Annotated in this window: 58 protein-coding genes and 1 tRNA gene (1 of these 59 running past the window's edge); 42 read left to right on the top strand and 17 right to left on the bottom strand. The window is 68.7% G+C overall.

Annotated features, from left to right (window positions below; translation table 11 throughout):
• From groEL to IT182_08475, 5 genes are all read right to left on the bottom strand, one after another.
• Positions 1–606, bottom strand: a 606-nt coding sequence (gene groEL / locus IT182_08455; protein MCC6163365.1) for a chaperonin GroEL, incomplete at its 3' end; no start/stop codon positions are given.
• Positions 607–621: 15 nt separating this feature from the next.
• Positions 622–909: a co-chaperone GroES gene (groES, locus tag IT182_08460; protein ID MCC6163366.1), complete on the bottom strand. Its 288-nt coding sequence runs from the start codon at positions 907–909 to the stop codon at positions 622–624.
• Positions 910–1,168: 259 nt separating this feature from the next.
• Positions 1,169–1,369: a histidine kinase gene (locus IT182_08465; GenBank protein ID MCC6163367.1), complete on the bottom strand. Its 201-nt coding sequence runs from the start codon at positions 1,367–1,369 to the stop codon at positions 1,169–1,171.
• Between the two features lie 17 nt (positions 1,370–1,386).
• Entirely contained in the window at positions 1,387–2,292 is a 906-nt protein-coding gene (locus IT182_08470; GenBank protein MCC6163368.1) for a phosphoribosylaminoimidazolesuccinocarboxamide synthase, read from the bottom strand.
• A gap of 42 nt (positions 2,293–2,334) precedes the next feature.
• Positions 2,335–3,423, bottom strand: coding sequence for a hypothetical protein (locus tag IT182_08475; protein ID MCC6163369.1), 1,089 nt, complete (start codon positions 3,421–3,423; stop codon positions 2,335–2,337).
• 54 nt (positions 3,424–3,477) lie between these two features.
• Between IT182_08475 and IT182_08480 the strand changes: the two genes are divergently transcribed.
• The 9 genes from IT182_08480 to IT182_08520 are packed head-to-tail and all read left to right on the top strand — an operon-like array spanning position 3,478 to position 12,943.
• On the top strand, positions 3,478–4,530 hold the full coding sequence (locus IT182_08480; protein ID MCC6163370.1) for a flippase-like domain-containing protein: 1,053 nt from the start codon (positions 3,478–3,480) through the stop codon (positions 4,528–4,530).
• Positions 4,527–4,985, top strand: a complete 459-nt coding sequence (gene nrdR, locus IT182_08485) for a transcriptional repressor NrdR (protein ID MCC6163371.1) — start codon at positions 4,527–4,529, stop codon at positions 4,983–4,985. The genes IT182_08480 and nrdR overlap by 4 nt, the downstream gene beginning before the upstream one ends.
• 2 nt (positions 4,986–4,987) lie before the next feature.
• Entirely contained in the window at positions 4,988–5,521 is a 534-nt protein-coding gene (locus tag IT182_08490; protein MCC6163372.1) for a DUF4390 domain-containing protein, read from the top strand.
• A gap of 1 nt (position 5,522) precedes the next feature.
• Entirely contained in the window at positions 5,523–7,829 is a 2,307-nt protein-coding gene (locus IT182_08495) for a HAMP domain-containing protein (protein MCC6163373.1), read from the top strand.
• Positions 7,830–7,831: 2 nt separating this feature from the next.
• Positions 7,832–9,247: a sigma-54-dependent Fis family transcriptional regulator gene (locus IT182_08500; GenBank protein MCC6163374.1), complete on the top strand. Its 1,416-nt coding sequence runs from the start codon at positions 7,832–7,834 to the stop codon at positions 9,245–9,247.
• A gap of 23 nt (positions 9,248–9,270) precedes the next feature.
• A complete protein-coding gene (locus IT182_08505) occupies positions 9,271–10,152 on the top strand; it encodes an RDD family protein (GenBank protein ID MCC6163375.1) in 882 nt (293 codons plus the stop codon).
• Positions 10,153–10,165: 13 nt separating this feature from the next.
• The gene (locus IT182_08510) at positions 10,166–10,636 is read left to right on the top strand and encodes a phosphatidylglycerophosphatase A (GenBank protein MCC6163376.1); all 471 of its coding nucleotides are present in this window, start codon (positions 10,166–10,168) and stop codon (positions 10,634–10,636) included.
• Positions 10,633–11,922 carry a competence/damage-inducible protein A gene (locus IT182_08515; GenBank protein MCC6163377.1) on the top strand — a complete coding sequence of 430 codons (1,290 nt, stop codon included), beginning with the start codon at positions 10,633–10,635 and terminating at the stop codon, positions 11,920–11,922. Before IT182_08510 ends, IT182_08515 begins: the two co-directional genes overlap by 4 nt.
• A 25-nt stretch (positions 11,923–11,947) precedes the next feature.
• Positions 11,948–12,943, top strand: a complete 996-nt coding sequence (locus IT182_08520; protein ID MCC6163378.1) for an NAD(P)-dependent glycerol-3-phosphate dehydrogenase — start codon at positions 11,948–11,950, stop codon at positions 12,941–12,943.
• Between the two features lie 134 nt (positions 12,944–13,077).
• On the opposite strand, the gene IT182_08525 is transcribed toward IT182_08520, so the two are convergent.
• The gene (locus IT182_08525; protein MCC6163379.1) at positions 13,078–14,079 is read right to left on the bottom strand and encodes a polyhydroxybutyrate depolymerase; all 1,002 of its coding nucleotides are present in this window, start codon (positions 14,077–14,079) and stop codon (positions 13,078–13,080) included.
• A 98-nt stretch (positions 14,080–14,177) separates the two neighbouring features.
• Here IT182_08525 and IT182_08530 point away from each other — a divergent pair, with 98 nt between their 5' ends.
• From IT182_08530 to IT182_08615, 18 genes are all read left to right on the top strand, one after another.
• Entirely contained in the window at positions 14,178–15,287 is a 1,110-nt protein-coding gene (locus IT182_08530) for a hypothetical protein (protein ID MCC6163380.1), read from the top strand.
• A gap of 60 nt (positions 15,288–15,347) precedes the next feature.
• Positions 15,348–16,280 (top strand): signal recognition particle-docking protein FtsY, encoded by a 933-nt coding sequence (gene ftsY / locus IT182_08535; protein MCC6163381.1) that lies wholly within the window; start codon positions 15,348–15,350, stop codon positions 16,278–16,280.
• On the top strand, positions 16,274–17,377 hold the full coding sequence (gene ribD, locus IT182_08540; protein ID MCC6163382.1) for a bifunctional diaminohydroxyphosphoribosylaminopyrimidine deaminase/5-amino-6-(5-phosphoribosylamino)uracil reductase RibD: 1,104 nt from the start codon (positions 16,274–16,276) through the stop codon (positions 17,375–17,377). Before ftsY ends, ribD begins: the two co-directional genes overlap by 7 nt.
• Before the next feature lie 13 nt (positions 17,378–17,390).
• Entirely contained in the window at positions 17,391–17,957 is a 567-nt protein-coding gene (locus IT182_08545; protein ID MCC6163383.1) for a riboflavin synthase, read from the top strand.
• Positions 17,954–19,210 carry a bifunctional 3,4-dihydroxy-2-butanone-4-phosphate synthase/GTP cyclohydrolase II gene (locus tag IT182_08550; protein ID MCC6163384.1) on the top strand — a complete coding sequence of 419 codons (1,257 nt, stop codon included), beginning with the start codon at positions 17,954–17,956 and terminating at the stop codon, positions 19,208–19,210. Before IT182_08545 ends, IT182_08550 begins: the two co-directional genes overlap by 4 nt.
• Positions 19,211–19,243: 33 nt before the next feature.
• Positions 19,244–21,019 (top strand): gamma-glutamyltransferase, encoded by a 1,776-nt coding sequence (gene ggt / locus IT182_08555; protein ID MCC6163385.1) that lies wholly within the window; start codon positions 19,244–19,246, stop codon positions 21,017–21,019.
• A 158-nt stretch (positions 21,020–21,177) separates the two neighbouring features.
• Positions 21,178–22,557 (top strand): signal recognition particle protein, encoded by a 1,380-nt coding sequence (gene ffh, locus IT182_08560; GenBank protein MCC6163386.1) that lies wholly within the window; start codon positions 21,178–21,180, stop codon positions 22,555–22,557.
• Positions 22,558–22,577: 20 nt separating this feature from the next.
• Entirely contained in the window at positions 22,578–22,850 is a 273-nt protein-coding gene (gene rpsP / locus IT182_08565) for a 30S ribosomal protein S16 (protein ID MCC6163387.1), read from the top strand.
• Positions 22,851–23,099 (top strand): KH domain-containing protein, encoded by a 249-nt coding sequence (locus tag IT182_08570; GenBank protein MCC6163388.1) that lies wholly within the window; start codon positions 22,851–22,853, stop codon positions 23,097–23,099.
• Between the two features lie 5 nt (positions 23,100–23,104).
• Entirely contained in the window at positions 23,105–23,734 is a 630-nt protein-coding gene (gene rimM / locus IT182_08575) for a 16S rRNA processing protein RimM (protein MCC6163389.1), read from the top strand.
• Complete coding sequence (trmD, locus tag IT182_08580) at positions 23,640–24,392, top strand: tRNA (guanosine(37)-N1)-methyltransferase TrmD (protein ID MCC6163390.1); 753 nt, start codon at positions 23,640–23,642, stop codon at positions 24,390–24,392. The genes rimM and trmD overlap by 95 nt, the downstream gene beginning before the upstream one ends.
• Positions 24,389–24,748 carry a 50S ribosomal protein L19 gene (gene rplS, locus IT182_08585; GenBank protein MCC6163391.1) on the top strand — a complete coding sequence of 120 codons (360 nt, stop codon included), beginning with the start codon at positions 24,389–24,391 and terminating at the stop codon, positions 24,746–24,748. The genes trmD and rplS overlap by 4 nt, the downstream gene beginning before the upstream one ends.
• The gene (locus IT182_08590; protein MCC6163392.1) at positions 24,748–25,425 is read left to right on the top strand and encodes a ribonuclease HII; all 678 of its coding nucleotides are present in this window, start codon (positions 24,748–24,750) and stop codon (positions 25,423–25,425) included. Before rplS ends, IT182_08590 begins: the two co-directional genes overlap by 1 nt.
• Positions 25,391–28,123, top strand: a complete 2,733-nt coding sequence (locus IT182_08595; GenBank protein MCC6163393.1) for a hypothetical protein — start codon at positions 25,391–25,393, stop codon at positions 28,121–28,123. The genes IT182_08590 and IT182_08595 overlap by 35 nt, the downstream gene beginning before the upstream one ends.
• Before the next feature lie 20 nt (positions 28,124–28,143).
• Positions 28,144–28,383, top strand: a complete 240-nt coding sequence (locus IT182_08600; GenBank protein MCC6163394.1) for a hypothetical protein — start codon at positions 28,144–28,146, stop codon at positions 28,381–28,383.
• 22 nt (positions 28,384–28,405) lie between these two features.
• Complete coding sequence (locus IT182_08605) at positions 28,406–29,074, top strand: thiamine phosphate synthase (protein MCC6163395.1); 669 nt, start codon at positions 28,406–28,408, stop codon at positions 29,072–29,074.
• Positions 29,071–29,910, top strand: coding sequence for a DUF4115 domain-containing protein (locus IT182_08610; protein MCC6163396.1), 840 nt, complete (start codon positions 29,071–29,073; stop codon positions 29,908–29,910). The genes IT182_08605 and IT182_08610 overlap by 4 nt, the downstream gene beginning before the upstream one ends.
• A gap of 3 nt (positions 29,911–29,913) precedes the next feature.
• Positions 29,914–30,777: a hypothetical protein gene (locus IT182_08615; protein ID MCC6163397.1), complete on the top strand. Its 864-nt coding sequence runs from the start codon at positions 29,914–29,916 to the stop codon at positions 30,775–30,777.
• Positions 30,778–30,799: 22 nt separating this feature from the next.
• Here IT182_08615 and polX read toward each other — a convergent pair whose 3' ends face one another.
• The gene (polX, locus tag IT182_08620; GenBank protein ID MCC6163398.1) at positions 30,800–32,521 is read right to left on the bottom strand and encodes a DNA polymerase/3'-5' exonuclease PolX; all 1,722 of its coding nucleotides are present in this window, start codon (positions 32,519–32,521) and stop codon (positions 30,800–30,802) included.
• A gap of 12 nt (positions 32,522–32,533) precedes the next feature.
• Between polX and nagZ the strand changes: the two genes are divergently transcribed.
• Genes nagZ through IT182_08645 form a run of 5 tightly spaced genes read left to right on the top strand, consistent with a single transcriptional unit; the run spans position 32,534 to position 37,652 of the window.
• Positions 32,534–33,697, top strand: coding sequence for a beta-N-acetylhexosaminidase (gene nagZ / locus IT182_08625; GenBank protein ID MCC6163399.1), 1,164 nt, complete (start codon positions 32,534–32,536; stop codon positions 33,695–33,697).
• The gene (locus tag IT182_08630; protein ID MCC6163400.1) at positions 33,694–34,647 is read left to right on the top strand and encodes an LD-carboxypeptidase; all 954 of its coding nucleotides are present in this window, start codon (positions 33,694–33,696) and stop codon (positions 34,645–34,647) included. The genes nagZ and IT182_08630 overlap by 4 nt, the downstream gene beginning before the upstream one ends.
• A 13-nt stretch (positions 34,648–34,660) precedes the next feature.
• On the top strand, positions 34,661–36,076 hold the full coding sequence (gene mpl / locus IT182_08635) for a UDP-N-acetylmuramate:L-alanyl-gamma-D-glutamyl-meso-diaminopimelate ligase (GenBank protein MCC6163401.1): 1,416 nt from the start codon (positions 34,661–34,663) through the stop codon (positions 36,074–36,076).
• Complete coding sequence (gene pxpB, locus IT182_08640; GenBank protein MCC6163402.1) at positions 36,073–36,729, top strand: 5-oxoprolinase subunit PxpB; 657 nt, start codon at positions 36,073–36,075, stop codon at positions 36,727–36,729. The genes mpl and pxpB overlap by 4 nt, the downstream gene beginning before the upstream one ends.
• Entirely contained in the window at positions 36,726–37,652 is a 927-nt protein-coding gene (locus IT182_08645) for a biotin-dependent carboxyltransferase family protein (GenBank protein ID MCC6163403.1), read from the top strand. The genes pxpB and IT182_08645 overlap by 4 nt, the downstream gene beginning before the upstream one ends.
• On the opposite strand, the gene IT182_08650 is transcribed toward IT182_08645, so the two are convergent.
• The 3 genes from IT182_08650 to IT182_08660 are packed head-to-tail and all read right to left on the bottom strand — an operon-like array spanning position 37,610 to position 41,884.
• Positions 37,610–39,433: a hypothetical protein gene (locus IT182_08650; GenBank protein MCC6163404.1), complete on the bottom strand. Its 1,824-nt coding sequence runs from the start codon at positions 39,431–39,433 to the stop codon at positions 37,610–37,612. The two genes, IT182_08645 and IT182_08650, sit on opposite strands and share 43 nt — an antisense overlap.
• Positions 39,434–39,437: 4 nt before the next feature.
• Complete coding sequence (lolA, locus tag IT182_08655) at positions 39,438–40,103, bottom strand: outer membrane lipoprotein chaperone LolA (protein MCC6163405.1); 666 nt, start codon at positions 40,101–40,103, stop codon at positions 39,438–39,440.
• Positions 40,104–40,126: 23 nt separating this feature from the next.
• Positions 40,127–41,884: a PHP domain-containing protein gene (locus tag IT182_08660; protein MCC6163406.1), complete on the bottom strand. Its 1,758-nt coding sequence runs from the start codon at positions 41,882–41,884 to the stop codon at positions 40,127–40,129.
• Positions 41,885–42,018: 134 nt separating this feature from the next.
• Between IT182_08660 and IT182_08665 the strand changes: the two genes are divergently transcribed.
• The 5 genes from IT182_08665 (at position 42,019) to IT182_08685 (ending at position 49,214) form a co-directional block, all read left to right on the top strand.
• Positions 42,019–42,094, top strand: a tRNA-Ala gene (locus tag IT182_08665).
• Positions 42,095–42,280: 186 nt separating this feature from the next.
• A complete protein-coding gene (locus tag IT182_08670) occupies positions 42,281–43,366 on the top strand; it encodes an ATP-dependent 6-phosphofructokinase (protein MCC6163407.1) in 1,086 nt (361 codons plus the stop codon).
• A 223-nt stretch (positions 43,367–43,589) separates the two neighbouring features.
• Positions 43,590–44,072: a fibronectin type III domain-containing protein gene (locus IT182_08675; protein MCC6163408.1), complete on the top strand. Its 483-nt coding sequence runs from the start codon at positions 43,590–43,592 to the stop codon at positions 44,070–44,072.
• Positions 44,073–44,138: 66 nt separating this feature from the next.
• Positions 44,139–47,357, top strand: coding sequence for a TonB-dependent receptor (locus tag IT182_08680; protein MCC6163409.1), 3,219 nt, complete (start codon positions 44,139–44,141; stop codon positions 47,355–47,357).
• Positions 47,358–47,612: 255 nt separating this feature from the next.
• Entirely contained in the window at positions 47,613–49,214 is a 1,602-nt protein-coding gene (locus tag IT182_08685; GenBank protein ID MCC6163410.1) for a VWA domain-containing protein, read from the top strand.
• Here IT182_08685 and IT182_08690 read toward each other — a convergent pair.
• The 7 genes from IT182_08690 to rplM form a co-directional block, all read right to left on the bottom strand.
• A complete protein-coding gene (locus tag IT182_08690) occupies positions 49,211–50,224 on the bottom strand; it encodes an asparaginase (protein ID MCC6163411.1) in 1,014 nt (337 codons plus the stop codon). The two genes, IT182_08685 and IT182_08690, sit on opposite strands and share 4 nt — an antisense overlap.
• Positions 50,221–50,790: a ribosome recycling factor gene (gene frr, locus IT182_08695; protein ID MCC6163412.1), complete on the bottom strand. Its 570-nt coding sequence runs from the start codon at positions 50,788–50,790 to the stop codon at positions 50,221–50,223. The genes IT182_08690 and frr overlap by 4 nt, the downstream gene beginning before the upstream one ends.
• A gap of 24 nt (positions 50,791–50,814) precedes the next feature.
• Complete coding sequence (locus IT182_08700; GenBank protein MCC6163413.1) at positions 50,815–51,534, bottom strand: UMP kinase; 720 nt, start codon at positions 51,532–51,534, stop codon at positions 50,815–50,817.
• 146 nt (positions 51,535–51,680) lie between these two features.
• A complete protein-coding gene (locus IT182_08705; GenBank protein ID MCC6163414.1) occupies positions 51,681–52,541 on the bottom strand; it encodes an elongation factor Ts in 861 nt (286 codons plus the stop codon).
• A 131-nt stretch (positions 52,542–52,672) separates the two neighbouring features.
• Complete coding sequence (gene rpsB / locus IT182_08710; GenBank protein ID MCC6163415.1) at positions 52,673–53,518, bottom strand: 30S ribosomal protein S2; 846 nt, start codon at positions 53,516–53,518, stop codon at positions 52,673–52,675.
• Positions 53,519–53,572: 54 nt separating this feature from the next.
• Positions 53,573–53,965 (bottom strand): 30S ribosomal protein S9, encoded by a 393-nt coding sequence (gene rpsI, locus IT182_08715; GenBank protein MCC6163416.1) that lies wholly within the window; start codon positions 53,963–53,965, stop codon positions 53,573–53,575.
• 2 nt (positions 53,966–53,967) lie between these two features.
• A complete protein-coding gene (rplM, locus tag IT182_08720) occupies positions 53,968–54,399 on the bottom strand; it encodes a 50S ribosomal protein L13 (protein MCC6163417.1) in 432 nt (143 codons plus the stop codon).
• A 322-nt stretch (positions 54,400–54,721) separates the two neighbouring features.
• On the opposite strand from rplM, the gene pilM reads away from it, so the two are divergent.
• The 5 genes in view from pilM to pilQ are tightly spaced (at most 11 nt apart) and all read left to right on the top strand, a layout consistent with a single transcriptional unit that may run on beyond the window.
• Positions 54,722–55,801: a type IV pilus assembly protein PilM gene (gene pilM / locus IT182_08725; GenBank protein ID MCC6163418.1), complete on the top strand. Its 1,080-nt coding sequence runs from the start codon at positions 54,722–54,724 to the stop codon at positions 55,799–55,801.
• A complete protein-coding gene (locus tag IT182_08730; GenBank protein MCC6163419.1) occupies positions 55,798–56,421 on the top strand; it encodes a PilN domain-containing protein in 624 nt (207 codons plus the stop codon). Before pilM ends, IT182_08730 begins: the two co-directional genes overlap by 4 nt.
• An 11-nt stretch (positions 56,422–56,432) precedes the next feature.
• Positions 56,433–57,068 (top strand): type 4a pilus biogenesis protein PilO, encoded by a 636-nt coding sequence (gene pilO, locus IT182_08735; GenBank protein ID MCC6163420.1) that lies wholly within the window; start codon positions 56,433–56,435, stop codon positions 57,066–57,068.
• Positions 57,069–57,078: 10 nt separating this feature from the next.
• Entirely contained in the window at positions 57,079–57,591 is a 513-nt protein-coding gene (locus IT182_08740; protein ID MCC6163421.1) for a hypothetical protein, read from the top strand.
• On the top strand, positions 57,588–57,671 hold the beginning of the coding sequence (gene pilQ / locus IT182_08745; protein ID MCC6163422.1) for a type IV pilus secretin PilQ. It continues 1,986 nt past the right edge of the window; the window shows 84 of its 2,070 coding nt (coding positions 1–84); it begins with the start codon at positions 57,588–57,590; its stop codon lies beyond the right edge, outside the window. The genes IT182_08740 and pilQ overlap by 4 nt, the downstream gene beginning before the upstream one ends.

Here is a 57,671-nt window from a genome sequence, read left to right on the forward strand (position 1 = left end):
GAAGTACGGCGAGAGGTAGCCGCGGTCGAACTGCATGCCCTCGACGACGTCGAGCGACGTCTCGAGCGTCTTGGCCTCTTCGACGGTGATGACGCCGTCCTTGCCGACCTTCTCCATCGCTTCCGCGATGATCTTGCCGATGGTCGTGTCGCTGTTGGCCGAGATGGTGCCGACCTGGGCGATGGCGTTGCCGCTCACCGGCTTGGAGAAGGTCTTGAGCTGCTCGATCACGACCTCGACGGCCTTGTCGATACCGCGCTTGACTTCCATCGGGTTGGCGCCGGCCACGACGTTCTTGGCGCCTTCGCGATAGATGGCCTGCGCGAGCACGGTGGCGGTCGTGGTGCCGTCACCGGCGATGTCGCTGGTCTTGCTCGCGACCTCACGCACCATCTGCGCGCCCATGTTCTCGAGCGGATCCTTCAGCTCGATCTCCTTGGCGACGGTGACGCCGTCCTTGGTGATCGTGGGCGATCCGAACTTCTTGTCGAGGACGACGTTGCGGCCCTTGGGCCCGAGCGTCACCTTCACCGCGTCGGCGAGGTGGTTCACGCCGCGCAGGATGGCCTGACGCGATTCCGCACCATAGACGATTTGCTTGGCCATGTCGTTGATTCCCCCTTACGCCATCACCGCGAGGACTTCGTCCTCACGCATGATCAGGTACTCCTTGCCGTCGACCTTGATCTCCTGGCCCGAGTACTTGCCGAAGAGGATCGTGTCGCCTTCCTTCACGTCGAGGGGCGCCACCTTGCCGTCGTCCTTGATCTTGCCCTTGCCGACCGCAACGACCTTGCCCTGTTGCGGCTTTTCCTTGGCAGAGTCGGGGATGATGATCCCGTTGACCTGCTGCTCCCCTTCTTCGATACGTTCGACGATGAGCCGATCGTGGAGAGGTCGGAGGTTCATGGTGTGCACTCCAGTCCGGATTGAGAGATGAGGGCGGGCGTTCGGTGCCCGCCGGAAACGATGCCACTGCGTCACGGCGACTTGGCAGTCGACGTCGACGACTGCCAAGTATACAGCGTCGGTTTTGGCAGTCAAGCCCCACGAGTGCCAGCGCCCTCCGGGGCGACGGAACGCAGGGGCCGGGCTCGGAGCGCTGGCCCAATCGGTGCAGGGGCAGAGGCCTGTAGGGGCGACCCTTGTGGTCGCCCGCACCGTCGACCTATTTCAGCTTGTATTCCGTGATCTTCCGCGTGAGGGTGTTGCGGTGGAGGCCCGTGAGCTCGGCACAGCGGGTGATGCTGCCCTGACTGCGTTCGAGGGCGCGGGCGAGGAAGCGGCGTTCGAACTCGCACGCGGCGTCGGCGTAGCGGATGCCGTTGTCGACCATCTCGGTCACGAGGCGTTCGATCTGGCGATGCATCTCCACAGGCGGCGCGCTCAGGCCAGGTCGGTGCCCGTCAGGCGGCGGAAGGCGTCGAGGTACTTGTCGCGCGTGCGCGCCACGACATCGTCTGGCAGCGACGGCACGGGCGGTTGCTTGTCCCACGCGATGCGTTCGAGGTACTCGCGCACGAACTGCTTGTCGAAGCTCGGTTGCGGCCCGCCGGGCGCGTACGCGTCGGTGGGCCAGAAGCGCGAGGAGTCGGGCGTGAGCACCTCGTCGATCAGCAACACGTGCGTGCGGCCATCCTCGTGTACGAGCCCGAACTCGAATTTCGTGTCGGCCACGAGGATGCCGCGCGTCGCCGCGTGCGCGGCCCCGGCCGTGTAGAGGGCCAGCGTCAGCGCCTTCACCTGCGCGAAGACGTCAGCACCGAGCACGGCTTCGGCCTGGGCTTCGGTGATGTTCTCGTCGTGTCCCGACTCGGCCTTCGTCGCCGGCGTGAAGATCGGTTCCGGCAGCTTGTCGCACTGGCGCAGGCCTGCCGGCAGTCGATGTCCGCACAGCGTGCCCGTGGCCTGGTAGTCCTTCCAGCCGGACCCTTCGAGATACCCGCGCGCGATGCACTCGACGGGCAGCGGCTGCGTCCGTCGCACGAGCATCGACCTGCCGGCGAGTTCGGCGGCGAGCGGCGCGGCGGCGGGGACGTCGCTGACGCGTGTCGAGATCAGGTGGTGCGGGGTGATGTGTCCCAGCGCGTGGAACCAGAAGGCCGACAACTGCGTGAGGATGCGCCCCTTGTCGGGGATGCCCGATCCGAGCACGTGATCGAAGGCCGAAATCCTGTCGGTGGCAACGATGAGCAGGCGACCGTCGCCGGCTTCGAACACGTCACGCACCTTGCCGCGACGCAGCAGCGGCAGGTCGATGTCAGGCGTGGAGAGCAGGGGAGTCGTGGACACGGCAGGAACGAGGACCGCCAAGGATACCGCGAAAGACCGCGCTCAACGGATCCGAAGACTGCCCTGGTCGAGCGTGAGCTTCACGAGTGGGCCGCCGCCGGCGACCGGGCCCGCGAATGTCTTGCGGCCGTCGGTATCGGTGACCGCGAGTCCCTGCGGCAGGCGGAGGTCGCCGTTGGTGACGGTGGCGTCGAGGGCCACGCCGCTGTTTTTCGGGAGCGTCACTTCCACCTCGTCGCGTTCGATGCCGATCATCGTGGGCACGGCTGCCACGAGTTCAGCCGTCACCGTGAGGCGCTCGGCCTCGATGGTCAGCGGATGCGAAACCTGGCGGAGCACGATCGTGCCGCCCTCGCCCGTCACTTTCACCGGGCCGCCGGTGCCGCGAATGTCGGAGCGGCACTGCTGCTGCGTGAACGTGATGGGACCCGTGGGATCGATGATGTCCACGGTGGCGCGTTCGGCGTCGAGCGTCACTGACGCGGGCGCGTCGAGCCGCAGACGTCCTCGATCGGCCGTGAGGTTCACCGTCGCGCCCGGCCCGAACTCCGCGCCGCTGTCGCGCAACTCGCCGGTGACGGGGCCCGCGATACGTTCGGCTGTCAGGTCGCCCCGATAGGCCTGCAGGTGCAGCCCGGCGACGTCGCGGATCTCCGCCGAGCCGCGTCCGCCGATCCTGACGGCCAGACGGCGGGGCAGCGTGACGCGCATCTCGTATCGGGGCGGCCTCATGTGGTCGTCGCTCCGCACACCGGCGACGACCCGATCGCCGTCCTCCTCGAGCGTCACCGTGAGCTGTCGTTCCTGCCGTGCGGCGTCGGCCTCGTCCATGGCGGCGACCATCGCCTCGAGTTCGACTTCGATGTCGTCGCCGTCGCCACCCTCGACCACCACGCTCGCCCGCGTCTCGCCGAAATCGAGCGTCGTGACGTCCGCCGATGGCGTGACGCTGGCTCTCCTGGTCACGGTGCGCCGGATGGTCGGGCCGCTGAAGTGCGCGCGCGCCATCTGGAAGATCCGGCTGAGCGAGAACCCCGGCGCGTCGGCTGGCGCGGCAGGCGCCGAGACCTGGTAGACGCCGATCCCCAGCACGACGAAGACCACCAGCAGTAGCAGTTCTCGCTTTCCCATAGCCTCGGAAACCCCACCTATAGTACAGTTCGCCCCGAACAGCCCACCTTGCAGATGCCGGGCTACCTCAAGCACGCAACCATCCTGCTCGTCACCGTGGGGCTCGTCGCACTCTTCCTGCGACAAGCCGACTTGTCGGCCGTGGCCCGCGAACTCTCACAGGCCACCCCCGGCGGCATCATCCTGGCGTTGGTCGCGTCGGTGACCACGTACGTGTTCCGCACCATCCGCTGGCAGTACCTGCTCCTGCCGAGCGGCCATGTGCCGTTCTGGCCGGCGTGCCGTGCCACCGTCATCGGCTTCGGTGCCAACGCCATGCTGCCGGGGCGCGTCGGCGAGGTGATTCGTCCCTACCTGCTCGCACGCACGCAGCGCCTCGACCCGACGGCCACGTTTGCCACGATTGTCCTGGAGCGCGCCCTGGACATGATCACGCTGCTCCTGTTGTTTGCCGTGAGCGTGGCGTGCTTCGATTCGCGCTTCGCGGTCAATGACGGGCAAATGCTGCGGACGGTTCAATTGGGGGGACTCATGGCGGCCGCCGCGGCGCTGGCCGGACTCGTGATGGCCTTCGTGTTTGCCGGTCACGCGGACCGCGTCGGCGTGGTGGCCGATCGCCTCACGCGGCCGTTGCCCGCGCGCGTGGGGCGTGTGGTGCTGAAGGTGATCGCCGCGTTCGGCCAGGGCTTCGCCGTGCTGCGATCGCCGGCTGCGCTCGGGTTCGCCTTCCTGTGGTCGGTGGCGGTCTGGCTGTCGATCGCGCTCATGACGTGGTTGATGGCGCGCGCGTTCGGGCTGCCGCTGCCGTTCGCGGGTACATTCACGTTGCTCATGTTCATGGCCGTCGGCGTGTCGGTGCCGACGCCTGGCGGCGTTGGCGCATTCCATGAGTCGGTGCGTCTGGCGCTCACGTCCCTGTATGCCGCCGACAACGACAGGGCCGTAGCCTACGCCGTGGCGCTGCATGCGCTGTCATTCATCCCGATTTCGCTGGCGGCCCTCGTGCTCGTCGCGCGGGAGGGGCTCAGCCTGCGCCGCATCGGCGACATCACGCGCGACAACGTGCCACCGTCGGTCGCGCGCCTCGAAGAGAGTCAGGCCGGATGAAATGTCCTTACTGCAGCCACCTGCACGACAAGGTGGTAGATTCGCGTGAGAGCCGCGAGGGGGAGGTCATCCGCCGGCGGCGTGAATGCCTCGAATGCGGGCGGCGGTTCACGTCGTACGAACGGGTGGACGAGATCCCGTACATGGTCGTCAAGAAGGACGGCCGGCGGGAGCGGTTCGACCGGCAGAAGCTCATCGCAGGCCTGCTCAAGGCGTGCGAGAAGCGACCGGTCCGTGTGAATGCGCTCGAGGCCGTGGCCGATCGTGTGGAGGCCGCGCTGCAGGAGCGTCCGGACAAGGAGATCAGCACCACCGAGGTCGGTCAGCACGTGATGGCGGAACTCCGGCAGCTGGACAAGGTCGCCTACGTGCGATTCGCGTCCGTCTATCGGCATTTCCGCGACATCGGCGAGTTCATGACCGAGCTCGAGGATCTGATCAAGTCGAAGGATTGACGATGCGGCTGCACGCGCTGCTGCTGGTCTGCCTGCTGTCACTGGCCTCGTCTGTGTGGGCCGCCGACACCCTGGTGCGCGTCGAGACGACGCTGCACGATGGTGAGGTGCGTGTCAGCTTCGAAGTCGACGACGCCGTGTCGGAGGCCGTGCGCGCGGCGATCCAGAGCGGGCTGCCGACCACGTTCGCCTACGACGTCACGCTCCAGCAGTCGTCGCGCTGGTGGTTCGACAAGACCATCGCGTACATGCGCGTGTCGGCCGTGGTGCGATTCGACAATCTCACGCGCCGCTACCAGATCACGTTCATCGAAGATGGCCGCGTCGAGGAAGTGCGGACCACCGACGACGAGGCCACGGCGGTGCAGTGGCTCACGCGGTTCTACGGGCGTCGCCTGTCGTCGCACCGGCTGGTCGACGGCGGCGACTACCACGTCAGCGTCAAGGCCCAGACGCGTCCGCGCATGCTCGGATGGGCGTGGCCGTGGACGCCCGGCTCCGTGCTCGGCAGCGTGAGCTTCCGCTTCCGCCCGTGACGTGTCCATCCTCAACCTGACCGAGTCGTCCGTCGCGCCATCGACGCCGACCGCGCCTGACACGCCGGTGCCGAGTGCGCCTGCCGGCCCACCTCCGCAACGACCCCTTCGCGACAACCCGATCTTCGTCCTGCTGGCCATCGGCCTGCTGGTGGTGGCGCTCGTGGCGCTCGTCACGCTCGCCGATCAGTCGGCGGGTCTGTCGCCCGCGCTCCTCAGCGAGGTGGTGCTCTACGCCCTGGTCGCCGTCGACCTCACGATGCTGTGTGCGCTGGGGTTCGTGCTCGCGCGCAACGTCATCAAGCTGGTGGTCGAGCGCCGGCGTGCGCTGCCGTTCGCGCGGTTCCGCGCCAAGCTCGTTGCCGCGATGCTCGGCCTCGCCCTGGTGCCCGCCGTCCTGGTTCTCATCGTGGGCAGCGAGCTGATTCGCAACAGCGCCAGCCGCTGGTTCGCACCACCCGTCGACGATGTGCTCGCCGCCGCGCGCGAGATCGCGAGCGACTACTACCAGGACGCGCAGATGCTCACCAGCCGCCAGGCCGTGCGCCTGGCCCGCCTGCTGGCGACGGCGGGGATCGATCGCGGCGACGTGGCGACGATCCGCGCGCGCGTCTCGCCGGAAGTGGCCTCGGGCAGGTCCACGCTGATCGAGGTGTATCGGGTCGTCCCCGACACCGATCCGCTGGAAGTGCTGCCGCTGTTCGAAGTGGCGGCGCCGAACGTGCCGCGCGACGTGCCGCGCGCGTCAGCCGATCGTCTCGCGGCGCGTGTGGCGGCGGGCAGCGCCGACACGCGCGTCATCGAACCGCTCGGCAGCGGCGGCGAACTGGTGCGATCGGCGTCGCTGGTGCGCCCGCTCGACACCATGACCCCCGTGGGCGTCGTGATCGTCAGCGAGCACCTGTCGGGCAGCCTCGCGCAACACAGCCGCCGCATCATCGAGGCCTACGAGGGCTATCAGCAGTTGCGCGTCCTGCGCCGGCCGATCGAAGGCGTGTACCTGTCGTTCTTCCTGATGATGACGCTGTTCATCCTGGTGAGCGCGACGTGGCTCGGGCTCTACACGGCCAAGCGCATCACGCGTCCCATCGGGCTGCTGGCGGCGGGCGCGCGCGAGATCGGGCAGGGCAACTTCGGGTATCGCATCGAGCCGGAGACCGCCGACGAGTTCGGACGGCTGGTCGACGCCTTCAACACGATGGCCGGGGAACTCGAACTGTCGCGAGCCGAGGTGCAGCGCAAGGGACGCGAGGTCGAAGGTCGCGGCCGCTACATCGAGACGATCCTCAAGCGAATCGCCACGGGTGTCATCTCTCTCGATCAGAGCGGCAGGATCAACACGATGAACAGCGCCGCCGCACGACTGCTCGGGCTCGATCAGTCGGCCGTGGGGCAGATGTTCGACGACGTGTTCGCGCGTCAGGATCTGCGCCCGCTGCTCTCGATTCCACAGGGCGCGGCACGCACGCGCGGCGGCACCGCCGGCCACGAGATCACCCTGGTGCGCGACGGACGCGACCTCCATCTGGCCGTTGCCGCCACACCGCTGCGTGACGAGGGCGCGTCGGTCGGCACGGTGCTCGTGTTCGACGACGTCACGCCGCTGATCCGCGCGCAGCGGGTGTCTGCGTGGCGCGACGTCGCACGCCGCCTGGCGCACGAGATCAAGAACCCGCTCACGCCGATCCAGCTCAGTGCCGAGCGCCTGCGGCGCCACTTCAGCGCCGCCCCGCCGGCGACGCGAGAGCTGGTCGACGAGTGCTCGACCAACATCGTCGGCGCCGTGGAATCGCTGAAGGGACTCGTCGACGAGTTCTCGCAGTTCGCGCGCATGCCGGCGCCCAAGGCCGTGCCGTCGGATCTGCACGTCCTGCTCGACGAGGCCCTGGCGCTCTATGCCGGTCTGCCGCGCGTGACCGTCGTGAGGGAGTACGATGCCGCCATGCCCGTGATCCGGGTCGACCCGGAGCAGTTCAAGCGCGTGGTGATCAATCTGGTGGACAACGCCGTCGAGGCGCTGGCGTCGGAGCGTGATGGCCTGCCCGCGAGTGCGCAGGGCACCATCAGCGTGCAGACGACGTGGGACGAGAGCCACAGGCTGGCCCGCCTGGTCGTGAGCGACAACGGGCCGGGTCTCGGCGTGGCCGACAGGAGCAAGGTGTTCCTGCCGTACTACTCCACCAAGGGGCGCGACAGCGGGCTGGGCCTCGCGATCGTCAGGCGCGTCATCGTCGAGCACGGCGGGACGATCGAGGTCTCCGACCATGCGCCTCGCGGGGCGGCGTTCACGATGGAGCTTCCGGCCTAGCCATGCGTCCGAGCGTGCTCATCGTGGACGACGAGGCCGGCGTGCGGTCGGCGCTGTCGGGCGTCCTGCGCGACGAAGGTTTCGAGGTCGACGCGGTGCCGTCGGGTGAGGCGTGCCTCGACATCGCGCCGGGCCGCCACTTCGACGTCATCCTGCTCGACGTCTGGCTGCCGGGTATCGATGGCCTCGTGACGCTGTCACGCCTGCGCGATCGGCATGTCGACGCCGCTGTCGTCGTCATCTCCGGGCACGGCAACATCGAGTCGGCGGTTCGCGCCGTGAAGATGGGCGCGTTCGACTTCGTCGAGAAGCCGCTGTCGATCGACAAGACGCTGCACGTGGTGCGCAACGCGCTGCGACAGCGGCAGCTCGAAGCCGAGAACCGTGCACTGCGCGAACACGTCGACCGCCGCTTCGTCATGGTGGGGGAGAGCTACGTGATGCGCTCACTGCGCGAGCAGATCGCGATGGCCGCGCCCACCAACGGACGCGTGCTGATCTTCGGCGAGAACGGTACGGGCAAGGAACTCGTGGCGCGCAGCATCCACGCGCTGAGTCGCCGCCGCGGCGGACCGTTCGTCGAGGTCAATTGCGCGGCGATTCCCGAGGAGCTGATCGAGAGCGAACTCTTCGGTCACGTGCGCGGTGCGTTCACGGGTGCCGTGTCCGATCGGCGGGGACGCTTCGAGCTGGCCGACGAGGGCACGATCTTCCTCGACGAAGTCGCCGACATGAGCCTCAAGACGCAGGCCAAGGTGCTGCGCGTGCTGCAGGAGCAGGTCGTCGATCCCGTGGGCGGGCACGACAGCGTGCGCGTCGACGTACGTGTCCTCGCCGCGACGAACAAGGATCTGACGGCGGAGATCCGCGCGGGCCGTTTCCGCGAGGACCTCTACTTCCGGCTCAACGTGATCCCGATCTTCGTCCCGCCGCTGCGCGAGCGGGAAGACGACATCCCGCGCCTCGTCGCGCACTTCATGCAGGAACTGTCGCGCGAACATGGCAGGCGTCCCCGACAGATCGACCCAGACGCGATGGACATCCTGCGGTCCTACGCGTGGCCCGGCAACGTGCGCGAGCTGCGCAACGTCGTGGAACGGCTGCTCATCATGGTGCCCGGTGAGGTGGTGGAGCCGCCGCACCTGACGTTCCTGCAGGGCGGCAGGCTCGTCGATGGTGTGCAGGAGGAGGCTCCGGGCGGTCCCTCGCTGCCGTTGCACGAAGCGCGCGAGCGGTTCGAGCGCGAGTACATCGTGCGGACACTCGCGGCCCAGCAGGGCAACATCTCGCGCACCGCCGAAGTGCTCGGCGTGGAACGCAGCAACCTCTATCGGAAGATGAAGGCCTTCGGCATCGTGCCCACGCGGCGCGAATCGCGCGAAGGACCGGTGGCGATGGAGTCGCCCAACGTGGTATGACCTCGCCACGAACGGATTGATCGATGCGGTGTCCCAAGTGCAGTTACCTGAGCTACGACGATGTGGAGCGCTGCCGCAATTGCGGCTACGACTTCGCGCTGGCTACCGCGCCGCGTGAGGCCGACGCGCCCGTGCTGGAGGACCCGCCGCGCGAACCGCGCGCGTGGGAACCGCAACGCCGCCGTCGTCCGTCAGGGACCGATGCAGCGCAGGCAGAGGACGGCGGTCCTCTGGATCTGCCCTTGTTCGAGGAGCCCGGCGTGCCGGACCCGCCGCCGGTGGCGATTCCGCCGGCGGGACCGCCGCTGTCGGTGCGACGCAAGTACGACATCACGCGCCCGTCGCCGCCTGCGCCGAGATCCGCGCCCGTCACGCCGCCGCACACCGAGCCCGCGGCGTTCGAGTGGCCCGACGAGCCGGTCGTGGAGGAGAGCCCCCTTACGCCGGACATCGACATCCCGGAACCGGTGTCGCTGCCGGTGGCGGTCGACGCCGTCGAGTCGTCGAGCCCGCGCCTGCGCGCCGGCGCGATCGACGTGGCGGTGATGCTCGCCATGGATGTCGTGGTGTTCTGGCTGACGATGCGTGTGGCGGGTGTATCGACCGACGAATGGCGCCTCCTGCCGTTGGCTCCACTGATCGGGTACCTCTTCCTGCTCGACACCGCGTATCTCGTCACGTTCACGGCGGCATCCGGTCAGACGATCGGCAAGATGCTCGTCGGCCTGCGCGTGGTGTACGGCGAGGCGTCCCGCGTGCCGTTCGGGCATGCCGTCCTGCGCAGCGTCGCGCTGCTGCTCTGCCTGGCGCCGCTGGGCCTCGGTCTGCTGCCCATCCTGTTCGATCCGGAGCGTCGCGGCGCTCACGATCGTCTCGCCGGCACGCGTGTCGTGCCGGCGGCGTGAGGAGTTCCCCGTCGTGACTTCGCGTGTGTCCCTGGCCGTGGCAACGGCTCGCGGTGTGGGCTATGTGCCGTTCGCGCCAGGCACGTTCGGATCGCTTGCCGGTCTGGCGCTGTATGCGGGCGTCAGGACGACGGGCATGCCCATCGTCGAGACGGCAGCCATCATTCTGGTCTTCGTGATTGGCGCCTGGTCGGCTACGGCGGCCGAAGGACATTTCGGTCACATCGACCCGGGCCCGGTGGTCATCGACGAGGTGCTCGGCATGCTCGTCACGCTGGCGTTCGTGCCGGTGTCCCTCACCGGTGCGCTGGTCGGCTTCTTCTTCTTCAGGCTCTTCGACGTCATCAAGCCGCCGCCGTGCAACACGCTGGAAGCGCTGCACGGTGGGTGGGGCATCATGAGCGATGATGCGATGGCCGCCGTGTACGCGCACCTGTGCGTGCGCGGATTGGCGTGGCTGGCGCCGACGTGGATGCTCGCGTGACACCTCCGCCGTTCGCCCGCTGCGAGACGATCGCCGTCGGGAGCGAGTTGCTGGCGCTGGGCCGCGTGGACACCAACTCCGCGGTCATCGCCGAGCGCCTGGCATCGCTCGGCATCGACGTCATCGCCCGAAGTGTTGTCGGCGATCATCTGCCGCATCTCGAACTGGCGGTGCGCACGGCGCTCCAGCGTGCGGACCTCGTCGTGCTCACGGGCGGGCTGGGACCGACAGACGATGACCTCACGCGACAGGGCGTGGCGCTCGCACTCGGACGCGGGATGACGGAAGACCCCGTGCAGATGTCGCGCATCGCGGAGCGGTTCACGCGCCGCAATCTGCCGATGCCGGCGATCAATCGACGGCAGGCGATGGTCATCGACGGCGGCGTGCGGCTCGACAACCCGAACGGCACCGCACCCGGTCAATGGATCGACGTCGGCGATCAGGCGGTGGTCCTGTTGCCGGGGCCGCCGCGAGAGATGGAGCCGATGCTGCACACGCTCGTGGCGGGCGTCCTCGCGCGTCGCGCCGGCACGGAGCGCACGTTCAGCAAGGGGCTGAAGGTCGCGGGACGCAGTGAATCGGCTGTCGAGTCCGTGCTGCTGCCGCTCTACCCGGACTGGCGTACCGCGACGCCGCCCATCGACGCGACCATCCTGGCAGCCGCCGGCCGCATCGAACTGCATCTCTTCACGCGAACGGCCGACGCCGATGCCGCGTCGGTGGCGCTCGACGAGGCCATCGCGCGTGCGGCGGCGGCGCTCGGCCCCGCGGTGTACACGACGCAGGACGAGTCGCTCGAAGAAGTGGTGGGCCGGCTCCTGCACGCGATCGGCTGGCGTGTGGCAGTCGCCGAGTCGTGTACCGGAGGCCTGCTCGGCGCGCGACTGACGGACGTACCCGGGAGTTCGGCCTGGGTGGACGGGGGGGCGATCGTGTACAGCAACGCGCTGAAGTCCGTCCTGGCGGGCGTGCCACCAGCGCTCATCGCGAGGCACGGCGCCGTGAGCGAGCCCGTGGCGCTCACGCTGGCGGCTGGCATCCGCGAGCGATGTCAGACACAGGTTGGTGTCGGCATCACGGGCATTGCCGGTCCCGACGGCGGCAGCGACGCCAAGCCCGTGGGCACCGTGTACATCGCCATCCAGACGCCCATGGGCTCGGCATGCCGGCACGCGCGCTTCGTCGGCGATCGGGCTGTCGTGCGCACGCAGGCCGTGACGGCCGCGCTGGACATGGTGCGCCTTGCGCTCACCGGGCACGACCCCGTCGGCCTTGCGCGCTGACGGCACGAGTGGCTGGACCACGTTCATGAAGACGACGGTGATCGGTGCGGGCGCGTGGGGGACGGCGCTGGCGATCCACCTCGCACGTGTGGGCCATCAGGTCCCGCTGTGGGCGCGCGATGCGGCACTGGCGGCGCGCATGCGGGACGCACGCGAGAACGCCGACTACCTGGCGGGTGTGCCGTTGCCACGCGCGGTGTCGCCCGTCCACGACGTTGAGGAAGCCGTTGCTGACGCATCGATGATCGTGTGGGCGGTGCCGTCGCATGGCACGCGCGACACGCTGCGCATCGTGGCGCCCCTGGTCAGGCCGGGCACCATCGTTGTCAGCGCGACGAAGGGACTCGAACTGTCGTCGTGGACGCGCATGTCGCAGGTGCTCGCCGAGGAACTGACGGCCGAATGTCCCGTCGTCGTGTTGTCGGGCCCGAGCTTTGCCCACGAAGTCGCGCACGAGTTCCCGACGGCCGTCGTGGCTGCCTCCGCCAGCGCTGATGCGAGCCAGCGCGTCCAGGACGCGTTTGGTGGCAAGCGCTTCCGTGTGTACGCGAGCGACGATGTGGTCGGCGTGGAGATGGGCGGGGCCTGCAAGAACGTCATCGCGATTGCGGCGGGCGTGGTCGAGGGGCTGGGCCTCGGGCACAACGCGCTCGCAGGCCTCGTGACGCGAGGACTGGCCGAGATGACGCGCCTGGCGGTGGCGATGGGTGGACGATCGGAAACGCTGGCGGGTCTGAGCGGACTCGGCGATCTGGTGCTGACGTGTACCGGCACCGCGAGCCGGAATCATCGCCTGGGAATCGAGCTCGGTCGCGGCAGGTCGCTGGCCGAGATCCTGTCAGCCACGCACGCCGTCGCCGAAGGGGTCAACGCCGCGGAGGGCATGCTCGCGCTCGGCCATCGCGTCGGCGTCGAGCTACCCATCGCCGCGCAGATGGCCGACGTCCTCGCGGGCCGCACCCACCCGTTGACGGCCACCGAAGCCCTGATGCTCCGCCCCCAGAAATCGGAACGGTCGTAAGGGCCGGGCCGGTCGAAGCGCGGCGAGCCGACCCTACCTACGGCGACGGTGGGCAGGGTCGGCGCTGACCAACGGGTTGAAACCCGTTCACTCCATCGGAAGGGAGACGTAGCTCGTCGTGCCTGTTCCGGTCGTCAACGTGTGCGCTGGTGTTGCTTGAAGAACGCCCACATCTCCTCGGTGGCGTCGAATGCCCTGGTTGGTTCCGGGGCGCCGCGCCGGCCCGGCTGGCCGCCGGGCCACGCATGGCCGTTGCCCTTGACGCTGTGGAAGACCACCGGTGCGCCGCGACATGACGTCCACGCGCTCCGGATCGACACGCGGGATTCGGTTCGCTCAGGCTCGCCGCACCCGTTGTGGCGCGCCCAGTACTCGGCCTGCGCGATGGCCGGCGCGACGTCGTGATCCGCGGCGGACTGGTTACCGAGCGAGGACCGCAGCTGCAGTGGTCCACCGCCCGGCGGCACGACCTGATCGTCGGCGCCGACGACGATGAAGGCCGGTACCGGTGCCTGCGGCGGCGGCTCGTCGCCGAACACGGCCCCGACGACGGGTGCGATGGCCGCGATCCTGGTGGACAACTCGCGACCGAGACGGTGCGACATCATCGCGCCGTTCGACATGCCCGTGACGTAGACGCGCGACCGGTCGGCCCTGCCCGACGCCACCATGGCGTCGATGACCGCGCCGATGAACGCCACATCGTCGACGCGGCCGGCCATCGCCGAGGCGCAGCAGTGTCCGGCGTTCCATGTCAGGAGGAACTCCCGTTCTCCGCCGAGCACGCCTCGACCACCGCGCCGCTCGCGCGCGTTGTCGCTGCCTCGGGTGCCGTTGGGATACACCACGATGAAGCGGTCGCGTGCGGCGACGCGATTGAAGCCCGTCATCTGCACGGCGTTCTGCGCGTTGCCGCCACCGCCATGGAGCACGATGACCATCGGTGCGGAGCCGCGTTGGCCTGCGAAGTCGTGGACGAGATAGGTACGTTGCCGGCCGTCGATCGTGAGCGTCCGCTCGTTGCCGTCGGACACCGGCTGCCGGGCTCGACCCGCCCGGCGGCGCATCTGCGCGTCAAGGCCCGTCCACAACGTCAGGACCGTGACGACGATGGCGACGATGCGAACGCGTGTCATCGCTCCTGCCATGGACGTGCCCTCCCCGATTTCGGACTGCATCAGCGCGAAGGAGTCCGCGCCGCCACAGTGTATCCGCCGGGCGTAGACTGCCACGCATGGCCCGGGTGTTCGCTGTCGGTCTGGCCCTGCATGGCCTCATTCACCTGCTCGGCGTCGCCAAGGGGTTCGGCCTCGCCGCACTGCCGCAGTTGACGCAGCCCATCTCGCGATCCATGGGCGTCGTGTGGCTCGCCGCCGGGCTCCTGTTCGTGGCGTCCGCCGTCGCGCTTGCCATGTCGTCGCGGTGGTGGTGGCTCATCGCGGCCTGCGCGTTCGTCGTGTCGATGGTGGCCATCGTGCCGTCGTGGTCAGACGCGAAGGCAGGTGCCGCAGTCAACGTCGTGGTGTTGGCCGGCGTGGTGTTCGGTGCGCTCGCGTCCGGCCCTGGCAGCCTGTTGTGGGTGTACGAACGTGACGTCACGCAACGACTGGCTCGCACTGGTGCGCCTGCGGCAATCCTCGGCGACGCTGACCTCGCGCATCTGCCCGTTCCGGTACAGCGCTATCTGCGTACGGTTGGCGTTGTCGGCCAGCCGCGCGTACGGAACTTCCGCGTGCTGATGCACGGACGCATCCGCAGCGGGCGCGACGCGGCGTGGATGCCCTTCACCGCGGAACAGCACAACACCGTCGGTGATGCCGCACGGCTGTTCTACATGAGAGCGTCTATGTCACTGGTACCGGTGCAGGTGCTGCACCGGTACGCGGATGGCGAGGCGTCGATGCGCGTGAAGGCCGCCGCGCTCGTCCCGGTCGCCGACATGTCCGGCGCGGCCATGACGCAGGCCGAGACCGTCACGCTGCTCAACGACATGTGCATCATGGCGCCGGCTACGCTGATCGACTCGGCCATCACGTGGGAAGACATCGATGCACGAACGGCGCGGGCCACCTTCACCAACGCCGGTCACACGATCCACGCGGACCTGGTCTTCAACGATGCCGGCGAACTCGTCGACTTCGTGTCCGACGAGCGCCTCAAGGCGTCGGCGGATGGGCGGACGTTGACGCCAGCACGCTGGTCGACGCCGGTCGGCGGCTACCGCCAATTCGGTCCCGTGCACCTGGTATCGCGTGGCGAGGGCCGGTGGCACGAAGACGGCAGCGACTACGCGTACCTCGAGCTGGAGATCACCGGCGTGCAGTACAACGTGGAGCGACAGTAACCGGTCTGCGGTCCGACCCCGGACCAGGTGGGATGGCACCGGTCCCTGTACACTTTCGTGGTGAGCTTTTTCGACCGCCTCAAGTCGAGTCTTCAGAAGACCAAGGACCAGCTGTTCGGGGCCTTCGACGAGGGTACCGCCGCGCCGGAGGCACTCGGGGGGACGGCCACCGGGACGGCGACGCGCCGTATCGAGTCGCTCGACGCGCTCGAAGAGGCGCTGATCACGTGCGACGTGGGTGTGGCGGCCACAGACCGGATCGTCGAGGCCGTGAAGCGCAAGGCGCGTCGGGGCGACGACCTGCTGCCGCTGGTGCGTGCGGAGATCCTCGCCATTCTCGAGGGCGCCGCGCCGCCGCCGGCGCAGGGCGGCACGCCGCGCGTGGTGCTCATCGTCGGCGTCAACGGAACAGGCAAGACGACGTCCATCGGCAAGCTCGCGAACCTGCTGAAGCAGCAGGGCGCGAAGCCGTTGGTGTGCGCGGCAGACACTTTCCGCGCCGCGGCCGTCGAGCAGCTCGAAGTGTGGACGCGCCGCGCGGAGGTCGGCTTCGTGCGGGCGCAGCCCAACTCCGATCCCGCGGCCGTCGTGTTCGATGCGATCCAAGCTGCTCGTGCGCGCCAACTGGACCCCGTGCTCGTGGATACGGCGGGGCGACTGCACACGCGCGTCAACCTGATGAACGAGCTCGAGAAGATCAAGCGCATCGCGTCGCGTGAGGTCGACGGCGCGCCGCACGAGGTGCTCCTGGTGCTCGACGCGACGGTCGGCCAGAACGGCGTGCAACAGGCGCGCGAGTTCATGAAGGTCTCGGGCGTCAACGGCATCATCCTCACCAAGCTCGATGGCACGGCCAAGGGCGGCGTGGCCGTGTCGATCGCGCAGGACCTGCGACTGCCGATCCGGTATGTCGGCACCGGCGAACAGATCGACGACCTCGTGCCGTTCAGCCCACGCGAGTACGTCGATGCACTCTTCGAAGAGGCGTGGTAGACCTGCGCGACGTCGAGGGCGATCTCCGTCCGGAGGATGCCCGGTTCATGGCCCGCGCCTTGTGGCACGCGGAGCGTGGGCGCGGCAGTACCACACCGAATCCCCTGGTCGGTGCCGTCATCGTCGATGATCAAGGCGTGGTGGTTGGCGTGGGACACCATCAGGCTGCGGGTGGCCCGCACGCGGAAGTCGTCGCGCTTGGCGCGGCGGGTGTGCGCGCGACAGGAGCCACGTTGTATTGCACGCTCGAGCCGTGCAGTCACACGGGCCGCACGGGACCGTGCTGCGTGGCGGTGGTTGGCGCGGGCATTCGGCGCGTGGTGGCGGCGGCTGGGGATCCATTCCCCCAGGTGGCAGGACGCGGATTCGCGTACCTGCGCTCGCGCGGAGTCGCCGTGACCACAGGCGTGGGATTGCAGGAAGCGCGGCGCCAGAACGCACCGTTCTTCATGGCCGTCGAGCGCGGCAGACCGTGGGTTCACCTGAAATGTGCGATGAGCCTTGATGGCGCGGTCGCGGCGCGAGCCGGCGAGCGGACGCCGTTGAGTGGTCCCGAGGCGACGCGCTGGTCGCAGCGTCTGCGCGGGGAAGTCGATGCCATCGCCATCGGATCGCGGACCGCCATCGTCGACGACCCGATCCTGACGGCGCGTGACGTGTATCGCCATCGACCGCTGGTGCGCGTGGTGTTCGACAGGCACCTGCGACTCACGTCCGACGCGCGACTGACGCAGACGCGCGACGCTGGGCCGGTGGTGGTGCTGACATCCTGTGCGGCGGCCGACTCGTCCGCAGCGGCGCGAATGCGCGACAACGGCGTCGACGTGGTCGCCACGGATGGCTCGGTGCGCGACGGCTTGCGCGTGCTCGTGACGCGCGATGTGCAGTCGCTCCTCGTCGAAGGCGGCCCGACGCTGCACGCGGCGTTCTGGCAGGCGGGCGTCGTGGATCGGGTCAGTGAGATCGTGAGCGATCGCGCACTGGGGCCTGATGCCGTACGCTGGAACGTGCCCATCCGTCTGAGCGCGTGGGCACCGCGCACCGTGCCGCTGGGGCACGACGTCCTCCTCCAAGCCGATGTTCACAGGACTGATTGAAGCAACGGGCACCGTGCGCACCCTGACCCCCGTGGCGGGCGGTCAGCGCGTGACGATCGAGACGTCGCTGGCGGCCGACCTCGCACTCGGCGAGAGCGTGGCCACGAGCGGCGTCTGCCTGACCGTCGTATCGCACGACGCGGTTTCGTGGAGCGCCGACGTCTCGCCGGAGACGCTGCGGGTGACGGTGCTGGGGGCGCTTGCGACAGGCGACGTCGTGAACCTGGAGCGACCCCTCGCCGTCGGAAGCCGCCTGGGCGGGCATTTCGTGCAGGGGCATGTGGACGGCACGGGCCGGATCGAGACCGTCACACGCGACGGCGACTTCTGGCGCGTCACGATTTCGTTCCCGCCGGCGCTGGCCGCATACTTCATCGAGAAGGGGTCGGTGGCGGTCGACGGCATCAGCCTGACGATCGCGTCGCTGGCCGCCGAAACCTTCGACGTCCAGATCATTCCGCACACCTGGACGTCCACCACGCTGCAGTACGCGCGGCCAGGTGACCGCGTGAACCTCGAATGCGACATGGTCGGCAAGTACGTCTTGCGCGGCCTGTCGCTCGGAACGCCTCGCCCATGACTCGCAATCTCCGCATCGCCAAGGGATCCACAGTCGCCCGCGCCGCCCGTAATCCGTTCGCCACCGTGGAGGAGGCCATCGCCGCCTTCCGCGCCGGTCAGATGATCATCGTGGTCGACGATGAGGATCGCGAGAACGAGGGTGATCTCACGATGGCGGCGGAGCTGGTGACGCCCGCGGCCATCAACTTCATGGCCACGCATGGCCGCGGTCTCATCTGTCTCGCGATGACGCCGGAGCGGCTCGACGCGCTCGACATCCCGTTGATGGTGCAGCACAACTCCTCGCGGACCGAGACGGCGATGTGCGTCTCGATCGAAGCGAAGGGGAAGACGTCGACGGGCATCTCTGCGCCCGATCGCGCCGCCACGATCAGGACCGCGATCGATCCGGCCACGCACGCGTCCGATCTCGCGCGACCCGGGCACGTGTTCCCGCTGCGTGCGCGTGCCGGTGGCGTGCTGGTGCGGACTGGTCACACCGAAGCGGCAGTCGATCTCGCGCGCGCCGCTGGCCTCGCGCCGGCCGGCGTCATCTGCGAGATCATGCGCCCGGACGGCGAGATGGCACGCGTGCCGGACCTGGCTCGTTTCGCGCGCAAGCACAAGCTGCTGATGATCACCAGCGCCGATCTCGTGCGGTGGCGCCTGCGACACGAGCAGCTCGTGCAGGCGGCGGCGACGGCGACGTTGCCGACCGAGTTCGGCGACTTCCACGTCCACGCCTTCGACAGCCCCGTGGACGGCCTGACGCACGTGGCGCTCGTGCGCGGCGACGTGAGCGATGGCGACGACGTGATGGTGCGTGTGCATTCGAGCTGCCTGACCGGCGATGTCTTCCACTCGGCGCGCTGCGATTGCGGCGCGCAGCTCGAGACGGCGATGCGACGGATCGCCCATGAAGGACGCGGGGTACTCCTGTACCTGAATCAGGAGGGACGCGGGATCGGCCTCGCGAACAAGATCCGCGCGTATGCCCTGCAGGATCAGGGGCTCGACACGGTGGAGGCCAACGAGCGCCTCGGCTTCAAGGCCGATCAGCGCGACTACGGGATCGGCGCGCAGATCCTGCGCAGCCTCGGCGTGCGGTCCATGCGCCTGCTCACCAACAATCCGCGCAAGTTCGTGGGGCTGGAAGGTTACGGGCTCTCGGTGACGCGCACCGAGCCGCTCGAGATTCCGGCCGGCGAGCACACGCTGAAGTACCTCAAGACCAAGAAGACGAAACTCGGTCACACGCTGAAGGGCGTCTAGCCCGGACGCTCGACGCCGGTACAATCTCGCGGCATGGAACACACGCGGGTGGCGGGAGCGGTGTCGGCGGTCCTCGTGCGTGCGGGGCTCGCTGTCGGCCTGGCGTCGATGGTGGGGCTGGCCGCGGCGTGCGCCAGGCAGGAGCCGGAGCCGACGTGGACACTCACGCAGGCTGTCGCACGTACCGCCCCGGCCACCGGTGGGATGGTCACGACGACCGATCCTGTGGCGACCGATGTCGGGATGGCGGTCCTCGCGCGCGGCGGCAATGCCATCGACGCCGCCGTGGCCACGCACTTCGCGCTGGCTGTCGTCAATCCCGAAGCGGGCAACATTGGCGGCGGCGGATTCCTCGTCGCGCGCATGACCGCCGGCGAGACGGTGGCGCTCGACTTCCGCGAGACGGCACCTGCCGCTGCGAGTCGCGACATGTTCCTCGGCCCTGATGGTCAGGCCACAGATGCCTCCGTCGTCGGCCACCTCGCCGCCGGCGTGCCGGGCTCGGTCGCCGGCATGTGGGAGGCCCATCGTCGATTCGGGTCGCTGCCGTGGGCCGATCTCGTCGCGCCCGCCATCGAGTTGGCCGATGGCCTCGTGGTCCACGACAGACTGGGGACGTCTCTGGCGTCGGCGACGCAGCGGCTCTCGCGGTACGCATCGACGGCGGCCGTCTTCCTGCCCGGCGGAGCGGCGCCCGCCGTGGGGGAGCGGTTCGCCCAGGCCGCTCTCGCGGCGACGCTGCGCCGCGTCGCTGCCGACGGCCGCGACGGCTTCTATCGCGGCCGGACCGCGGAACTCGTCGATGCGGAGATGCGTCGCGGAGGCGGCGTGATGACGGCCGCCGATCTGGCCGCGTATGAAGCCAAATGGCGCGATCCGCTCCGGTTCGAGTATCGCGGGCATGCGATTGTGTCGATGCCGCCACCGTCCTCGGGCGGCGTGACGCTGGCCGAGATCCTGAACGTGCTCGAAGGCTACGACCTGCGGGCGTCTGGCTTCCTCTCCGCCGACCACGTGCACGTGTATGCCGAAGCCGCCAAGCGCGCGTTCGCCGACAGGAACACGTATCTCGGCGATCCCGATTTCGTGTCGCAGCCGATCGAGCGCATGGCCTCGGATGCGTACGCGGTCGAGCGCCGCACGACGATCGACATGGCCCACGCCACGCCCTCCACGGCTGTGGAGCCGGGACTCGGAGTTCCGGGGGGCGGTGCCGGTGCCGTCGCCGAAGGCGCGCACACCACGCACTATTCGATCGTGGATGGCGCGGGCAATGCCGTCGCGGTGACGACGACGATCAATTCGTTGTATGGGAATCTGGTCACGGTGACGGGAGCGGGGTTCCTGCTCAACAACGAGATGGACGACTTTGCCGCCAAGCCGGGATCGCCAAACCAGTTCGGGTTGGTGCAGGGCGAGGCCAACGCGGTCCAGCCCGGCAAGCGCATGCTCTCGGCGATGGCGCCCACGATCGTGCTGCGTCCGGACGGGCGGCTGTGGCTCGTGACAGGGTCGCCCGGTGGGCCGACGATCATTTCCACCGTCGCGCAGACGGTGTCGCAGGTCATCGATTTCGACATGGATCTCGTCCAGGCCACGTCGTCGCCGCGCCTGCACCATCAGCACCTGCCCGACCGCCTGATGTTCGAGAAGGGCGGGCTGCCGGCAGACCGCGTCGAGGCCCTGCGCGCGAGAGGGCAGGTGGTCGAGGAACGCGGCGGCTACCAGGGCGACACCCAGTCGATCCTGATCGCCGAGGACGGCACCCGCATCGGCGTCGGCGACCCCCGCCGCACCAGCTACCGCTAGCGAATGCCGAATGCCGCGATGCCGAATGCTGCATGACGGCAACAGGTAGCCGCTGTTCCGGTCCATCCGGAGACCCGGTTGCCGGTTCCCGTTGCCGGCCTTTCCCTGTTACACTCTCTGTTTGCCACGGGGCCGCAGGGCGGTCCGGGTGGACGTGTGTGATGTTCGACTCGCTCAGCAACAGGCTCCAGGACGTCTTCGCCAACCTCGGGAGAGAGGTGCGCCTGACGCCGGAGACCGTGGAAGTCGCCCTGCGGGAAATCCGCATGGCGCTGCTCGAGGCGGACGTCAACTTCAAGGTCGTCAAGGCGTTCGTCGACAAGGTGCGGGATCGCGCGGTCGGCGAGGAGGTGCTCAAGAGCCTCAGCGCCGGTCAGCAGGTCGTGCGCATCGTGCGCGACGAGATGCTGGCGTTGTTCGGCGACACGCAGGGTGGGCTGCCGCCGGCAAGCGCAACCCCGCGCGTGATTCTCATGCTCGGCCTCCAGGGCTCGGGCAAGACGACCACGACGGGCAAGCTCGCGAAGTGGCTCGTCAGGCAGGGGAAGCATCCGATCGTCGTGTCCACCGACGTGCGTCGGCCGGCGGCGATCGAGCAGTTGAACCTGGTCGCGAAGCAGGCGGGAGTGCGCGCGCACGACCCGGCCGGCAATCTCGACCCGGTCTCGCGCGCATCGGGCGCGCTGCAGGAAGCCCGCACTCTCGGTTTCGACACGGTCATCGTCGACACCGCGGGCCGACTCCACATCGACGATGAGTTGATGGGGGAGTTGGAGGCGATCAAGGCGGCTGTCGGACCGACAGATCAGCTGTACGTCGCCGACGCGATGACGGGGCAGGACGCGATCAAGAGCGCGGGCGAGTTCAACCGCCGCGTCGGGGTCACGGGCGTCGTGCTCTCGAAGATGGACGGCGATGCGCGCGGCGGTGCCGCGCTGTCGGTCGTCTCCGTCGTCGGCGTGCCGATCGCGTTCACGGGCAGCGGCGAGCGTCTCGACGACCTCGAGCCGTTCCACCCCGATCGCGTCGTGTCGCGCGTGCTGGGCATGGGCGACGTGCTGTCGCTCATCGAGAAGGCCGAATCCGTCGTCACGCACGAGGATGCGGCCAGGCTCGAACAGAAACTCCTCGAGAACGACTTCACCCTCGAGGACTTCCGCGAGCAGCTCCAGACCATCAAGAAGATGGGGCCGCTCGAGAACCTGCTCGGCATGCTGCCGGGCATGGGGCAGGTGAAGCAGCAGTTGCAGGGGAAGGTCGATCAGGGGCAGATGGCGCGCGTCGAGGCCATCATCCTGTCGATGACTCCCCGGGAACGCCGGAACCATCAGCTCCTCAACGGGAGCCGCCGCCGGCGCATCGCGCGCGGCAGCGGCACGTCGGTGGAAGAGGTCAATCGTCTCGTCAAGCAGTTCCTCGACAAGAAGAAGATGATGAAGATGATGGGCGGGCTGGCGGGCGGCAAGGGCGGCGGGAAGCTGCGCAGGCAGTTCGGCATGATGAAGGCCGCCGTGCAGGCGCAGCGGTCGCTGCGGTAGGAGAGGTCAAGAGAGAGCAGATGCTTACCATTCGGTTGCGCCGTCAGGGCGCCAAGAAGTCACCGTTCTATCGCATCGTGGTCATCGACTCGGCCAACGCCCGCGAGGGCGCGTTTGTCGAGATCCTCGGCTACTACAACCCGCGCCAGACGCCGGAGACGCTCGTGGTCGATCGCGATCGACTGCAGCACTGGCTGAGCGTGGGCGCACGGCCGTCGGACTCGGTGCGTACGCTCGTCAAGCGTGCGCCTGTGGCGGCTCCCGAGGCCGCAGCGCCTGCGGCGACGGCCTAGATGGGCAGCGCGCGCCAACTCGTGGAGGTCGTGGCCCGGGCGCTGGCCGACGACCCCTCGCAGGTGACCGTCACGGAGGCCGAGCATCGTGGCGTGGCCGTCCTGGACGTCTACATGGCGCCCGGCGAACTCGGACGGTTGATCGGAAGGCAGGGCCGCACGGCGCAGGCGATTCGCACGCTGGCGCAGGTGACAGCCGGCGATCGCAAGGTGCAGGTCGAGTTCCGCGACGGCGCGCCCCGGCGCTGACAGCCGTGGATCGCTGGGACGACATGGTGTTGGTCGGCCGGTTCGGCCGTCCGCACGGGTTGAAGGGCGAGGTGCTGATCCTGCCCGAGACCGACTTCCCGGAGTTGCGCTTCGCCGTAGGGGCGACCGTGTATGCCCTGCGTGGCGGCACGGTCGTGGCGCTCGAGATCGATCGGTCGCGCATGCACGCCGGACGGCCGCTGGTCGGCTTTGCCGGGCTCGACGCGATCGAGGACATCGACGCGCTCGGGCGCGGCGACCTGAAGATTCCCGAGGCGGCGCTCGCGCCGCTGCCCGAGGGCGAGTACTACTGGTACCAGTACGTCGGGGCACCCGTGCAGACGGAAGCCGGCGACGCGATCGGCACCGTGGTGCGCGTCGAGCCGACGGGCGGATCGGGCGTGCTGATCGTGGCGCGCGGGCAGGAGGAAGTGCAGGTCCCGCTGTCGCCGGCGTTGTGCCCGGTGCTGCGGCCGGACCTGATCGTGGTACGGCCGCCGGACGGGCTGCTGGACCTGAATACCCCGGGGCCGGAGCGTCGTGCGCATCGACATCGTGACCATCTTCCCCGCCATGGTGCGGGCCGGCGTGCAGGACGGGGTCCTCGGCCGGGCGGTGGCCAGCGGCCTGATTGACCTGCGGGCGTACGACCTGCGGGACTTCACGTCGGACCGCCACAAGGTGGTCGACGACACGCCGTTCGGCGGCGGACCGGGGATGGTGCTGAAGGCGGAACCGTTCTTCCGCGCGGTGGAGCACCTGCGGGAGACGCGGGGCACGCCCGATGCGGTGCTGCTGCCGTCGCCACAGGGGCGGCGCTTCACGCAGGTGGTGGCCGAGGAGTACAGCCGCCGGAATCACCTGGTGATTCTGTGCGGACGGTACGAAGGCGTGGACGAGCGGGTGAGTGCGGCGCTGGTCACCGAGGAGGTCTCCATCGGCGACTTCGTCCTCTCGGGTGGAGAGTTGCCGGCACTGGTGCTGGTGGACGCGGTGGCGCGGTTGGTGCCCGGCGTTGTGGGAGACGCGGAGTCGGTGGTGGCCGATTCCTTCACGCGCGGGTTGCTGGATCACCCGCACTACACGCGGCCGGCGAGTTTTCACGGCCTCGACGTACCCGAGGTGCTGCTGTCGGGGCACCACGGCGAGATTGCACGCTGGCGACGCCAGCAGGCCCTGCGGCGCACGTACGACCGGCGCCCGGACCTGTTGCGCGACGAGGCGCTGACCGACCAAGAGCGAACATGGCTGGCCGCATGGATGGCCAGCGAGAAGAACGGAGCAGAGTCATGACCCCGATTGAAGCCATCGAATCCGCGCAGCTCACCCAGCGGCCGGCCGTCAAGTCCGGTGATACCGTCCGCGTGCACGTCAAGGTGCGCGAGGGTGACAAGGAGCGCATCCAGGTGTTCGAAGGGCTCATCATCGGCATGCACCGCGGCAGCACGCGGGCGTCGATCACGGTGCGCAAGGTGTCGTTCGGCCAGGGCGTCGAGCGCATCTTCCCACTGCACTCGCCGGTGATCGACAAGATCGAGGTCGTGCGCACCGCGAAGGTCCGCCGCGCCAAGCTGTACTTCCTGCGCGCCCTGCGCGGCAAGGCGGCCCGCATGAAGGACGCGACGCGCAAGACCGCTCCCCAGGCGTGATGGCGGCCGGGCCCTCAGCCCGCCGCAACATCGAGAACGCGCGGCGCCGTGCGGGCTACCGCGCCGTGGCCGGCGTGGACGAGGTGGGCCGCGGCTGTCTGGCCGGGCCCGTCACGGCCGCTGCCGTCGTGCTGGATCCCGCCAGGCCCATCGCTGGCCTGCGGGATTCCAAGCTCCTCTCCGCCGACGCGCGCGACCGCCTGTACGACCGGATCCTCCGGTGCGCGCTCGCCTGGCGTGTCGCATCCAGGCCTGTCGCCGACATCGATCGCCTCAACATCCACAAGGCTTCTCTGGCCGCCATGCGGGACGCAGTGTTGGGATTGACCCCTGCGGCCGATTACGTGCTCGCGGACGGCTTTGCCATCCCCGACCTCCCGGTTCCCCACGAGTGCCTCGTGAAGGGCGACCGCCGGTGCGCCTGCATCGCGGCCGCCTCGATCGTCGCCAAGGTCACCCGGGATCGTCTGATGATGGCGCTCGATGAGGAAGATCCCCGGTACGGCTACGCCCGACACAAGGGTTATGCCACCGAGGAGCATCTGGCGGCCATCCGGCAACACGGGTTGAGCGATGCGCACAGGCGGTCGTTTCGCCAGCCCACCTTGTTGGACTTGTTGAACGACGCACGACCGGCTTCCGATGAGCAACCGCGAGGAATTGACCACCCTGGCTGACAAGGCACTCCGCCAGGGGCGCGTGGACGAGGCCATCGGGCACTACCAGGTGCTGGCGCAGATGACGCCCGTCGACTGGGGCGTGGTCAAGCAACTCGCGGATCTGCTCGAGCGCGCCGGCCAGCGTGAAGCCGCCGCCGGTCAGTTCGCCCGTTGGGCCGACTACCTCTTCGAAGAAGGCTTCCACTCGAAAGCCGCCGCGCTCTACAAGAAGGTCCTCAAACTCGATACGTCCGACGAGCACGCCCTGTGGCAACTCGCCGAGGTCTCCGTCGCTCTCAAGCTCAGGGCCGATGCCCGCGTGGCGTACCAGCGCGTGGCGGACATGCGCACGCGCCGCGGCGACGCGTCCGGTGCGAGCCTTGCGCGTGAGCGCCTCGCCACGCTGGAAGGTGCCCCGACCACCGCGCCCTCCACGGGGTCGCCACGGATGTTCCCGCTGCCCGAACCCGCGCCGCGCGTTGACGACGCGATATCCGAACCACCCCCGACTCGTGACCCCGCCCCCGACATCATGGGGGCGGTTGGTGAATCCGTGCCGGACGACGTGCCGGCGGCCGGTGGACCTGCCGCGGCCCACGCATGGTCGGCCGGCGGTTCTGCGCCGGACGAGGTCGGGGCGGCGCCAGCGGCCGCTCGTGACGCTGACGCTCCCGAAACACCGTCCCAACGGCTGGCGCGGCTCCGCGCCGACGCGGCCGCCGCCGACGCGGCGGACGACGTCGATGCCTGGCGCCGATGGCAGGCCGTGCTCGACGCCGATCCAACCGACGATGGCGTCAGACTGCGCCTGGCGCAGGCCGCCTGCGATCGCGGCGATCTCGAATCGGCGGCGCGGCTTGCCGCGCTACTCGACGCGTCGACGATTCCCGTGCTCGCCGTGCTGGTCGAGATCGCCTCGCGCCAGCACCGTCACGACACGATCGACAGGCTGGTGGCGGGCCGTCTCCACGCCGGCGCCTCGCCGGAGATGCTCGTCGCGCTCGTCGACCGCCTGGCGGCGCGCGACCCCGGAGCGGCGCGCGCGGCAGCGACATCCGCCGTCGCGGTGTGGTCAGGCGTGGGGAGGGCCACGCGCGCGATCGCGTTGCTCGCTCACGGGGCCGCGGGCGGCTGGCTGTCGGCGGCACAGCATCTCCGCTGGGTGGAGTTGTGCGTCGAGGGTGATCTGGCATCGCTCGGCACCGCGCAGTGCGCGCTCGGCAGGGTCTACCTGACCGAAGGGCGGCTGGCCGAAGCACGGGCCATCGCCGAAGACGTTGTCCTGCGCGAGCCTGCGTCGGCCGTCGCGCGGGAGCTGTTCATCGACGTGCTGACCGCGCAGGGTTCCGACAGTCCCTGGCGGGCACTCGACGACCTTGTGGCACCGCCCGCCGTCGCGCGGCCTGTGCCGGAGCCCGTGGCGCCGCCGGAACCGTTGGCGGCGCCGGTCGAGGACGTCATCGTCCTCGCGGTCGATGCCCAACCGACGTACGCGGCACCGACGCCTGGACCGGCGCCTTCACCAGCACCTTCAGCAGCACCGGTATCGGGCTTCGTGTTCGACTGGGCCGACCTTCTGGGCCGTGATGTACCTGCGTCTCGCCACTCGCCGCTGCCCGGCGCGGCGGCGGCAGCCGAGGACGTCGGGCTCCTGTCGTGGCTCGGCGTGCAGGACGCGCCATCCCCGCACGGAAATGCGTTCGGCAGCGCTTACGAGATCGAGCCGCAAGCTCCTGCGGACGAGGTGGTCGAGGCCGTCGCCGAGGATGCCGCAGTCGCGCCCCCGGTCGAAGAGGACACCGAGGAGCCGGAGTTCCCCACCGTGGTCGAGGACCCTCGGAACGAGGTGGAGGAGATCGAGGAGGTCGAGGAGGCCGAGGCCGCGCCGTGGATCGATGTCGTGCCGGCCGAGCCCACGGGCGATTCCGCGATGGCGGAGGTCGTGACCATCGACGAAGAGATCGACCTCACGGATCTGCTCGATCAGTTGAAGCAGTGGGATCCGGCGCTGCCAGAGCCGTTGCGCGCCGTGCGGGATGGCGCGCCGCAGCCCGGGATGTCCGAGCCTGTTCCCGAGCCGGAACCCGCGCTGGAGCTCGCGCCGGAACCGGTCCCGGCACAGGAATTCGCTCCCGAACGCGAGCCTGTGCTCGCCGACGAACCCGAGCCTGTCGTCGAGACGGCAGACACGGTCGAGATGCCCGGCCAATGGTCGGGCGACAACGAGCCGGGCATGGAGGAACTGCCTGTTGCACCCGTGACGCCGCCCGCCGACGAGGGACGGACGGAGCTCGATGCCGTTTTCGCCGACCTGCAGCAGCGGCATGGGGAAGACCGTACGGTGGCCGAACAGCAGCTCGCGGCGGGCCGGGTATTCCTGGCGGCAGGTCTGGCGTCGGAGGCGGCGCGTGCCTTCGAGCGCGCGTCGGCGGAGCCGCGCATGTGCTTCGAAGCGTCGCACGTGCTCGCGGAACTGCACCGCTCGCGCGGCCAGCTCGTCGAAGCCGTCGCGTGGTACGAACGGGCGACCGAGGCGCCGGTGCCCGATGCTGCGATGAAGCACTCGGTGCTGTACGATCTGGCGGAGTCGCTCGAGTCGCTCGGTGAGTCCGACCGTGCTCTGGGTGTGCTGCTGGATCTGCTGTCGCAGGTCGAGGACTATCGTGATGCGCGCGCACGGCTCGACAGGCTGCTGCGCGTCGATGCCGGAGGCTAGTCGTTTCCCTGTTCAGTCGCGTGCTGCTGTCGCTCTACCTCCTCGAGGCGGGGCTGCTGCTGATCCTGGCGCCGTGGACGCAGTTCTGGGACCGCAACTACTTCTCGGCGCTGCTGCCGAGACTGGCGGCGTTCATGACGCATCCGTACGTGCGCGGGGCCGTCACGGGCGTCGGCATCGTGAGCGTCGTTGCGGCGCTCGTCGAGATCGGGGTGATGCTCACGCGTCGCCGCGCCACGCCGCACGTGCCTGGCGCGTGATCGGAGTCCGGAGCCGAACGGGATGTGGCCGCCGCGCACCATCGTTGTCACGGACCGTCGCCGGTTGTCCTGCGGTTCGAGCGACGACGCGGCGTCGGCGCTCGTGGCGTTTGCTGCCGCCGTGGCCGCCGCCGGCGTGGATGTCGTGCAGATCCGCGAACGCGACTGGGACGATGGCACCCTGGTGCGCGTCACGCGCGCGGTGATGCGGGCGACGGCCGGGAGCGGGTGCGAGGTGTTCGTGAACGAACGTGCGCACGTCGCGGTGGCCGCCGGTGCACATGGCATGCACTTGAGAGGCAACGGCATGCCCGCCGCGCGCGTGCGTGCCGCATGGCCGACGGGATTGCGCATCGGCAGGTCGGTACACGGGAGTGACCAGGCGACGGTCGCGGATGGCGTTGACGTGGCTTTGTTCGGTACCGTGGTCCCGTCCGTGTCGAAAGGCGGCGACGCGGTGATTGCCGGTGTGGCTGCGCTCGCCGCATGGGTGGGTATTGCCGGTGCGACGCCTGTCGTCGCCATCGGCGGCATCGACGTGGAGCGCTGCGCGGCGGTGCGCGCCGCCGGGGCGTGTGGCGTGGCCGGGATCGACGTGTTCGTGCGGGCATGGGAGCAGGGCGGTGCCGCACTGGCGGCGCTGGTGAGGGAGATGCACGCGGTGCTTGGAGAGCGGGAGCGGACACAGTGACCGTTGGTGAGCGTTTGCGCGAGGCGCGGGAGCGCCGGAAGGTCTCGCTGCACGCTATTGCAGAGAAGACCAACGTGTCGGCCCGTTTTCTCGAGGCGATCGAGAAGGGGCAGTACGACAAGCTGCCCGGCGGCATCTTCACACGCGGGTTCATCAGGTCGTATGCCGTGCAGGTGGGTCTCGACCCCGATGCGATCGTGGCGCAGTTCCTGTCCGACGACCCTGGCCAGCGCGACGACGACATCGACGAGGCGCCGCCGTCGAGCCGTGAAGGTGCGCCGGTGGCCACCATGCTGATCGTGGCTGTTGGCGTGATCGCCGCGGCGTTGCTGGCGGTCTATCTCCTGAAACCTGACTGGATCGGTAGCGGCTCGCGTTCGGCTCCCGTTCAGGAGCCGGTATCGGCCGAGGGGAGGCCGTCGCCTGCCCTCGGCGACGCGCAATCGGAGGTGGTGGCGGCGGTGTCCGCCCCGGTGGCGCTGCCGACCCCGGATGCTCCCGGACAGGAGGCGCCTGCGACGACTGATGCCGGAGGTTCTGCACCAGCCGCGAGTACCACCGACGTGCCGCTGTCGCCCTTGCGACTGGTGATCGCGCCGACGGGACGCTGCTGGGTGCAGGTCTCGGCCGACGGGCAGATGCGCGTGGCGCGAGAGGTGAGCGTCGGCGAACGCATCACTGTCGACGCCTCCGAACGATTGAGCATCACCGCCGGTGATGCGGGCGCGTTTGCCTACGAGTTGAACGGCCGGCCGGGAACCTCGCTCGGCGCCGCCGGCCGCGTGGCGCGCGCCACGATCGTGCCGTCCACCGTCGCGCAGTTCCAGGTGCCGTAGGCCGTGCCCTTCGGCGTCTCGTCGCCCATCGTCGATGTGTTCGCGCGCGACCAGGTGCCGCGCGACGTGCGCCTGCTCGCGGCGCGCGGCCAAGTCGGTGCGGAAGGTGTGGACCGGCTCGTCCTGCTCGCGATGATGGCCGAAGACGAGGACGGCGACGTCGCAGCGTTGGCCGCGGCCACCATCGACGGTCTGCCGGAGTCGGCAGTGCGCGATTTCATCGGCCGCGACGGCGTGCCGGCCCAATTGCGCGCGTGGTACGAGGCGCGAAGTGGTGCGCCTGTGGCTGTGGCCAGTCCCGATCCGATCGAACCGCCGATAGACCAGTCCCGCGGTGGAGCCGCCGGACTGTGTCCGGCGGGCGGTGACGACGTCGAATCGGACGACGTGACCGAGCCCACGGAAGCCGAGGTCGCGGCGATGGCGGCCGAGGCGCTTCCAGACGACGAGGAGGAGGCACACCAGCTCCTGACGTCGCTGCCCGTACCCAAGAAGCTGAAACTCGCCACGCTCGGCCGGCGCGAGCAGCGTGCCATCCTGATCCGCGATCCGAACCGCCTCGTGTCGACGGCCGTGTTGGCCAGTCCGAAGCTCACCGAGACTGAGGTGGAGAACTTCTCGCGGATGCAGAACGTGTCCGACGAGGTGCTGCGCATCATCGGCACGAGCCGCGTGTGGACGAAGAACTACACCGTGGTGTCATCGCTCGTGCGGAACCCGCGCACGCCAACGGCGATCTCGCTGCCGCTCCTCGGCCGTCTCGCCGAGCGTGACGTGAAGGGGCTCACGGTGAACCGCAACGTCCCCGAGAGCGTCCGCCTCGCCGCCCGCAAGCAGCTCGACGTCCTCCAGTCACGCAAATCGTGACGTAGGGGCGACGCATGCGCCGCTACACGTGTCGACTGCGGCGGAGGTAGCGGCGCAGCTGGTCGAGGGGGAGGCAGTTCAGGACATCGCCGGGTGAGAGCCAGGCGCGGCGGGCGGTGAACGTGGCCCAGTGGAGGTGCTCGAAACCCGCCACGGCGTGCGCGTCGCTGGACAGCACGATCTTCACGCCGCGATCGCGCGCCAGGCGCGCATGAGTGTCGTTCAGATCGCGGCGATGCGGCTGGCCGTTGATCTCCATGGCCACGCCCAGATCGGCCGCGCGTGCGATCACGGCTTCGATGTCGATGGCACTCGCCTCGCGCCGGAGCAGCATGCGTCCTGTCGGATGTCCGAGCACGTCGACGTACGGACACTCCAGCGCGCGGAGTACACGGTCGGTCATGCGCGCCGGCTCCTGCGACAGCCCCGAGTGGACCGACGCAATGACGATGTCGAGCTGGGCGAGGCAGTCGTCGGCGAGATCCATCGTGCCGTCGGTGCGGATGTCGCACTCGATGCCGGCCAGCAGCGTGATGCCCTCGACCTCGTCGTCGCAGGCCCTGATTGCCGCCGCGTGTGCCAGTGCACGCGTTTCATCGAGGCCATTGGCCATCGCGAGCGCCTGACTATGGTCGGTGATCGCGAGATAGCTCAGTCCGGCGTCGCGCGCGGCCATCGCCATCGCACGAATCGTGTCCTTACCGTCGGTGGCCGTCGTGTGGCAGTGCAGATCGCCGCGCAGATCCGCACGCTCGACGAGGAGAGGCAGCCCTTCGTCACGCGCGGCGTCGAACTCGCCACGGTTCTCGCGAAGCTCCGGCGCGATCCACGGCAGCCCCAGCGCCGCATAGATCTCCGCTTCCGTCTCCCCGGCCACACGCGTCTCATCGTCCACCCGGAACAGGCCGTACTCGTTCAGCTTCAGTCCCTGGCGCAGCGCGCGGTCCCGCAACTCGATGTTGTGTGCCTTGCTTCCGGTGAAGTACTGCTGTGCCGCGCCGCGCGATTCGGCAGGTACCAGGCGCAGATCGGCCTGCAGCCCCTTCGAGAGACGGACGCTGCTCCTGGTCGGCCCCTGTCCGAGCACGCGCTCCACGCGCGGGAACGACACGAAGTGCGCCATCACCGCCGACGGCGCGGCCGTCGCGAGGACATCGAGATCGCCGCACGTCTCGGCGCCGCGCCGCAGGCTGCCCACGAGATCGAACGTGGCGTCCGGACACGCGGCGCGCAGGTGGGTGAGCAGGGCATGCGCCTGCTGCCACACCTCCGAGGCAAGGTATCTGCCTGCGAAGGTCGCGTGATCCTCGATGGCCTTGGCGAGCGCGGCTTCCTTGCCGGGGCCCATGCCCTTGACCTTGCGGATCGTGCCGGCCGCAATGGCGGCGCGGAGATCGTCGATCGACCCGACGCCGAGCTCGCGGTACAGCAATGCCACCGTCTTCGGACCCACACCCTGCAGCCGCAACACGTCGAGCAGGCCTGTCGGAAACTCCGCCGCCAGTTCGCGATGGAACGACGATATGCCGGTCGCGGCGAGCTCTTCGATGCGCGCGGCGATGTCCTTGCCGATACCCGGCAGCGCGCGAAGGTCGGCAGCCGTGAAGTCCGCGACGCGCTCGCCCGTGTCGCGAATCACCTGTGACGCGTTGCGATACGCGCGGATCTTGAACGGGTTGTCGCCCCGGATCTCGAGCAGATCGCCAATCTCGGCGAGGACGCGGGCGATGGCGGTGTTCTCCACGGCAGGACGCAGGTGCGCACGCGTCGGGCGCGCAATCGCGCCATTATAATGACGCGTCCGGCACGGCCGGACATCCTCTCGATGAACCAGCGCGACAGACGACGGCAGGTGGGGCAGTTGCTGCTGGCGGGATTCAGCGGACACGCGATTCCCGCCGAACTGCGCGCGCTCGCGCGCGAGTTCGACCTCGGCGGTGTCGTGTTGTTCTCGCGCAACGTGGCCGAGCCGGCACAGGTGGCGGAGCTGGCGCGCGAAGCGCAGGAACTGTCGCGCACGCCGGTGTGGGTGGCCATCGATCAGGAGGGTGGCCGCGTACAACGCGTGAAGGCGCCGCTCACGCTGTGGCCACCGCCCGCAACGCTCGGCAGGGCAGACGATGTCGAGCTGACCCGCCGCTTCGTGCGCGCGCTGTCGCGCGAGTTGCGCGCGATGGGCATCACCTTCAACTTCGTGCCCGTGCTCGACGTGTTGACGCGACGCGACAATCCGGCGATCGGCGACCGCGCGTTCGGCGAGACCGCTGACGTCGTGGCACGTCATGGCGTGGCGACGATCGAGGCCCTGCACGCCGAAGGCATGCCCGCGTGCGCGAAGCACTTCCCGGGGCATGGCGAGGCGGCTGTCGACTCGCACGACGAACTGCCCGTGGTGGACCTCCCGCCGGACAGGCTCGAGCGCGTCGAGTGGAAGCCCTTCGTCGAGGCATTCGCGGCGGGGCTCGACGCGGTGATGTCGTGCCACCTCCTGCTTCCGAGCCTCGACGAGCACAATCCCGCCACGCTCTCGGACGCCGTGATCAGCGGACGGCTCCGCGGTCAGCTCGGCTTCGACGGTCTCGTGTTCACCGACGACATGGACATGAAGGCGATCGCCTCGCACGTGGAGCCGGGGGATGCGGCGGTTCGTGCGCTGTCGGCGGGATGCGACGCGATCCTGCAGTGTGGCGGCGATCCCGATCGCGTGGCGGCGTCACTCGAAGGTCTGGTGCACGCCCTCGAAGCCGGGACGCTCTCGGCAACACGCGTGGACGAGGCGCTCGCGCGGCACGAGGCACTCAAGGCGCGGTATCTCTCGGACTCCGCGCGTCGTCAGGCACCGATGCCACCTTCGCTGCGAGACGTGATCGGATCGGCGGAGCACGCCGCGATCGCCGAGCAGATGCGGCAGTTCGCGTGACGGCGCTCAGGCCACTCCTGCGTCCGCATCGGCTGCGTGCAGGCGATCGCGTGGCGCTGCTCACGCTGGCGAGTCCGTCACGCGAGGCGGATGTCGAGGCTGGCGCCGACGAGTTGCGCGCACTCGGCTTCGAGCCTGTGGTGGTGGCACCACCGGCTCACATCGCTGCGTCTGGCGCCCCGTACGTGGCCGGCGCACCAGAAGCCCGTGCGACGCAGTTGCGGTCGGCTTTGGCTGATCCGGAGGTGCGCGCCGTGATCGCGGTGCGTGGCGGGTATGGGTCCGCGCATCTGCTCCCGTTCCTCGACGTCGACCAACTGCGCGCGTCGCGCACGCTCTTGATTGGCTACAGCGACATCACGGCGCTGCTCGACGTGACCACCGGGCACGCGGGACTCGTCAGCATCCACGGACCCATGGTCGAAGGTCGCCTCGCGCGCGGTCCGGCCACGTACGATCGCGACAGCTTCCTGCGCCTGACGATGGAACCGGTGGCGTTCGGCCGTGTCGACACCACCGGCGTACGCGTCGTTCGTCCTGGCGAAGCGTCGGGCGTCCTGCGCGGCGGCACGCTCACGCAACTGGCCGCGTTGCTCGGTACGCCGTGGGCGCTCGCGGCCATGGAGCCGACGGTCCTGTTCATCGACGAAGTGAACGAGCGTCCGTATCGGATCGATCGTCTGTTGTGGCAACTGCGCGCCGCAGGCGCGCTCGCGCACGTCACGGGCATCGTCTTCAACGAACTGCCGGGATGTGATGAGCCCGGCGGCGCACTCATGGCACTCGATGCCGTCAGGGCGGGGCTGGAAGGTGTCGACGGCCCGATCGTGGCGGGCGTGGCGAGCGGGCATACGGCGCGGCCGATGCTCAGCCTGCCGTTCGGCGTACAAGCCACGCTGATCGCCGCAGACGATGTCGTGCTGTCGATCGACGAGGCCGCCGTCGAGTGACGAGGAGACCATCGTGCGCATTCACCTGATCGGCGTGGCGGGAACCGCGATGGCGACGCTTGCCGCCATGCTCCAGCGGCGTGGGCATCGCGTCACGGGATCGGACGCAGGCGTATACCCCCCGATGAGCGATTTCCTGCGCGCCGAGAAGATCAACGTCTTCGACGGCTACGACGCGGCGCACGTCGATCCAGACGCCGACCTCATCGTCGTCGGCAATGCCATCTCGCGGGGGAACCCGGAACTCGAAGTGGTGCTGTCGCGACGGCAGCGATACTGCTCGCTGCCTGAACGCATCCGCGACGAGTTTCTCTGGCAGCGCGATCCGATCGTCGTGGCGGGGACGCACGGCAAGACCACGACAACGAGCCTCGTGGCATGGGTCCTGACGCACGCAGGTCTCGATCCGTCGCTGCTCGTCGGTGGCATTGCGGCCAATTTCGATGCGAGCTACAGGCTTGGCGACGGTCGCGACTTCGTCATCGAGGGCGACGAGTACGACAGTGCCTTCTTCGACAAGACGGCCAAGTTCCTCAAGTACGTCCCGCACACCGTCATCGTCAACAACGTGGAATTCGACCACGCCGACATCTATCCCGACGTGGACGCGATTCTCACGGCGTTCACCAGGCTCCTGCGACTCGTGCCTGCCGACGGTCGCGTGTTCATCGGCGTGGACGATGCGGGCGCTGCGTCGCTGACGGGCACGGCGTTCGGCGTCGTCGAGACGTTCGGGGTGTCTGCGTCGGCCGACTGGCAGGCGCGCGAGGTGCGCGCGGAACCCGGCGGCACGACGTTCGAGGTCTGGCGACGCGAGGGCTCGGCCGCGCACGTCCTCGCCGGCGACGTGCGCATCCCGATGACGGGCATGCACAACGTGCGCAATGCGCTCGCGGCGGTCGCAGTCGCGTCGTCGCGCGGTGTGCCGTTCGAGGCGATTGCGGCCGGCCTGGCGGCGTTCGCGGGCGTGAAGCGACGCACGGAGCTGCGCGGCGTGGTTCGCGGCGTCGCCGTGTACGACGACTTCGCCCATCACCCGACGGCGATCGCGGAGACGCTCCACGGCGTCAGGCGCGCGAACCCGTCGTCTCGCATCTGGGCGATTTTCGAGCCGCGCTCCGCGTCGAGTTGCCTGGCCGTGTTCCAGCAGGCCTTTGCCGATGCGTTCGTGGATGCTGACGACACGGTGCTGGCGTCGGTGTTCAGGACGAACCTTCCCGAAGGGCGCCGCTTGTCGGTCACTGCGCTCGTACAGGACCTGATCGACCGGGGACAGCGCGCGAGACATCTCCCGACAACGGCCGCCATTGTCGATGCCGTTGCTGCCGAAGCGACGGAGGGCGACCTCGTGATCGTGATGTCCAACGGCGGGTTCGACGATCTTCACACGAAGCTTCTCACCGCGCTCGCGAGGGGAGGGGGCGCGTGACGCACGAGTGCCGGCTCACGTGGCTCGGCGACGCGGCGCTGTCGATTCGCGCCGACGAGCGGGACGTGCTCGCCGCCAACACGCGCGTGCACGAATGGGCGGCGCGCATCCGCGCCGCGAATGTCGCCGCCGTTCGCGACGTCGTGCCCGGCATGCGGGAACTCGTGGTCCACATCGATCCGCTCCACGCCGACGTCGGCGAGATCGAACGCGCGCTGCGGACCGACGCGACGAGGGGGGCGACGACACCTGTGGCGCCACGCACCATCGAGATCGTCGTGACGTACGGTGGTGATGGCGGGCCAGACCTCGATGACCTCGCTCGCGCGACGGGCCTGACGTCCGACGAGGTCTGCCGGCGTCACCGCGAGACCATCTACACCGTGCACTTCGTCGGATTCCTTCCGGGATTCCCGTATCTCGGTCCTCTCGATCCGGCCCTCCAGGTTCCACGGCGCACCACGCCACGGCCGCGCGTGCCACCCGGGTCGGTGGCCGTGGCGGGGGAGTACACCGGCATCTATCCCTGGCCGAGTCCGGGCGGCTGGCACGTGATCGGTCGCGCCGACGTCACGTTGTTCGATGCGGCGGCACGTCCCCCTGCACTGTTGTCGCCCGGCGATCGCGTGCGATTCGTGGAGCGACGGTCGTGAGCGGTGCAACAGAGCCTTCCCGCATCGTCGTCACGCGCGCGGGCCTGCACACCACGGTGCAGGACGCCGGTCGATGGGGCTATCAGCACGTGGGCGTGCCGGTCGGCGGTGCGCTCGATCTCGCCGCGCTGCGCCGGGCCAATGCGCTCGTGGGCAATCACCCCGACGAAGCAGGTCTCGAAGTGACGCTGGTCGGCTGCGCGCTCCGTGCAGAGGGGCCGGCGTGCGTGGCCGTGACAGGCGCGAGGTTCGCTGTGTCGGTGAACGGCGTATCAGTGCCGCAGGACGAAGCACTGACCCTCGCTCCGGGCGACGAACTCGTGCTCGGCGCCAGGCTGCACGGTGCGCGAGCGTGTGTCGCCGTGCGGGGCGGACTCCAGCTACCCCTGGTGCTCGGCAGCCGGAGTGCGTGGCCGCTGGCGCCGCGGCGCGGTGCGCTTGCCGACGGGGCAATCCTGGCGATCGGCACGCGCACGGGAGGAAGTCCTCGCGTCGAACCGTGGCCGACGCCGCCGTTCGAGACGACGCTGCGTGTGATCCCGGCATCAGATGGGTGGGTGAATGCTGATGCGTTCGAAGCGCTGTGCGCAGGCGTGTACGTTGTGGCGTCGACCGCCAGCCGGATGGCCTATCCCCTCGACGGCCCCGCCGTGCCACTGGTCGTGCCGATGCGGCCCTCGAGCGGGACCGTCCACGGGGCGATCCAGGTATTGCCGTCGGGTAAGCCCGTGCTGCTCATGGCGGAGTGTCAGACCACGGGCGGGTATCCCGTGGTGGGCGTCGTGTATGGCGCGGACCTCACGCACGCCGCGCAGGTGGCGCCAGGTGAGTCCATCAGGTTCGTGGCCGGCACCCGCGCCGAAGCCGTCATCGCCCTGCGTCAGCGTGACGGGACGGGGGAAGGCGGCAGCGTGCGGGGCTGAGCCGGTGCCGGCTGTTCCGGCAGGAACGGCACGCGCGGGAACGGTTCCTCTTCCGCGTCGACGGGAGGCTGCACGGGTCGCAGCGGCACGGGTGTGATGGCAGGACCGGCACCGGCGGCCCCACGCCCGGCGAGGAACGGACGCAGGTCGTCCTCCTGGAGGTCGAGCACGCGGACGATGCGTGGCGTGAGCATGAGGACGACGTCCGACTGCTGCGTCTCGCGTTCGTTACCGGCGAAGAGCCTGCCGATGAGCGGCAGGTTGCTCAGCCCGGGCACGCCTTTCATCACGCTGCGTTCGTTGTCGCGAATCAGGCCCGCGAGCAGGTTCGTCTCGCCGTCGTGCAGCCTGATCGTCGTGGCGATCGATCGCGTGTTGAACGTCGGCAGGCCCGAATAGCCCGTACCTGCGACGCTGCTCACCTCGATCTTCACTGCCAGGCTCACGTCCGCGTCGTGATGCGCGCGCGGCGTGATGTCGATGTTCACGCCGACATTCCGATACTGGAATGACGTGATGGGCTGCTGGTTGATGCCACCGCTCGCGATCGGCGCGAACGTGACCTGCGGCACGGGGACCTCTTCACCGAACCTGGCCTGCGCGGGCAGGCCATCCGACGTGCGCAACTGCGGATTGGCGAGCACGCGCGTGTCGCTGTCCTGCTTGAGGAGCCTGTAGTACAGGCCGGGCAGGCTGGTGAAGAAGACGTCGCCGCGTCCGAGGTTCGCGAGCTGATCGAGGCTCAGTCCGCCGTCGCGGTTGACGTCCACCTGGCCGGCGATGCCGACGTCGTTGCCCGGCGAGAGGAGTTGCAGGCCGTACTGCCTGAAGCGCGTGCGATCGATCTCCAGCAGTTCGACGTCGATCACGATCTCCGGCCGTGCCTTGTCGATCGCGGCGATGAGCCGCGCCGCCGCCTCGACGCGCTCGGGGGAGTCCTTGATCGAGATCGCATTGGTCGCGGTGATCGGCGACAGGCGCCGCGCGTCGACGACGACGCGCAGGAGATCGAGGGTCTCCTTGATGTCGGCGTTGCTCAGATAGAACGTACGAATGACATCTTCCTCGTACTCACGCCGCTTGGCGGCGGTGTCGGGGACGACGGCGACCGTACGGTCCGCCGTGGTTCGCCAGAACGACGCCGTCGCACGCGTCACGGCATCGAGGGCCGCCGGCAGCGTGGCGCCGCGCAGGTCGATCGAGACGGGCACGCTGCGATAGTCGGGATCCAGGACGAGGCTGACGTCGGCAAAGCGCGCGATCGACGTGAGCACGTCGCGGCTGGCGGCGCTGCGGAACACGAGCGAATCGGGAAGCGTGACGTCGGGCAGCGTCCGCCCCACGGGAGCGAGCGTGCGCGCGCGAGAAATCAGGGACTCGAGGCGCGTGCCGCTCTCGCCGCCGACGGCCACCTTCGTCCGGAGGATGTGGCGGGTCTCGTTGACGGCAACTGCTGCATCGCCGTTCTCGGGGTGCAGTTCCAGGGCGATCCGGAATTCGACGAGTGCCTCGTCATGCCTGCCGGTGCCGGAGAGCCGGCGGCCCTTCGCGAGGTGCTGCGCGGCGGCGCGCACTTTCGCGCGCGTGAGGACGGCGGCGATCTCCGCGTCGTCGGGGCGCAACACCAGCGCCTGCGCGTAGGCAACGATGGCCTTGTCGTAGTCGTGGCGCTGCTCGGCGAGTTGTCCGACGCGATACGGACCAGGCGCCGTCGCGCACGACGCCAGCGTGCAGGCCAGTGCCGCGACCGCGACGAACGCGAGACGCGTGCGGCGCTCCATCACGTCAGTCCTGCGAGACGACATCGACGCCCCTGGGCATGGAGAACACGAATCGGCTGTCGGGCACGCCGACATTCTCGCGCAGATTCGTGAACGTGAACGTGGACGTCCCGCCCTGGCCATCCACGACCACCAGTTGACGCCACGCGAGCGTGCTCGCGTCGACCACCAGCGTGAGCGTCTCGTACTCCTGTTCCTTGCGCACGGGGCGCAGTTCGAGCGCCCGCGTCCCGGACGAGCCTTGTGGTGCCGGTACTTCCTTGACCGTGAAGTCGCGCAGCAGGTCGCCGCGGCCGGCCAGGAAGACAATCGGCGTGGGGACGCGGCCGGCCTCGGGCATCGCGCTGACGCGCACCTGCCTGTCGGCGGGCACGTAGAAGTAGATCCGTGTGCCGTCGGAGATGAACAGCTTCTTCTCCGGCGACTCGTAGTCCCAGCGCATGCGACCCGGCTTGCGAATGGCGACGGTGCCCTTCTCGACGGTGCGTCGCTTCAGCACACCTCCGACGTAGGCCTGCTCGAACGACGCCGTGAAGTCGCGCACCTGCTGGTAGTGTGCCTGGACGGCCTTGGCGAGGCTCTCGGTTTCCACCTGCGCGTGAGCATGTGACGCCGGCAGCGACACGGCGACGAGCGCGAGGCAGGCCGGCAGCAGCGAACGTCGAGTCATTGCGTGTCTCCGACTGCAGGCAGTCATTCGGACCTGGGCAGGCCCGGCCCTCCGGGCCCGACCATCCCGGTGCTGGCGACGACGCCGGCACGTTTGGCGGCGACGAAGGCGCGGATGTCGTCGATCCCGCGTGTGTTCAGGACGCGATCCTTCGTGAGCGCCGCGCGCCGCGCCAGCCCGACACCGAAACGCATCTGGCGCCCGAGGCGATCGGCCATGTGGCAGTCGCTGTCGATGACGAGCGTCGCGCCGATGGTGCCCGCCAGTTCCGCGAGCGGTGCGTCGAGGTCCATGTGCCCGGGCGCGCCGTCGATCTCGACCGCCGTCCCCGTGCGAGCGGCCTCTTCGAACAGACGCGCGAAGGGCAGGGCGTAGCCGGGCTGCCGGCCGGGCGATCTGTTGGCGGGGTGCGTGATCACGTTGACGAGCGGATGGCGCAGGACGCGCTCGTAACGCTGCATGATGCGCGCGGGCGAGTGGCCGTGGCTCTCGTGCATCGATGCCAGCACGATGTCGAGCCGTTCGAGCAGCGAGTCCGGCACGTCGAGCGACCCGTCCTCGAGGATGTCGCACTCGATGCCCTGGAGGATCGTGATGTCAGGCGCCAGGGCGCGGACGGCGGCGATCTCCTCGGCCTGCGCCGCGATGCGCTCGAGCGTCAACACCCGTGCGGCCCTCGCCGTTGGCGAATGATCGGTGATCGCCATGTAGCGGTAGCCGAGCGCGCGCGCGGCGTGCACCATGCCGGCGACGCTGTCGCGACCGTCGCTGTACACGGTGTGCATGTGCAGGTCCCCCTGGATGTCGCTGACCTCGACCAGTTGCGGCAACTCGCCACGCACTGCCGCGTCGAGCACGCCGGGACGCGCGCGGAGTTCCACGGGGATGAGCGGGAGGTCGAGTCGTGCGTACAGGGTGGCCTCGTCAGCCAGCGGGATCGGGGTCTCGCGGTACCGCAGCGCGTCGCGCGTGAGCGTGAGGTGCCGCTCCGCCGCGTGCGCCCGCAGCGCGCGGACGTGCGCGCGTGGACCGGTGTACCAGGTGAGGCTCGTCGCTGCCGCGTCGGGCGTCACCGCGTGGACGACGATCGGCTCCGGATCGGCACCGATGGCGAGCGATCGCTGGCCTGCGGCGATGAGGACGTCGCGTGGCAGGGCACCCGCCGCGCGGCGAATCCAGGCATCAGGGTCGCCGGTGACGGCGAGCATCGCCACATCGGGGCTCACGGGATCGGTGCGGCGCAGGCCGCCGACCTGGTGCCACGCGTCTGGGGCGCCAGCGGCTGCCGACAACTCACGCCGCGCCTGCTTGGCCTGCATCCACGCCCGCCCCAGCGGGACGAGCGCATCGTCGGGTGAATCGGGAACCAGGGTGTCGACGAGATCCGGCGGGAGCAGGCGTTCGAGGTCGGCGTCGAGCAGCAGGTCCTCGTCGGCGATGCGATGCCGCAGAGGATGCTGACCGTCGCGGATGAGGGCGCGCCCCCCGGCGGGCAGCCGGCGCAGGAAGTGCGCAACCTCGTCGTGGTCGGCGCGCCGCAGGCGGTCGAGCAGTTCGACGTCGCGCGCGGTGATGAACCCCTGGCCTTCGAGCGCACGACGGACGAGGCTCCACGGCGTTCGCGGTTGATGGTCGAGCACGCGACGGATTGACGTCGATACCTGCGCGAGGTGCAGCGCCTCGGAGGCACGCCCCACCGCCCGCGCGAGCCCAGCCATGTGGTCCAGCGTGTCGGCAACGACGAGAGGCGAGCGACGACGGAGGTAGAACAGAACCTCCATTATGTCAGGACGGAGGCAGGCCGTAGGGGCGACAAGGGCAAGGCGCGGGTGTGCTACACTGCCTGTTCGTTCATGGGCTGCCAGGCGCGGCTGATGGACGGGTGCTTCGGTCCGTGAGGGCCAACGCCACGAGTGGGCGGCTAGCTCAGCTGGGAGAGCGCCGCGTTCGCAACGCGGAGGTCGGGAGTTCGAGCCTCCTGCCGTCCACCACACACCCCACACGCCGAACCGGGATCCGCAGGCCCGAGGCCACCTCGCCTCCGGGCCTTTGTCGTTCGAAGGGGCCTTGACGGCAAGACAGGTCTGACCAGCGGCGAGTTTGCTTTATACTTCATCAGTTCGACCCGTGCGCGAGTGCGGCACATCCTGTCTTCCCCAGAGGATTGAAGTCTTCGTATGAGCAAGGTCCGTCGGATTGGTGTACTCACCGGTGGCGGCGATGCCCCCGGCCTGAACGCGGTCATCCGCGCCGTGGTCAAAGCGTCCTACAACCACGGGATCGAGTGCCTCGGCCTCGAGAACAGCTTCGACGGACTCCTCGAGACGAACCGTCACGCCGTGCTCACCCCGCGCGACGTCACGGGCATCCTGCGCCTCGGAGGCACGATCCTCGGCACCGTCAATCGCGGGAACCCGTTCCTCAAGCCGATCGAGACCTCCGATGGGCCGCGCGACTACGCCGATCGCTGCATGGAGATGTTCTACAAGCTGCAGATCGACGGCATCGTCGTCATCGGCGGTGACGGAACGCTCTCGATCGCGCACGAGTTCAGCAAGAAGGGGATGCCGATCATCGGCGTGCCCAAGACGATCGACAACGACATCGTCGGGACCACGAACTGCTTCGGGTTCGATACGGCGGTGACCTTCGCCACCGACGCGATCGATCGACTGCACACTACGGCACAGGCCCACCAGCGCGTGATGGTGGTGGAGGTGATGGGGCGGTACGCCGGCTGGATCGCGCTCTACTCGGGCGTGGCCGGCGGGGCCGACGTCATCATGATCCCGGAGATCCCGTACGACATCGACCGCATCGCGGAGCGCATCAAGCAGCGGGACGCGTATGGCGCGAAGTTCAGCATCGTGGTCGTGGCTGAAGGCGCCGTGCCCAAGGGCGGGAAGGTGTCGCTCGTGAAGGCGGCCGACGGCGGTTACGTCGAGCGCCTCGGTGGCGTGGGACACCGCGTGGCGGCCGAGTTGGAGAAACTCACGGGCAAGGAGACGCGTACCGTGGTGCTCGGCCACCTGCAGCGCGGGGGGTCGCCCACGAGCTTCGACCGCATGCTGGCCACGCGCTTCGGTGCGATGGCTGTCGAACTGCTCGTCAAGGGACAGAGCGATCGTATGGTCGCGTTCCATCCTCCGGAAATCGGCTCCGTGCCGCTCGCCGACGTGGGTGGCAAGATGCGCCTCGTGCCGGCCGACGGCGATGTCGTTCGCACCGCCAAGTCGCTCGGCATCACCTTCGGCGACGAGTAACACCCGGACGAGCCAGGCCCCTGTCGTCCTCTTTTGTCCCTCCTGTTCAAGCTGAACCGTAAGCGCACTCTTGCAGATGGGTCCGTGTGAGCGTAGGCTGCTGCGCACACGCGATGCCCGTTGGGTGCGCTGACGCCGATTCGCGGTGCCGCGCGCTGAACCCTGGGTGATCTCGTCGCTCGCGACGAGACTGCCTGCGCGGGTGGTTCGCGGAGGGTCGACCATGTTCCTCCATCGTCGCCGCTTCCTCCGGTCCGGGCCTGTCGCCGGATTGCCTGGCCTTGTGGGGCATCCCGTCCTGGGGCAAGGGGTCGCCAGACCTCCAGAGAACTTCCGCACGCTCGGCGCGCCTGTGGTGCAGGCCCCGACGGGCACGTCCGCCGCTGTCGCATGGGCCGTCAACGACACCAGCACGGGCTGGATCGAATACGGTGAAACCGAGGAACTGGGCCAGGTCGCGTTCGGGACCAACGAGGGCCTGCAGCCGCTCGACGCCTTCGTCCACAAGGTCCGGATCGAGGGGCTGCAACCCGGCACGAAGTACTTCTACCGCACCGTGAGCGTGCCCATCGCGTTCATGGGACCGTACGACATCCGGCGCGGACGGCCGTTCGAGAGCGCGACGCATCACGAACTCGCCGTGACCATGCGGAAACTCGACGGCACCACCATCGGTACGTACACCTACGGACGTCGGGCGTCCTGACGTCTCGTTACAGGAGGACCCTCCCCCATGAACATGAATTCATGTCCTCATTTCGAACGAACCCGCTTGGCCAGACTCATGACGGCCCTGGCGTTGTGTGGCAGCCTTGCCGTCCTGCCACGTGCGGCTGGTGCGCAGACGCTCTACGGGAGCGTCGTCGGCACCGTCGTCGATGAATCGCAGAGCCACGTGCCCGGCGTGTCGATCACCGTCAAGAGCGCGGCGACGGGACTCACGCTCACGACGGTCTCGGGCGACACGGGCACGTACACGGTTGCCAACGTGCTGCCAGGGACGTACGACATCGTCGCGTCGCTCCAGGGCTTCCGCGAGATCACGCGTACGGGCGTCCCCGTCACGGCGGGCACCGTCGTGCGTGTCGACGTCGTGCTGCTCGTCGGCGATCTCACCGAGTCGGTGACGGTTGCGGCAGACGCGGCCGTGCTGCAGACAGACAAGTCGGATACGCGCGTCGAGCTCCGCTCGCGCGACATCGTCGACATGCCGCTGCCGGCGTATCGCAACTTCCAGAGCCTGATGAACCTCGTGCCAGGCGCCACGCCGCCTGTCGGTGCCAACACGAACGACACGCCGGGCAAGTCGCTGCGCTCGGTGGTCAACGGCACCAACTCCAACAACAACGGCACGAAGCTCGATGGCCAGGTGAACATGAACGTCTGGCTCACGCATCACCTCGGATACGTGCCACCCGCCGAGACGATCGACACCGTGGCGATCTCGACCAGCAGCTTCGACGCCGATCAGGGCATGGCCGGCGGCGCGGCCGTCACGGTGGTGACCAAGTCGGGCACCAACGACCTGAAGGGATCCGCGTTCGGCTTCCACGGGTACGACGGGCTGAACGCGCGGCCGTACTTCGCGCCGTCCAAGCCGGACATGTCGCGGACGATCGTCGGCGGCACGCTCGGCGGCCCCGTGCGCAAGAACAAGCTGTTCTACTTCGCGTCGTGGGAGGGCATGTTCGAGCGCGAGACCACGTTCTCGTTCTTCAACGTCCCGACAGAGAGGATGCGCGCCGGCGATTTCGGCGAGGTGAGCAACGTCATCTACGACCCCGCGACGGGTGCGGCCAACGGTGCCAACCGTCAGGCGTTTGCCAACAACGTCATTCCCGCGAATCGACTCAGCCAGTCCGCGCTGCGCCTGCAGGAGTACTACCCACGTCCCAACCTGCCTGGCCTCGCGCGCAACTACGTGCAGGATTTCGAGGCGAACCTCGATCGCAACAACTACGACGTCAAGTTGAACTGGAACCGGTCGGCGGCCCATCAGGTGTGGGGCAAGGTGAGCGTCATGGACGCGCTCAGCCAGAACCTCGCGCGGTTCGGGTTCGAGGGCAAGGGGCGCGGAAACACCACCTCGGTGCTGACGTCGCTCGGCCAGACGTACACGCTCACACCGACCACCATCCTCGACGGCACGATCGGCTTCAACACGTACAAGCAGGACTTCAGGCCACCCGACTACGGCGTCAACTATGGCCTCGACGAACTGGGCATTCCCGGGACCAACGGCCCCGACGAGCGCCAGAGCGGATTCCCCTGGTTCGCGACGGGACTCTCGACGATCGGCGAGAGCCGTTCGTGGTATCCGATGAAGCGCGACGACGGCAGCTTCTCGATGTCGGGCAACCTGACGATGCTGCGTGGACGGCACGAACTGCGGTTCGGCGGAGAAGCGGCACGCCTGTGGCTCAATCACTGGCAGCCTGAAGTGGGTGCCGGGCCGCGCGGGGGCATCACGTTCGGCGGCGGACCAACGGCGCTGCGGGGCGGTGCGGCACCGAACCTGTACAACCAGTACGCGGCGTTCCTGCTCGGCCTTCCCACGGTGGTTGGCAAGAGCATCCAGAACGAGCTGATGACCGCGCGCGAGTGGCAGTTCGGACTGTACGTGCGCGACCGCTGGCAGGTGAACTCGAAGGTCACCATCAACGCGGGCATTCGCTGGGAGTACTACCCGCTGATGATGCGCGACGGACGCGGCATCGAACTGCTCGACCTCAACACGATGGAAGTCCTCCTCGGTGGCGTGGGCGGCAACGCCGACGACCTCGGGATCAAGGTCAGCAAGGGACTCTTCGCGCCGCGCGTCGGCGTGGCCTGGCGTGTCGACGATGACACGGTGTTCCGCACGGGCTTCGGCGTGACGTACAACCCGCAGCCGTTCGCGCGGCCGTTCCGTGGTTTCTATCCGCTCACCATCGCGGCCGACTACGCGACCCTCGACAACTTCGTGCCCTACGGCCGGCTCGAGAACGGCATCCCCGAGATTCCGATTCCCGACACGTCGAGCGGCCGCACGCCGCTGCCCTCCAATGTGCTGATGCGGTCGCCAGACCCGAACAACATCGATCGCGGCTACGTGCAGTCGTGGAACGTGACGGTCGAGCGCCGCCTGCCGCTCGACATCTCGCTGAGCACCGCGTACGTCGGCACGCGCACCGACCGCGGCTTCGCCTACCAGGACATCAACGCCGGTGAACCCGGACGCGGCGCGGCGGGCCGGCCGTACTTCGCGCAGTTCGGCCACCAGGCGTCGATCCAGTGGTTCGGCGGCATCACGCGCTCCAACTACCACTCGCTCCAGCTCGCGGTGAACCGTCCGTTCAAGAACGGGCTGCTCCTGAAGGGCGCGTACACGTTCGCCAAGGCCATGAACATGACCGATGACGATGGGTGGGCGGGCCTGTCGTGGAACACGGCCTATACGTTCGAGCGCAATTACGCGCGGGCGGGCTTCGACAGGCCGCACGTGTTCCAGATGGGCTTCGTGTACGAGCTGCCGTTCGGCCGCGAGCGCTCGGGCGTGCTGGCGTCGATCATCCGCAACTGGCAGGTCAACGGCATCTTCGCGCGGTACTCGGGCACGCCGTTCACCGTCACGACGTCGGCCACGTCGCTCAACGCGCCTGGCAACACGCAGACGGCCGACATCGTGGGGGAGATTCGCAAGGTGGGCGACATCGGCCCCGGCGTGAACTACTACGATCCGTCGGCGTGGGCGACGGTAACCGAAGCGCGCTACGGCACCACCGGCCGCAACAGCGTGCGCGGCCCGCGCGCGACGCGTCTCGACCTGTCGGTGTTCCGCGGCTTCCAGGTCGGCCGCCGGCGTCTGGAGGCCCGCGTCGAGGCGTTCAACCTCACGAACACACCGCAGTTCAACAACCCGGCTGCCAACGTCACGGGCGCCAACTTCATGCAGATCACGTCGGCGACAGGCGAACGCAACGTCCGCGTCGGCTTACGCTTCGCATTCTGATGTCGATGTAGGGCCGGGCTCGGAGAGCCGGCCCTACCCACTACGGCGGCAGGTAGGGTCGGCCTTCCGGGCCCGACCCACCCTTCACCCGCGCCAGGGGCTGAAGCCCCTGGCCTCCATCCGATGGTTTGGACCCTTTCCGGAATGGAGCGAGGAGGCCCCGGTCGCCTGGTCCCGCGTTCTTGGTAAATGGAGCGAAGGGGCTTCAGCCCCTTCGTCAGCCTGCGACGACGTGGCGCTGTAGAATTCCGGGGATTGTCTGTCTTCAGAACCAGAACCTGCGTGTTCCTTGCGATCGCGAGCGGCGTGAGCCTTGGTCTCGCACTGGCGCAGACCGTGCAGCCGGGGTTCAGGACGACAACGCTGGCCACCGAGATCGAGGTGGCGGTCTCCGATGCGACGGGCGCCGCGCCGCGCGATCTGACAAGCGCGGACTTCGTTGTCGAAGAAGACGGCGTGCGTCAGCGCATCCTCCACGTCGAGTTCCTGGGCGGGGAGGCGCTGATGGCACCCTCCGCAGTCGCGCCTGCGGACGCCGGTGTGGTCGTGCGGACCAATCGCGACATGCGGACGTCGCGGGCGTGGGTACTGCTCGTCGATGACCTGCGCGTGACCGGCGTTCTCAGAGACGGCGTGAAGGCGGCGCTGCGTGCCGTGGTCGACGGCATTCCCGACGGCACCTGGATCGCTCTCGTCCCGACGAGCGGCGACAGGCGTGTGGCGCACGAGTTCACCACCGACCGTCGCGCGCTGCTCGAACGGATCGAGCGATTGCGCTTCATGCAGCCGATCCGCGAGGCTCCGGGGCTCGATGTGAGGACCGACGATCCACGACCGGGCGGTGATGGGACTCCCACGTTCCAGGCGGGACCCGACCTGCGCGAGCAGTCGGCGATCGACCACCTGCTCTCGAGTCTCGGCAATATCGGCCTGATGCTCGGTCGTGCCGGGGCACGACACGCCACGATCGTGCTCGTGAGCGCGGGACTTCCACTCGCTGTCGACAAGGAGGCGATTCGTGCGCGCTCCGCGTCTGGCGGTGGCGGGGCAGACAAAACACTGCAACGGATAGCGGAGATTGTCGAGGCGATCGACAAGGTGCGGCGCGGCGGCGCGACGATCCACGTCATGGATCCGACGGCCTTCGACGCGGGACACCTCGCGCGCGTCGCGCGCATCGAACGCGGCTTTCGCGGGCGGTCGGACACCATGGCTACGTCGGACGATCCCCACGCCGCGGCACGCGTTGCCGCCGAGCGCACGGGCGGCGTGTACGTGCGCGCGCCGGGCTCCGGTGACGCCGCAGCGGCGGTGCTTGCCGCCACGCGTGATGTCTACCGCGTGAGCTACATGCCCGCGGACGATGCACGCGACGAACGATTGCGTGAGGTGCGGGTAGAGGTTCTGCGTCCGGGGCTCACCGTGCGTGCGCGGACGGCGTACGCCCGCGTGACCGATCGGACCTTCGAAGCGCAGCGTGCGACAAAGCCGCTGGGTGCGGCAGTGGCGAGCGCGCTGCCGAACGATGCGCTCGGCCTGCGCGTGAGCGCGCAGGCGAGTCGTTCAGCCACCGGCCGTCCTTCGATGACGGTCGTTGTCACGCTGCTCGACGCTCCGGACCACGGCGATCCCCCGACGGATACCGTGGAAGTGCTCGCGCTGGCCATCGATCGACGGGGACGGACGGCGGGGAAGGCCGGCGGCCGGTTCGATGTGCGTGAGAGTGAGGGTTCCCTGACGGCACCACCGCTGCGGCTCGAGAACCTTTCATCAGGACGCTACCAGTTGCGCATCGCGGCGCGGAGCCTCGGCCTCGACCGCGTGGGAAGCGTGTTCCTCGACGTTGATGTCCCCTAGCTGAGCGGGTCGTCGAAGATGGTGCGGAGGGCTTCTCGATCGGTGGTGTGGCCGAGGGCGAGCATCAGTTTGATGCGCGCCTTCACGCCGCTCAGGCGACCCGCGAAGATGAGGCCGAGATCGCGCAGGCCGCGTCCGCCACCTTCATACCCGTAGCGCTCGCGCACGCTGCCCGCGCCGCAGCGCGACGTGAGGACGACGGGGAGGCCTGCGTGGACGGCCGCCGCCAGGTCGTCGAGCATCGCCGGCGGGACGTTGCCGCGCCCGAGCGCCTCGACGACGAGTCCCTTCGCGCCGCTCGCGATGGAGCAGCGCACGAACCGGCCGTCCATGCCGGCGGCCACCTTCACGAGATCGACGTCGGGCTCGACACGCCGCACGCGCAGCAGGCCATCGGCCTCCGCGTCGTACCACGCTGTCTCGCGTGGACTCGATCGCAGATACCGCACCACACCCGCGTCGACCACACCGACAGGTCCGAACTCGCGCGACTGGAACGACGCGGCAGCCTCTGTATGGACCTTCTCGACTTCGCGGGCCGACAGGATCTGCTCGTTCATCGCCACCATCACGCCGCGCGCGCGCGACGCCGGTGCGCTGGCCACCTGCACGGCATGCACGAGGTTCGCCGGTCCATCCCAGCTCGGCTCGGACATCGTCCTGATCGCGCCGACGAGGACGACGGGCTTGTCGGTGCGGAGGGCGATGTCGAGGAAGTACGCCGTCTCTTCGAGCGTGTCGGTGCCGTGCGTGATGACGACACCTTCGACGTCGGGCCGTTCGAGCCACGCCGCCACGCGTCTCGCGAGGCGCCACATGTGTTCCGGCGTGACATGCGGACCGGGGAGTTGCGAGACGTCCTCGAGCTCCACGTCGGCGATGGCCGCAAGCTGCGGCACGTGCGCGAGGATGTCGTCGCCGCGCATGGCGGGTACCGCCGATCCCGATCGCGCGTCGATGCGCATCGAGATCGTCCCGCCCGTGAAGAGGATGGCGACCGTGGGCGTCACACCGTGAGGAGTTCCAGGTCCTTCTGCTTCTGCAGCGTGTCGATCTGCCCCACGTGCTGATCGGTGAGCTTCTGCACCTCGTCGAGGCCGCGCCGCTCATCGTCTTCCGAGATCGCGTGGTCCTTGAGCAGGCGCTTCATGCGATCGTTGGCGTCGCGACGTACCTGCCGCACGCCGTTGCGCGCTTCCTCGGACAGCTTGTGGACGACCTTGGTCAGTTCCTTCCGGCGCTCTTCGGTGAGCGCGGGCAGGGGAATGCGGACCAGCTTGCCGTCGTTGGCGGGATTGAGCCCGAGATTGGCGGCGCGGATGGCCTTCTCGATCGCGCCCATCAACTGCGGGTCGAACGGCTGCGCGACGATCATCGTCGACTCGGGGACCGAGAGCTGCGCCACCTGGTTGAGCGGCATCGACGAGCCATAGGCCTCGACGTGCACGCCATCGAGGAGGGCCGTCGACGCGCGGCCGGTGCGCACGCCCGCCATTTCGCGCTTGAGGTGATCGACGGCACCACCCATCCGCTTGCGTGATTCGTCGAACAGCGATTTCAGATCCGGGACATCCATCGTCGTGTCTTCCTGCTCCGTTGATCAGGCGGTAACCAGCGAACCCACCGGCTCGCCCATGATCGCGCGGCGCATGTGGCCTGGCGCGTTGAGGTCGAGCACCACGATGGGCATCTTGTTGTCCATGCAGAGCGAGATCGCCGTCGCGTCCATCACCTGCAGGCCCTGTTCGAGCACCTGGAGGTAGGTGATGCGGTCGTATCGCGTTGCGGTGGGATCCTTCTTCGGGTCGGCGCTGTAGATGCCGTCGACCTTGGTGGCCTTCATGATGACGTCGGCCTTGATCTCCATCGCGCGGAGCGCGGCGGCCGTGTCCGTCGTGAAGTAGGGGTTGCCCGTGCCGGCGGCGAAGACGACCACGCGGCCCTTCTCGAGGTGCCTGATCGCGCGGCGCCTGATGAAGGGCTCCGCCACGGCACGCATCTCGATGGCGGTGAGCACGCGCGTGGGCGTGCCGTTGTGCTCGAGCCCGTCCTGCAGCGCCAGCCCGTTCATCACCGTGGCGAGCATGCCCATGTAGTCGGCTGTCGCGCGGTCCATGCCGCGTGCGCTCGCGGCCATGCCGCGGAAGATGTTGCCGCCGCCGATCACGATGCCGACCTGCACGCCGAGCGCGCGTATCTCGGCGATTTCCTCGGCGATCCGCGTGACAACCGCGGGATCGACGCCATAACCCTGGTCGCCCATCAGGGCTTCGCCGGACAACTTGAGGAGTACGCGGGTGTACAGGGGAGCGGACGACATGCCGGGCGAGATTATACCTTCGCGGATGCGACACGGGCGGCAGCGGAGAGGCTCCCGCTGCCGCCCGGAGGACATTGCAATGACGAATGACGAATGACGAATGGCAACAGGCCTGCCGCGCCGTAGCGCCGCAAGCGCGAAGGCGGTCAGCTCTGGTTGGCTTCGCCGACCTTGAAGCGCACGAAGCCCGTAATCGCGAGCGGCGCGCCCACGGCCTTCGACACCGCGTCGAGCGCCTGCGAGACCTTCACCTTCGGATCGCGGATGGTCGGCTGATCGACCAGACACACCTGCTCGTAGAACGCGCCGAGCTTGCCTTCGATGATCTTCTCGACCACGTTGGCGGGCTTGCCGGAGTCGGCCATCTGCGCGCGGTAGATCTCCTTCTCCTTCGCAACAGCATCGGCCGGCACTTCCGCGCGGGTGGTGTACTGCGGCGCCGCCGCGGCCACGTGCATCGCCAGCTCGTTGACGAAGCTCCTGAACGCATCGTTGTCGGCCGCACCGGCCTTCGCGCCGTCGATCTGCACGAGCACGCCGATCTTGCCGCCCATGTGGCTGTAGCTGCCCACGTAGTCGGCAGACACGCGCGCGGTCCGCGGCACGCCCATGTTCTCGCCGACCTTGGCGATCTCGGCGGTGATGCGCGATCCGATCGGGCCATCGGCCGCCACCAGCGCATCGTGCGACAGGTCGCTCGTGAACACGGTGTTGGTGATCTCGGCGACGAGCGCCTTGAAGCCGTCGTTGCGCGCCACGAAGTCGGTCTCGCAGTTGACCTCGGCGAGCACGCCGCGTGTGCGGTCGTCGCTCACCTCGATCCCGACGATGCCCTCCGAGGCTACGCGCCCGGCGCGCTTGGCGGCCTGGGCGAGGCCGCGCTTGCGGAGGTACTCGATGGCCGCGTCCACGTCGCCGTTGGACTCGGTCAGTGCGGTCTTGCATTCCATCATGCCCGCGCCGGTACGCTCGCGCAGGGCCTTGACCATCTCAGCTGTGATTGCCATGACGTTTGGATCCAGAGAATGAGACACAGGGGAGGGCGCCCGGGCCGGACGCCGATGAATGGACACAGAAAACGCCGGCCGGAGGGAAGCTCGGGCCGGCGTCTGGAACGCTCCGCGGCGAACGGCCTCGATTAGACCGAGGCCGGTGCAGCGGGTGTCGCGGGTTCCGTCTTCGGCGCGGCGGCGCGGGCGACGGACGGACGCTGCTGGGCGCGCAGCGGTTCACCACCGGACTTGGCCACCGCTTCACCATCGGGTCCGACGGCGACGGCCGATTCGACCTGCGCCGACTCACGCACGCCACGACCGGCGAGCACGGCGTCGGCGATGCGCGAGGCGAACAACCGGATCGCCCGCAGCGCGTCGTCGTTGCCGGGGATGGCGAAGTTCACCTGGTCGGGATCGCAGTTGGTGTCGACGATACCGATGACGGGGATTCGCAGCTTGCGGGCTTCGTCCACGGCGATCTGCTCGTGCCGCGTGTCGACGATGAACACCGCGTCGGGCAGGCGATCCATGTGACGGATGCCGTCGAGATTCTTCTGGAGCTTGCGCTTCTCCTTCTCGAGCCGCGCGATCTCCTTCTTCGAGAGCATGTCGTACCGGCCGTCGGTCTCCATGGCCTCGAGATCGCGCAGACGGGCGAGACTGCGCTGAATCGTCGTGAAGTTGGTGAGCAGCCCACCCAGCCAGCGCTGGTTGACGTGGAACATGCCGCAGCGGGCGGCTTCCTCCGCAATCGCGTCCTGCGCCTGCCGCTTGGTGCCGACGAACAGCAGCGTCCGGCCCTCGGCGGCCAACTGCATCACGAACTGCTCGGCATCGCGGAACAGGCGCGCGGTCTTGCCGAGGTCGATGATGTAGATGCCATTGCGCTCGCCGAATATGTAGGGCTTCATCTTCGGATTCCAGCGCTTGGTTTGGTGGCCGAAGTGTACGCCGGCCTCCAGCAGGTCTTTGACAGCGATCGGGGTCAAGCTTCCTCCAACACGAGACACACAAGGCCGGGCCACGCCGGCCGGACAGCAGGGTTAACGCTTGCTGAACTGGAAGCGCTTGCGGGCGCCCGCCAGGCCGTACTTCTTCCGTTCCTTGGCGCGCTGATCGCGCGTCAGCAGCCCGGCCTTCTTCAGGCGGCCACGCAGTTCGCCGCTGTAGAGGCACAGCGCGCGGGCGATGCCGAGGCGCAGCGCGCCGGCCATCCCGGAGATGCCGCCGCCGGCGGTCGTGGCCACCACGTCGAACTTGTCGAGCGTCTCGGTGAGCACGAGCGGGGAGCGGACCTGCAGACGGAGCGACTCGGTGTTGACCGCGTCGGCAATCGGCTTGTGATTGATGGTGATCTGGCCGGTGCCAGGGCGCAGGAACACCCGAGCCGTCGAAGACTTGCGACGCCCGGTGCCGTAGTACTGGATGACTGACACGTTTACTGGACCTCGAGGGACTGGGGCTGCTGCGCCGCGTGCGGATGATCGGCGCGCTCGTACACATTGAGCTTCCGGTACATCTGGTCGCCCATCTTCGTCTTCGGGAGCATGCCGCGGATGGCTTCCTCCATCAGACGGGCCGGACGGCGCTTCCGCAGGTCCTTGGCGCGCTCCTCGCGCAGCCCGCCTTCGAAACCGCTGTGATACCGGTACATCTTCTGTTCTTCCTTCTGCCCGGTCAGCACGGCCTGACCCGCATTCACCACCACGACGTGATCGCCGCAGTCGATATAGGGGGTGTACGTCGGCTTGTGCTTGCCCTGCAGGACCTTGGCGGCCAGGCTGGCCACCCGCCCGAGCGACTGGCCCGCCGCATCGATGACGTGCCACCGTCGCTCGATGGACTTGGCGCTCGGAATGAACGTGCTCATGATGACCCTTTGACTCCTTGCTGACACACAGCAAAAGGAAATGATAGTTGGCGCCGACGCTACATGTCAAGCGCCGCCCGCCTGCGATGAGTCCGGTGCCCGCTGACCGGTGCCCGGTGCCCGGCAATGACCGTGCCGGCCATCCGACCCCCCTGTCACAATTCTGCCAGCGTACCGACGAGGTCCGATAGCAGATATCGCACACGCGACCCCATTCCTCGCTCATTTGATTGCAAATCTGGTTGGCACCGCCCTTGCCTATAGCTGGTGCGGTTACGAACCTGCGTGCTCGGCAGTTGGGCCGGGCCCTGGGACGTCCCCAGTGAGTGAGGTCGACGTGCTGTTCCGCAAGCAGAAGCCAGTCGTCGGACTGGACATCGGATCGAGCGCCATCAAGGCTGTCGAACTGAAAGCCTCCGGCAAGGGCTGGAAGGTGGTCGCGTTCGGCATCGAGCCGCTCCCGTCCGACGCCATCGTCGACGGGGCCATCATCGACGGGACCGCCGTGGCCGAGGCCATTCGGCGTCTCTTCGAGCGGCTCGGCATCAAGAACCGCGACGTGGCCGCCTCGCTGTCGGGCAACGCCGTGATCGTCAAGAAGATCACGCTGCCGGCCATGACCGACTCCGAACTGGCGACGTCGATCACCTGGGAAGCCGAACAATACATCCCGTTCGACATCCAGGACGTCAACCTCGACTACCAGATCCTGACGCGGCCGCCCAAGGGCGCCGCCGCGGGGGCCACGATGGACGTGCTCCTGGTGGCGGCCAAGAAGGAGACGATCGCCGACTACACGGGCGTCATCGCCCAGGCCGGCCGCGTGCCCGCCATCGTCGACGTCGACGCCTTCGCGCTCCAGAACGCCTACGAAGCCAACTACGGGGCCCGCGATGCCATCGTCGCGCTCCTGAACATCGGGGCGAGCGCCATCAACATCAACATCGTGCGCGGCGACCAGTCGCTGTTCACGCGCGACGTGCCGATCGGCGGCAACGCCTATACCGAGGCCCTCCAGAAGGACTTCCAGATCGCGCAGGAGAGCGCCGATCTGCTCAAGCGCGGCTATCCGGCCGACGGCCTCGACCCCACGCAGACGGGGCCGAGCCTCCAGATGGTCACCGAGGCCGTGCTCCTCGAAGTGCAGAAGACGCTCGACTTCTTCCGCGGCACCACCGGTGCGGATCACATCGACCTGCTGCTCGTCACGGGCGGCGGATCGCAGGTGAGTGGCCTGGTGGAGGCCCTCCACGACCGCCTCGGCTATCCCGTCGAAGTGCTCGACCCGTTCAAGACCGTCAGCTTCGACGCCGCGAAGTTCGGCGTGCCGGTGCTGACCGAAGCCGCCGCGGCGTCGACCGTCGCCGTCGGACTGGCCCTGCGCCGGATGGGGGACCGATGATTCGCGTCAACCTGCTCGCCTCCGAACAGCACGTCGCGAAAGCGCCGGCGTTCTCGGGGCTGAGCGCCAACAAGATCCACATCCTCGGCGCCCTCATCGTGCTCGCGGGCGCCGCGGCCACGGGCTACCGGCACTTCGATCTGCAGGCGCAGCAGCGTAACGCGGACCTCCAGCTCGAACAGGCGAGGGCCGAGGAGACGCGCCTCAAGTCCGTCAAGGAGGAGCGCGCCAAGCTCGAGGCGCAGGAAGCCCTGCTGCAGCAGCGCGTCGCACTCATCGAGCAGCTCCGCAAAGGGCAGCGCTCGCCGGTGCTCCTGCTCGACCAGGTCAGCCGCCAGTTGCCCGAGCGCCTGTGGCTCACGCAGATGCAGCAGGCCGGCGCCGACGTGACTCTCGAGGGACGCACGACCACGCTCACGGCGTTGTCGGACCTCATCGGCAACCTCGAGAACTCCGGGGCGTTCAACCGTCCTGTGGAAATCATCAACACCGAAGTCGAGAACGGGCGCGGGGAAGGCGACCTGATGAAGTTCACCGTCAAGGCTGCCTTCCCGATGGGCGCCATCGAGACGCCTGAGCCTGCCCCCGCCGCCCCTGCGGCGCGCGCGGCCCGTCGCTGAGGACCATGGCCATGGATCTCGGACTCAAGAAGCTGCCCTTGTGGGGCCAGGTGGCCCTGTACGTGGTGCTCGCGGCCGGTCTCTTCGGCGCGCACTACTACGTCTACGGCACGGACATGGCTGCCGCGGTGGCCAGGACACAAGCCGACGCTCAGAAGATCGAGGTGGAGAACGCGCGCGCGCGCATCGACGAGAAGCGACTGCCCGAGCTGCGGGCGGGCATCGCGGAGCAGACCGCGCGTCTCACGGCCCTGCGCAACGTGCTGCCCGAGCAGAAGGACGTGGGCGACCTGCTGCGCCGCATCCAGACGCTCGCCACGCAGTCGAGCCTCACCATCCGGGGCTTCAAGCCGCAGGCGGTGGCGCAGAAGGCGCAGCACGCCGAATGGCCGATCTCGCTGCAGCTCGAAGGCACGTACCACGACCTCGGCGCGTTCTTCGACAAGGTCAGCCGGATGCCGCGCATCATCAACATCTCGGGCATCCAGATCAAGGCGCACACCGCCAACGACCCTACGCCGGCCACCGTCGACGCGCAGTGCACCGTCACCACGTTCGTCCTCCAGGAGGCGCCCGCCGCGCCTGCCGCAGCCGGAAACAAGCGTCCCGGTGCCGCCGGTGCCCGTCCGCCGACGGCCGCTCGCTGAGGTGTCCGCCATGTCCATCACTCCCATCCGCCTCGTCCTGCTGGCGCTGGCCGTCGTCCTGCCGGTCACGGCGCCCGCCGCGACCAACGACAACGGCACCACACCCGCCACGCCACCGGGGGCGCGTGCGGCGGCAGCGGCGGCTGCCGCGCAGGCCGCCGTCGTGCCGGAAGACCGCGTCGGGTACGACCCGGCCGGACGCCGCGATCCGTTCGTGAGCCTGCTCTCGCGGGGTGACGCGCGTCTGCCGGCGGGCGACCGCACCGCGGGCACCAAAGGGCTGCTCATCAACGAGTTGGCCGTCCGCGGCGTGTTGCGCAGCGGCGGCGCGTTGCTTGCGATCGTCCAGGCGCCCGACAAGAAGAGTTACACCCTCCGCCCCGGCGATCCCCTCCTCGACGGTGCCGTCAAGGTGGTCGCCAAAGACGCCGTGATCTTCGTGCAGCGGGTGGACGACCCGTTGTCGCCCGTGAAGCAGCGTGAAATCCGCAAGACCCTGAGAACCCCCGAGGAGAACCGATGATGCGCCCGCGCACGCCGATCCTCGCCGTCCTCACCGCCGTTCTCGCCGTCAGTGCGTCCGTCGCGACGCTGGCGTCGAGC

Source organism: Acidobacteriota bacterium (assembly GCA_020845575.1).
Classification (GTDB): Bacteria; Acidobacteriota; Vicinamibacteria; order Vicinamibacterales; family Vicinamibacteraceae; genus Luteitalea.

Bases quoted from the DNA above. Each gene is read 5' to 3' on its own strand.
- groES (MCC6163366.1), bottom strand. From the start codon at position 909: ATGAACCTCCGACCTCTCCACGATCGGCTCATCGTCGAACGTATCGAA.
- IT182_08465 (MCC6163367.1), bottom strand. From the start codon at position 1,369: ATGCATCGCCAGATCGAACGCCTCGTGACCGAGATGGTCGACAACGGC.
- IT182_08475 (MCC6163369.1), bottom strand. From the start codon at position 3,423: ATGGGAAAGCGAGAACTGCTACTGCTGGTGGTCTTCGTCGTGCTGGGG.
- IT182_08480 (MCC6163370.1), top strand. From the start codon at position 3,478: ATGCCGGGCTACCTCAAGCACGCAACCATCCTGCTCGTCACCGTGGGG.
- nrdR (MCC6163371.1), top strand. From the start codon at position 4,527: ATGAAATGTCCTTACTGCAGCCACCTGCACGACAAGGTGGTAGATTCG.
- IT182_08490 (MCC6163372.1), top strand. From the start codon at position 4,988: ATGCGGCTGCACGCGCTGCTGCTGGTCTGCCTGCTGTCACTGGCCTCG.
- IT182_08500 (MCC6163374.1), top strand. From the start codon at position 7,832: ATGCGTCCGAGCGTGCTCATCGTGGACGACGAGGCCGGCGTGCGGTCG.
- IT182_08505 (MCC6163375.1), top strand. From the start codon at position 9,271: ATGCGGTGTCCCAAGTGCAGTTACCTGAGCTACGACGATGTGGAGCGC.
- IT182_08520 (MCC6163378.1), top strand. From the start codon at position 11,948: ATGAAGACGACGGTGATCGGTGCGGGCGCGTGGGGGACGGCGCTGGCG.
- IT182_08525 (MCC6163379.1), bottom strand. From the start codon at position 14,079: ATGACACGCGTTCGCATCGTCGCCATCGTCGTCACGGTCCTGACGTTG.
- IT182_08530 (MCC6163380.1), top strand. From the start codon at position 14,178: ATGGCCCGGGTGTTCGCTGTCGGTCTGGCCCTGCATGGCCTCATTCAC.
- IT182_08550 (MCC6163384.1), top strand. From the start codon at position 17,954: ATGACTCGCAATCTCCGCATCGCCAAGGGATCCACAGTCGCCCGCGCC.
- ggt (MCC6163385.1), top strand. From the start codon at position 19,244: ATGGAACACACGCGGGTGGCGGGAGCGGTGTCGGCGGTCCTCGTGCGT.
- rpsP (MCC6163387.1), top strand. From the start codon at position 22,578: ATGCTTACCATTCGGTTGCGCCGTCAGGGCGCCAAGAAGTCACCGTTC.
- IT182_08570 (MCC6163388.1), top strand. From the start codon at position 22,851: ATGGGCAGCGCGCGCCAACTCGTGGAGGTCGTGGCCCGGGCGCTGGCC.
- rplS (MCC6163391.1), top strand. From the start codon at position 24,389: ATGACCCCGATTGAAGCCATCGAATCCGCGCAGCTCACCCAGCGGCCG.
- IT182_08590 (MCC6163392.1), top strand. From the start codon at position 24,748: ATGGCGGCCGGGCCCTCAGCCCGCCGCAACATCGAGAACGCGCGGCGC.
- IT182_08595 (MCC6163393.1), top strand. From the start codon at position 25,391: ATGAGCAACCGCGAGGAATTGACCACCCTGGCTGACAAGGCACTCCGC.
- IT182_08605 (MCC6163395.1), top strand. From the start codon at position 28,406: ATGTGGCCGCCGCGCACCATCGTTGTCACGGACCGTCGCCGGTTGTCC.
- IT182_08650 (MCC6163404.1), bottom strand. From the start codon at position 39,433: ATGGAGCGCCGCACGCGTCTCGCGTTCGTCGCGGTCGCGGCACTGGCC.
- lolA (MCC6163405.1), bottom strand. From the start codon at position 40,103: ATGACTCGACGTTCGCTGCTGCCGGCCTGCCTCGCGCTCGTCGCCGTG.
- IT182_08660 (MCC6163406.1), bottom strand. From the start codon at position 41,884: ATGGAGGTTCTGTTCTACCTCCGTCGTCGCTCGCCTCTCGTCGTTGCC.
- IT182_08670 (MCC6163407.1), top strand. From the start codon at position 42,281: ATGAGCAAGGTCCGTCGGATTGGTGTACTCACCGGTGGCGGCGATGCC.
- IT182_08675 (MCC6163408.1), top strand. From the start codon at position 43,590: ATGTTCCTCCATCGTCGCCGCTTCCTCCGGTCCGGGCCTGTCGCCGGA.
- frr (MCC6163412.1), bottom strand. From the start codon at position 50,790: ATGGATGTCCCGGATCTGAAATCGCTGTTCGACGAATCACGCAAGCGG.
- IT182_08700 (MCC6163413.1), bottom strand. From the start codon at position 51,534: ATGTCGTCCGCTCCCCTGTACACCCGCGTACTCCTCAAGTTGTCCGGC.
- IT182_08705 (MCC6163414.1), bottom strand. From the start codon at position 52,541: ATGGCAATCACAGCTGAGATGGTCAAGGCCCTGCGCGAGCGTACCGGC.
- rplM (MCC6163417.1), bottom strand. From the start codon at position 54,399: ATGAGCACGTTCATTCCGAGCGCCAAGTCCATCGAGCGACGGTGGCAC.
- IT182_08730 (MCC6163419.1), top strand. From the start codon at position 55,798: ATGATTCGCGTCAACCTGCTCGCCTCCGAACAGCACGTCGCGAAAGCG.
- pilO (MCC6163420.1), top strand. From the start codon at position 56,433: ATGGATCTCGGACTCAAGAAGCTGCCCTTGTGGGGCCAGGTGGCCCTG.
- IT182_08740 (MCC6163421.1), top strand. From the start codon at position 57,079: ATGTCCATCACTCCCATCCGCCTCGTCCTGCTGGCGCTGGCCGTCGTC.